Genomic DNA, 43,504 nt, shown 5'->3' on the forward strand with positions numbered 1-43,504 from the left:
GCCAGTCGCCTCAACGCAGAACCTTACTGACCAACCGCCACACTCGCCGGCGCCCGCGGCGGCGTGACAATGCTTCCAAGATCAATATGTTTCCACTCAGGCCTGGCGCCCAACCGCGCGAAGTGGCTGGAGCGGTCCTTGTTCGCCGCCAAATTGGCGGTGTCAGTAATGGCCCTTTCGCTGGCAAGCCAGCTCCCACAGGGATTGCGGTTGTCCACAAATTTTTGTGTCAGCAGCGGACAATGTGGGAGCTGGCTTGCCAGCGAAGAGGCCAGTCGCCTCAACGCAGAACCTTACTGACCAACCGCCACACTCGCCGGCGCCCGCGGCGGCGTGACAATGCTTCCCAGATCAATATGTTTCCACTCAGGCCTGGCGCCCAACCGCGCATTGAACCGGTAGTTGAAGGTGAATTCATCCGCCGTCGGCATGCTCAGCGGTTTGCCGTACACCGCCTCGATATTCGCCAGGTCGTAGCCCATCAACTGCAGCAGCGTCGGGAAAATGTTGTAGTGGCTGGAGCGGTTCTTGTTCGCCGCCAAATGCGCCGACCAGTCCGGCGCCTGTAACCCGCGGCCCTGAATCACCACCAGCGGCACCAGCCCTTCCTCCTCCACCGGATCACCTCCGCAATGGGTGTTGAGGCCAGGGTTGCCGCGCTCATGCAGGTCCTGGCCGTGGTCGGAGGTATAGATCAGCAGCGCATTGTCCAGCGTGCCCTCGGCAAACACCCGGGCGAAGAACTCGCCGACATTCCACAGCAACGTGTTCTTATAGGCGTTGCGATACAGCACCCAGTCGTCCGGCTGACCGTTGAAACCGGTGCGTTCGCCGGTGTCGGCGACTTCGCTGAACTGCCCGCGTGGCAGCGTCGGCCGATAGGCCATGAAGGCGTCCGGGTATTTGTCATGCACCGGAAAATGCGCACCGACCTTATTGATCACCACCAGCTCGGGACGGTCGTCCTTGAGCAACGCGATCAGCTTCGCCGCAGCCGCCATGTCGCGGTCGCGCACGCGGGTCTGGTCGAATTGCACGAACTCGTCGATGTCGTTTTTCTCGCTCTGGGTCATCAGGTTCTGCAGGTTGCCCCCGGTGCGCTGGGCGTCGATGTACACCGTGCGCAAACCGGCCTTTTTCGCGTACTGCCAGATCGACGGCAGCGTGCTGTTGATGCGCCTGTAGTCGGCACGGGTGCCGCCGTAGCGCAAGGTGACATTGGTGTCGGCGCTGCAATTGGCAATGGACGCCGCGTATCCATAGTTGAAGATTTCGACGCCGGCCGGCGCTTGCTTGAGGTTGCTGTGCACGCCGAACGGCGCGTTGATGTCCAGGTAATTGCCAGAGACGCTTTCGTCGATGATCAGCACGATGTCGTGGCCGACGGCTGGCGCGGTCCGCGCGAGCGTCACCGGTTCCCGGGGGCCGACCGTGTTATGCAGCGCCTCGTAGGCGAACAGGTTCAGATAGGCCAGCGGCGTGTACATGACCGGCAGCCCGCGCGCGCCTTCACCCGCGCGTAGAAACAGCAACCCGCTGAGCGCCAACACAGCGACAACGGGCGCCGCGACCCGCAACACGTTGGGGAGGGCCAGCGCTCGCCGCGGCTTGAGCCCGATGCCAAACAGCAACAGCAAGCCATTGAGCACGGCGTGCAGGATCGCGCCCCGGTACTGGTACGCCGCTTCCTCAATAAAACCACCGGAATAGACCAGCGAGACAAAATCGCTGTACCTCAGGTAATCCGCGGTGACCCGTGTATAAACATCAAAAAAAACCGCCGAAGCAAACAGGGTTAATGCGAATGCATGTCGAACGAACGCCTGTCGTATATAGGCAGTCAGGTATAGCGCGACGATAAGCGCCAAAAACATCGCGCCAAAAAAAAGTACATTAAAACCCCACCCGATAGCATTTAACCGATCCAGGTAATAGTCGGAATAAAGCAACAGATAGATAACTAAAAGCAGTTCCTTGGCATATCTGAACATGTCGATACCGGCGGTGCGAAAAGGCGGGAAGTCAAAGGTTTGTCAGTCAGAAGCTGACACTAGCACCCGGCCATTAAATCGCAAGAATTGACTGATAGCCGGATAAACCGTCAAAAAAACCATGACTCAAAAATGACACACCAGCCGCGCTGAAAGCCTTCAATTACGCGGGTTTCGACCGTTTGTCGCTTAGATGAAATCTGAACAAATCTGCAAAAAAACAACAAACTCAATCGCAGCAATGACTTGATAGCCAATCGCCAAAAAACGCTTAAGTGTTATACCGGTGCAACATGTCATTTTGCTGACATGCTTTTCAAACCCTGCGCTATACCCCTTTAACAATCTCATTCCGTAGTTAACTTTTCTGGCTTTATTGAGGTGCGCAGATGGACGTGAGCGTATTTGGCACAGGCTATGTCGGACTTATACAAGCCGCCGCACTTGCCGATGTCGGCCATCGGGTTTTATGCATTGATATTGATCCGAACAAAATCAAACAACTGCAACAAGCAGTGCCGCCTATCAGTGAGCCGGGGCTGTCGGCAACGCTTGAAGAAAACATCAAGGCCGGACGTCTGTTGTTCAGTACCCAGGCCAGCGATGCAGTGGCCCACGCCGAGCTGATTTTCATCGCCGTCGGCACCCCGGCGGACGAAGATGGCTCTGCCGACCTCAGCCATGTGCTCAACGTGGCCCGGCAGATTGCCGGCCTGATGGAGGCCGATCGCACGCTGATCATCAAATCCACCGTGCCGGTGGGTACTGCCGACCAAGTCCTGGCCGCCGCCAACAGCGAATTGCTGCAACGCGGCAAAACCGGGCTGCAGGTGCGCGTCGTCTCGAACCCGGAATTTCTCAAGGAAGGCAGCGCCCTTGCCGACTGCATGCGCCCGGACCGGATCATTATCGGTACCCGTGACGATGAAGCCCGCGAGCAGCTGAGCGAGCTGTACGCGCCGTTCTGCCGCAACCGCGAAAAACTGATGTTCATGGACAACCGCAGCGCCGAGCTGACCAAGTACGCCGCCAACGCGATGCTCGCCACCCGCATCAGCTTCATGAACGAGCTGGCCAACCTCACCGAACTGCTGGGCGCCGACATCGAAGCGGTGCGCAAAGGCATCGGCTCCGACCCGCGCATCGGCTATCACTTCATCTATCCGGGCTGTGGCTTCGGTGGCTCGTGCTTTCCCAAGGATCTGCGCGCGCTGCTGCACACCGCCGAACACAACGGCATGCCGCTGAAACTGCTGCGCAGCGTCACCGACGTCAATGACCGTCAGCGGCACATTCTCTTCAGCAAGCTGCAAGCGCAGTTCCCGCAAGGCCTGGCCGGCAAATCCATCGCGGTCTGGGGCCTGGCCTTCAAACCCAACACCGATGACATGCGCGAAGCCCCCAGCCGGTATCTGATGGATGCGTTGTGGGCCGAAGGTGCCAGCGTGCAAGCCTACGATCCGGAAGCGATGTCCGAATGCCGGCGCCTCTATGGCTATCGCAACGACTTGCATCTGTGCGCGACCCGCGATGACACCCTCGAAGATGCCGACGCGCTGGTGATCTGCACCGAATGGAAGAACTTTCGCGTGGTGGATTTCGCACTGCTCGCCGAGAAGCTCCGTTCCAAGGTGATCATCGACGGTCGCAACCTCTACAACCCGGAACAAGTGGCGGCCGCCGGTCTGCACTACAGCGGCATCGGCCTGCGTCACATCGCTCCAGAAGGAGTACGGCCATGAAGATTCTGGTGACCGGTGCAGCCGGTTTCATTGGCGCCCATTGCGTCCTGCGTTTGCTGCGCGATGGGCATTCGGTGGTCGGCCTGGATAATTTCAACCACTACTACGACCCGCAGCTCAAGCATGACCGCGTGCAATGGGTGCGCGAACAGGTGGGTGACTTTCAGCTCGCCACGGTTGATCTGGCCCACGCTACAGCCATCGACGCACTGTTTGCCCGCGAACAACCACAAGTGGTGATCCATCTGGCCGCGCAGGCCGGGGTGCGTTATTCGCTGGACAATCCACGGGCGTATCTGGACAGCAACCTCAACGGTTTTCTGAACATCCTTGAGAGCTGCCGGCATCACCCGGTCGAACACCTGATCTACGCCTCGTCGAGTTCGGTGTACGGCGCCAACCAACACACGCCCTATTCGGTAAAGGATGGCGTCAACCATCCGCTGTCGCTGTACGCCGCGACCAAGAAAGCCAATGAGCTGATGGCGCACAGCTACAGCTATCTTTTCGGCATTCCCTGCACCGGCCTGCGCTTCTTCACCGTGTACGGGCCATGGGGCCGGCCCGACATGTCGCCAATCCAGTTCGCCCGGGCGATCAGCGAAGGCGAGCCGCTGAAGCTGTTCAATTACGGCGAGCACCAGCGCGATTTCACCTACATCGACGACATCATCGAAAGCATCGCGCGCCTCATCGATCAGGCACCGCAAGCCAATCCGCAATGGGATCGCGAGCAGCCCGACCCGGCCAGCAGCATGGCGCCGTGGCGCCTGTTCAACATTGGCGGACAGCAGCCGGTCGCGCTGAAAACCTACCTCGCGCTGATGGAAAAACATCTCGCTCAGAAAGCCATTGTCGAGCTGCTGCCGCTGCAACCGGGCGACGTGCTCAACACCTGCGCCGAGGCCAGCGACCTGGCCCAGGCCACCGGATTCCAGCCCCGGATTGAACTGGATGAGGGGCTGGGTCGTTTCATAGCCTGGTTCCGCGACTACTACCCCACTGCCCGCGCGCCGCTTGCGGCTGAATGAATGCGGAGGACGCCATGACTGGACATGAGAAAGGTGTACCGATCCAAGAGATGCGCCGCGACAAGCGAGTCGACCCCGAACATCGCATGCGCCTCGACGCAGCGATTCATCGCCAGGGTCGCGGCTGGTTAAGCGGCCGCGATGGCGGCCGTCCATGGCAACTGTCGCGGACCAATCGGGTGGTGGCCTGCCTCGGCGCGCTGGTGATTCTGCTGCTGTCCTCGCCGCTGCTGCTGGGCCTGGCATTGATCATCAAGCACACCAGCCCGGGGCCGGTGCTGTTTGTGCAGAAACGCACCGGCTATCGCGGCCGCAAGTTCGGCATGTTCAAGTTCCGCACCATGGTCTGCAACGCCGAAGAACTCAAGGAATCGCTGCGCCACCTGAATAAACACGGGGCGGACGCCATCGATTTCAAGATCGACAAGGACCCGCGTATCACCGGCATCGGCCATTTCTTAAGGCGCACCAGCCTCGATGAGCTGCCCAACCTGATCAACGTGGTCACCGGTGACATGCGTCTGGTCGGCCCTCGCCCGACCTCGTTCAACGCCTACCGCTACAAGGACAATCACCTCGCGCGTCTGGCGATCTACCCCGGCATGACAGGCCTGTGGCAGATCTCCGGGCGCAGCAACATCGACTTCGACCAGCGCGTTGAGTTGGACCTCAGCTACATCGCCGAGCAGAGCCTTCTGCTTGATCTGAAGATTCTGTTGAAAACCCCCTTCAAAGTATTCAGCGGCCACGGAGCAAGCTAATGGACGGTTCAACCAATAACAGCCTGAGCATCGCCAGCCCCAGCGAATCGAACCTGACCTCGACCGTGCTGGACCTCGATCTGCGGATCCTGTTCCTGACCGCTGCCAATCCCGGCGCGGGCACCACCACCAGCGCCCTGGCCCTGGCCAGTCAACTGGCACAAATGAGCAGCGGCCAGGTGCTGCTGGTCGACGCCAGCCAGTCGGCCAACAACCTCACCCAGCAGATGAACCTTGGCAAGGAGCGCGGCCTGCGCGACCTGTTGTTCAACCCGGACAACCCGCCGCTGTTGCAGGACTGCGTGGTGCAGGTGTCGAGCCTGCCCTTCCACGTGCTGCCCAACGGCCGGCCGATCCGCACCCTGGAGCACCTGACTGCCGAACGCCTGAGCCCGTTGCTCGACCAATTGGGCAGCCGCTACCGCTTCGTGGTGATCGACGGCGACGCGGTGTACTCCGCCGCCGACACGCTGGTCATCAGCACTCAGGTCGACGGCGTGGTGTTTGTCGTGCGCGCCGAAGATACCCGCTGGGAAGTCGCCCAGGCCGCCGTGCAACGCCTGACTCAGGCCGGCGCAAAAGTGGTCGGCAGCGTGTTCAACCGGCGCAAGTACTACATGCCCAAATGGCTTTACAAAAACCTGTAAGCAAACGCAAAGGATGACGCCATGAACGCCAGAATGCTTGTCCTGCTGTTGCTGCCGCTTGCAGGCTGCTCCAGCACTTCCGAGACCCGCAACATGCCGGTGAATATCCTCACCGCCGCACCGGCCAACGCCCAGGCGACTGACATGCCGAAGGTCGAACAGACCCTGCGCCCGAAAGACGTGCTGGATGTGATTTTCCATATCAGCACCAGCGGCTCGGACGCTTACCGCGTGCAGTCGGGCGACCAGATCGGCCTGAATTTCACCGCCGCCAGCCAGCTCAATGGCACGCAACTGGTGCTGCCCGACGGCACCATCGAACTGCCGGGCGCCAACACCTCAGTGAAAATCGCCGGCCTGACCAGCGAAGAGGCCCGTCAGGAAATCCAGCGCGCCTATCAGCGCAAGCAGCTGTTCCAGCCCAATCGCAATCAGCTCTCGGTGCAGATCCTCAGCCCGCTGAGCAACGAGCAGAACCTCAAAAGCGCGTTGAACCACCCGGCCACCGGCATGAGCCGCGAAATCACTGTCGGCACCGACGGCTACGCGAGTTTTCCGGAAATCGGCGCCGTGCCGCTGCAAGGCATGACCGTCAATCAACTGGAAACCTTCCTCAATCAGCGATACGCGCAACTGCCGGGACGGATGACCGTGGACGTGCTGCTCAAGTCCACCGCCGGCAACGAGATCTATGTGCTCGGCGAAGTCGCTCAACCAGGTTCGTACCCGATCCGCCGACCAGTGTCGGTGCTTGAGGCGCTGACGCTGGCGCGCGGCACCAACGTCAAGGCGCGCCTCGATTCGGTGGTGATCATGCGGCGCAACGGCAATCAGGTGCAGGCAATGAACTACGACGTCGAAAAAGCCTTGTCCGGCGAGGCGCCACAGATCGCCTATCTGCAGCCGGACGACATGCTCTACGTACCAAAAACCAAACTTGCCAGCGCCGGCGAACTCGCCCGGCAACTAGCGGATGTGGTGCTGTTCCAGGGCGTCGGTTTCAGCTTCGGCTACCGCGTCGACAACAAAGGCAGTGACAACTGACTCTCAGGTGAACGACATGAACCCAAAAGAAAATTACCTGCATGAGTTCTTCAGGATTTTCTTCGCCAACAAGCAAACGGTGAAGCGCATCTTCCTGACCTTTGCAGTGATCGCCCTGCTCCTGCCGTTGCTGCTCAAACAGAGCTTCGATATCACTGCGCAGGTGATCGTGCAGTCGAAAAAACTCTCTCAGGGCGATGCGACGACCTCGCTGACCCAGGACAACGCCACGTTCATTCCGCCATCGCTGGCGGACATGGAAACCGAAAGCAATATCCTCCGTTCGCCGGCGCTGATTCGCCAGACCGTCAGCGAACTGCGTGACAACGGTCAGTACAACCCGCCACCGGGGTTGCTCAGCAAGCTGGCCGGCGAACCGTTCAAGCGTTACGTCAGCACGCCACTGCGCGAATATGTGATCAATCCGTTGCGTGATGCGCTGGGCATGGAAACCGATCCTGTGCGTGACACGGCACTGGACGGCTTGACCCAGGACGCGATCGACAATCTGAAGATCGAAACCCTGCCGGGTTCCAATGTCATCTCGATCGTCTACAGCTTCCCTGATCCTGTTCAAGGCACGGCGTTTGTCGCCGCATTGCTACAAAACTATCTGGTTGATCGTCAGGCGTTGCAATCGATCGAGCTGCCGCAGTCGTTCTACGAGACCAAGAAGCATCAATATCAGGTGCGACTCGATGGTCTGGAGGGCGCGCGGCTGAGCCTGTTGGAAAAGGTCGGTTCGTCCGATCCGAAAGAGGAAATCACCTTTCGCCTCAATGCGATCAACACCGAAGAGCAGGCACTCAATCTGTATCGCGATCGCTTGCTGCAAAGCCAGCGCTGGCTCGATTACCTGAAATCCAGCCTGGCCGCCGCCAACACCAACAAACTCAATGACTACACCTTTCCGTTTACCTTCACCACTACGGTGGACAACATCGCGTTCGAGGACCGCGAGATCCGCCAGATGGGCGAGCAACTGACCACGCAGGTCAGCCGCTACATGAACGACCTGGCGGTATTCCAGCCGGGCAGCGAACCGATGTTGCTGGCCCGCGAGCAAATCGCGCGCACACGCCAGCAGTTCCTCAAGGTGGTCAATAACCGCATCCAGGAACGCACGATCGACCTGTCGGTGGTCAGCCAGGTCATCGAGCAGAAAACCGCGCGCATTGCCGAGTTCAAGAATCGCATCCATCAATTGCAGCAAACCCAGAGCAAGCTGCGCCAGATGGACACCGAAATCGGCGCGTTGCACGCAGCGTTTTCGACCTATGCACAACGCTTCGCTGAAAGCAGCACGACGCGCGCGCTGGACAATGACTTGTCCAATGCTCGTGTACTGAGTCCACCGTTTGAACCGACCGCCGCGGCTTTTCCCAAACCGCTGCTGATCATTCCGTTCGGGCTGTTCACTGGACTGTTGCTGGCAATTGCCTTCGTTTATGTGCGTGAGTTCTTCGATCACCGCTTCAAGCATCCGGCGCAAATCAGCCATGAACTGGGCCTGCCGGTACTGTTGGTGCTCAACGAAGAAACGCCGCAGATTGGCAATCCGCATAAACACTGGACCATGCCACGCCTGGTTCACTGGGTGCGCAATTGAACGCCGCGTCCACCCCGTGCGCCGCGCTGCCGATCATTCATTTGCTCAGCAGCGGCGGCTTCTACGGGGCCGAGCGGATGTTGCTGGATCATTGCCTGGCGACGTCGGGGCAGCACCAAGTGCTGTTTCTCGACGCCCCGGCAGAATTGATCGAGCGCTTTCGCAACGCCGGGGTGGACGCTCGCGGCTGTGCCGGGCTTGGTCGACTGCTGCGGCATTTGCATCGGCGCCGTGGTGATCGGCCGTTGCTCAACACACACAACTTCAAAGGGCTGTTGTTTGGCTGGATCGGCGCAACGCTGTTGCGCCTGCCGCTGGTAATCACCCAGCACGGTTTCACTCCGCGCAGTCGCAAGCAGAAGTTTTACACCTGGTTGAGCCTGCAACTGTGCCGCACGGCGTCAGTCAAGCGAGTGGTCTGCGTGGCGCAGAGCATTGCCACGCTGCACCTTAAGGCCAGCGTGCGGGCGGAGAAGTTGCAGGTCATTCCCAACGGTTTGCCAACAGCGCCGGCCCTCCAGCCGGCGGCAGACCGGCAACGCTGGCTGGCCGGTTACGTCGGTCGGTTGAGCAGCGAAAAAGGCCCGGATCTGTTTCTCGATGCGCTGATTGCCCTGTGTCACCAGCACCCGCAACTGGACGCGGTGATGCTCGGTGACGGCCCGGAACGTGAGGCGTTGCAGGCGCGCATCGACGCTGCCGGCTTACAGGAGCGGATTCGCTTGCCCGGCTATCAGACCGCGATGCAAGGCTGGTGGCAGCAACTTGATGCGCTGGTGATCAGCTCGCGCACCGAGGGCACACCGATGATTTTGCTCGAAGCGATGCAGGCCGGTGTGCCGGTGGTGGCGTTCGCGGTCGGTGGCATTCCCGACGTCTTGCAGGACCGCCACAACGGCCTGCTCGCGGCGCCGAACGACACCACCGCCCTCGCCCGCCAGCTCGACACCTTGCTGGCCGAACCGAAGCTGGCTGCGCAGTTGCGCGACAACGCCAGACGCACACAACAGGAGCGCTACGACCTCAAGGCTTTGGCCGAACGCTGGTCGCAGCTGTACATCCACACGGCACGGGAGGCACGCGCATGATTTTCCCGCTCTCGATCGTCAGTCTGCTGGCACTGGTCTGTCTGGCTTTGCTGGTCAGTCCTTATCCGTTCCTGGCCCCGGGGGCGGTGCTGGGGCTGCTGGGTTTCACGGTGCTCTATCGCAAACCGTCGTGGGGCCTGTTGGGCATTGCCGCACTGGTGCCGTTTGAAGGGTTCTTCAAAGACACTGCGTTTTCCGGGAGCAAATTGATCGGTGTTTCGCTGGCCCTGATTCTGGCGCTGCAACTGGCACTGCACCAGATTCCATCGCAGCGTCTGCGCAGCAATCTGTGGCGCTACCTGATCGGCTTCATGGCCCTGTACCTGCTGAGCCTGCTCGCCAGCGACAACCTGGGCATGTCGCAAACGCATCTGCGTGAGCTGAGCGTGGGCCTGATCCTGTTCGTGATCACCCTGCTGGTCGGTCGTGAATTGAATCTGGATCTGTTCGCCCGACTGGTCACTCTCAGCGTCAGCGCGACCTGCGCAATGGCGATGTTTTCCAGCCGATTCCAGGACAAGGGCCGCGCCGCCGGCCTGCTCGAAGACCCCAACGCGTTTGCCCTGCTGATCGCCTTCGCCGTGCCGCTAGGCCTGCTGCTGGTGATTCGCAGCCCGAACCTGCTGCACCGTTTGTTTTGGGCGGGCTGCTGCCTGTTGTTGCTCGGCGGCATGACCAAAACCGAGTCGCGCTCAGGGCTGGTGGTACTGGCCTTGAGTCTGGCCATCGGTGTCTGGCATTACCGTCAGCAGCTCACCCACATCCGCCCCCGGCATTTCGGCTTCGCCATGCTCGGTGCGGCGATCATCCTTCCCCTGGCGATCTACGCAATGCCGGCCGGTTATCTGGCCCGCATTCAGTCGCTGAGTATCTTGAGCGCCGGCGCCAAGGCCCAGGACGAATCCCTCGGCCGTCGCGCCTCGTACATTGTCGTCGGCAGCCAGATCATCAGCGAGCATCCGCTGCTCGGCTCCGGCCCCGGCACCTTCCCTTTGCACTACGCAACCACCGGTTATGCCAAGGCGTTTTCGGCCAACCGCAAGATCGGCGATCTGTATCGCCGGGCCCATAACACCTACCTGGAGATTTTCAGCGAACTGGGTATTCCCGCCGGGCTGCTGTTTGTTGGCCTGCTTGGACAGGGCTTCTTCAACCTGATCCGCGCACGAAGCGCGTGGTTGCAGCGGCGCGAATGGCAGCAGGCGGATTTGATTACCCATCTAGGAATGAGTTTTCTCTCATTGACGCTGTTCCTGATGTTCCTCAGCGCGCCGAACCTGAAGTACCTGTGGATCATGCTTGCGCTGACCTGGGTGCTGCGCCTGAAAGCCGAGCAGGCAGCGCTGACGGAGGCCAGGGCATGAGCCAGATCAGCATTGTCATTCCGATGTACAACGAGGCGCGGCACATCGGCCGCACCCTGCTGGCCGCTCGCAAAGCCGCGAACGCCGCCGACATGGACTGTGAATTGATCGTCGTCGACAACGGGTCCACGGACGACGGACCACAGATTGCCCGCGCATTCGGCGCTCGGGTGCTGGTGCTGCCCGGCCTGCTGATCGGCGCTTTGCGCAATCGCGGCGCAGCGATTGCCAGCCACGAATGGCTGGCCTTCATCGATGCCGATATCGAAATGCCCGAGGACTGGCTGCTCGCTTTGTTCGCGCTTGAGAGGGAGGCTCAGGGCGATGTGTTCGGCCTCGACCTGCACACCCCCGCCGCCGCCCCGTGGTACGCCAGCGCCTGGCAGCGACGCAACCTGCGGCCATCGCGCAACGTCAGCCGTAGCGTGCAATGGCTGCCCAGCGCCAACCTGTTGATGCGCAGGCGCTGGTTCGACGAGGTCGGTGGTTTCAACGAAACCCTGCGCACCGGTGAGGACAAGGAATACACCCTGCGTCTGCACAAACACGGCGCCCGCCTGCTGTCGGTCAACCGAAGCATCGCCCTGCACTGGGGTTATGAAATGACTTGGCGCGAATGGGTCGGCAAGGAACTGTGGCGTCAGGGCAGTCACCTGCAATTGCTGCGCACCCACGGTATGAGCCTGCGTCTGCTGCGTTTTCCGCTGCTGTCAGTGCTGGTGTGGTTGCTCGATGCGCTGGCCATCCTTGCGTTGCTCACGGGCTACGCCCATCAGGCATTGATGCTGCTGATGCTGGGCCTGCTGCCGAGTCTGTTGCTCAGCGTGCGGCAAAGCATTCGCCAGCATAACGTCAGCCTGACGCTGCAACTTTGGGGCCTGCACTGGGTGCGTCTGCACCTGGCCAGCGCGGCATTGATGCTCGGTCTGTGTCATTGGAACGCCAGGAGGCCTGCCCGTGGCTGAACTCATTTTTTGCCTGTGCCTGTTGCTGCCGATGTATGCCTACATCGGCTATCCGCTGCTGCTGACTTTGCTGGCGCCGCTGTTCCCGGCCTGGCGACATGACCCGGCGCCGCCGCTGAATGTCAGCATCGTCATCGCCGCGCACAACGAGGCACGACACATCGAGCACAAGTTGCGCACGCTGCTTGCCCAGGATTATCAAGCGGCCGCACTGCAAATCATTCTTGCCAGTGACGGTTCGACCGATGAGACCGTGGCCTGCGCGCACAAGATCGTCGACCCGCGCATTACTGTGCTCGACCTGCCGCGCCAGGGCAAAGCCGCCACGCTGAATGCCGGCGTCGCTGTGAGCACCGGGGACATTCTGGTCTTCACCGATGCCGACAACCAATGGTCGCGCGACACCCTCGGCCACTTGCTCGCGCCGTTGAGCGATCCGCAGGTCGGGGCCTGCGCCGGGCACATGGTGATCCCGGTCACCGGTGGCGGCCTGAGCATCGGCGACAGCCTCTATCGGCATTACGAAGGCTGGTTGCGCCGGGTCGAGAATCGCACCGGCTGCATGGTCTCCGCCGATGGCGCCCTGCTCGCCTTGCGCCGCGAGTTGTTCCAGAACGTGCCGGCCGAGGTCAACGACGATTTCTTTATCAGTACCTGCGCGCCGGTGGCGCACAAACGCATCGTCTACGTGCCCCAGGCCCAGGTGATCGACCAGGGCGTCGACGAAGCGGACAAGCAGTGGCGTCGCCGCCAGCGGGTCACGGTCGGTGGCCTGCAGAGCCTGGCGCAACGCAGTGAATTGCTCAATCCATTCAAGCACGGCCTGTATTCGATCGCGTTGATCAGCCACAAACTGATCCGTCGACTGGCGCCGATACTCCTGCTGCCGCTGCTGTTGAGCAATTTCTGGCTGTGGAACGAGCACGGTTTTTATCGCTTGAGCCTTATCGGGCAATTGACCGGTTACTCGATTGCCATCGCCGGCCTGCTGGATTCGCAACACCGTTTGCCCAAACCGTTTCGCCTCGCGGCATTCCTGCTGGTGACACTGGCCGGCATGAGCGCGGGCCTGTGGCAGTTCCTGCGCGGGCAGCGGTACGCACAATGGAATCCCGACCAGAATCGTTGAGAGGACGCATGCCATGGCGATCAAACAGCTGATAAAACGCACCAGCGGTTGGCTCTATCTCAACTCATCCGTGGGGCGCAACCAGTTGCACGGCGCAGGCGTGATCCTGATGCTGCACCGCGTGCTGGCCAATGACCGCGCCGCCAACCTGCCGCACCGCAATGAGCTGTGCGTCGGCCCGCAGGCGTTCGAACACCTGCTGATGTGGCTGCGCAAGCATTTCGATTGCGTGCCACTGATGGAACTGCTCCAGCCCAACGCCCTGCGCACCGAACGCCCGCAAGTGGCGCTGACCTTTGATGACGGCTGGCGGGACAACGCGGTGCACGCCTATCCGCTGCTGCAAAAACACCAAGTGCCGGCGAGCGTTTTTCTTTCTACTGATTTTATTGGCAGCCGGCAGCGCTTCTGGTGGGAAAGCGTTGGCGAAACGCTGTGGGGCAGTCATGGCGACAAGGCCCGGATGCACCTGATCGAATACCTGCGCATCACCGGTCACCCGCTGCCGGTGCTGCTCGACGATATCGACGTCGACCGGCGCAGCCTGGCGTTGCTGCATTATCTGCAAAGGTTCAAAAGCCTCGATCCGCAGGAACTTGAACGTCTGACCGATGAGTGCCCGCCGGAGTCGTTGCCGCAAGCGCTGGACTGGCATCAGGTGCGCGCCATGGAAGCATCCGGTCTGGTGCGTTTCGGCCCACACGGCGCCAGTCATTCGATCCTCACCGGACTGGATGACGTGCGTCTGCACGAAGAAATCAGCCGTAGCCGCGATGCCTTGCACAACAGCTGCAATCGTCCCTTGCCGGTGTATTGCTACCCCAACGGCGATAACGATGAGCGAGTGCGCGAGCAAGTCGCCAACCACGATTATCCGTTTGCCCTTGGCACGGCCACCGGACTTTATCGCGGCGCCGGCGACCCTCTGAACCTGCCGCGCTTCGGCGTCAGCCAACGCACCGCGCGCAATCCGGAGCTGCTGTCGTTACGGATCTTTCGCGGGGGACGGCCATGAGTCGCGGCAGCTACCTCAGGCATCTGGCGCTGAGCCTGGGCACCAAACTGGCGATGATCGCCTTGCGCCTGTTGCGCAATGTGTTGCTGGCGCGGATTCTCGGCCCGAGCGAACGCGGGTTGTTCGCCCTGCTCAGCACCCTGCCGGATCTGATCAGTGCGGCCACCAGCGGCGGTTTGAATTCGGCGGTCGGTTATCAAGCGGCCAATCAGCGGCCGATGGGTTTGTTGCTCGCTCAGGTGTTGGTGTTTGGCTGTCTGCTGGCCGGGCTGCTGACATTGCTGGTGGTCGCGCTGGCGCGAGAATTTGGCAGTAAACTCGATGTCACGATGCAGCTCGGTCTGCTGGCGTGGCTGTTGCTGCTGGCGGTACCGCTGACGGTTCTCAAAAGCGGCCTGCTGACCTTGCACAACGCGTCGGGCGGCGTGGTCGCGTTCAATGTCTTGCGTCTGATCGAATCGCTGGCGCCGTTGCTGCTGTTTGTTGCGCTGTTCTGGATGTGGAAAGAGGCGGCACTCGAAGCCGCGCTGATCAGTTGGCTGGCCGGTATCAGCCTGGTGGTGCTGGTGGGCTGGATGTGGCTCAAACGCGCACAACCGCTGCAACTGCAATGGGACCGTGCGAGCCAGAACGAGCTGCTGCGATTCAGTGCGCGCAGCCATCCGGACCTGCTGTTTCAACAGGTCATTCTGCGCTCCGACTACTTGTTTATCGGCGCCCTGCTGGGCAGCACCGCGCTCGGCCATTACGCCATGGCCAGCGCCGCCGCCGAACTGTTGCTGATCGTTCCGGAAGCGGTCACCACACCGCTGATGAAGCGCCTGCTGCAACAGGACAAAGGCATGGACAAGGTCACTCCGCTGGCGCTGCGCCTGACCGCCACGGTGATGCTCGGCGCCTGCGTCACCATGGCACTGATCGGCGAATGGCTGATCGTGACCCTGTTCGGCGTCGCCTACCAACCGGCTTATCCGGCGCTGCTAGCATTGCTGCCGGGGCTGCTGGGCCTGTGCTACGCAAGCATTCTGCGCCTGGACCTGATCGGCAAGAATCGCCCGGCGACCGTCTCGCTGATGATGGCCGTGGGCGCGTTGCTCAATCTGGGGCTGAACCTGCTGCTCATCCCGAGCTACGGCATCGTCGGTGCCGCGGCGGCGTCTTCGATTGCCTATCTGGCAGTGACCCTGGCGATGCTGGTGCTTTATTGCAGACTGAGCGGCGTGCCGTTCTGGCACACGCTGTTCATCCTGCCCGGTGACATCGCTCCGATGTGGCTGATGCTGCACCGCAGGAAAGCCGCATGAAGCGCCTGGCCTTGCTGCTCGGACTGGGCATGACGCTGCACGCCTTCGCGGCGCCCATGCAGTGGGGCGAGATCCGTGACGGCAGCCTGTATCTGCGAGCCGATCGCCCGGATACAGTCACCGTGCGCTGGGTTCCGGCGTGGCAGGCTGACGCCAATGAAGAGCATATCTATCTGCTCGACGGTCAGGGCCGTTTGCAGGGCGAACGGTCGATCAAAGCCAGTGAAACCCGCGGTTCGCAGCGCTGGCCCTTGGTGCCGGGGGCTGCCAGCTATCGCCTGGAGATTCCCGGCTACAGTTTCCGCAGTTACCGCGTCGAGCATGACGATAAGACCGTGGCGCTGTTCAGTCCCGCCAAAGTGCATTTCAGTGTCGAAACCCGCAATGGCGATGAGCTGTTTTTCAAGGTGGCACCGGGCGAACACGCGGTGCTGAACGGCAAATACCATGGCGGCGTCAACGCACTGCAAGCACAGCGCGTGGACGATGGACAACAGCTGTCGCTGGCCCTCACGCCCCACCGTGCCTATTGGCAATTCGATCAAGCAGCCTTGCCGGTCAGCGACCGCGAACAGACGTGGCGGTTGCGCCTGCTGGGCAGCGGCAAAGCGGCATTCTGGCTCGACGGCACGGCCAATCTGTTTGCGCAGAATCCGCAGCATTTGCAGCCGTTGCGCGAAGACCCGGGCCAGACCCGACTGGCCCTGCACGATAAAGTCCTCGGTCGCACGCCGGATCTGGGCATTGCCTTGCCCAATCTCATGCCGCCCGCGACCAGTCATGCTGCACTGGATGCCTTGAAACCGAGTGCGGCGAGTTATTACAGCTACGTTGACGTCACTTCGAAAAATGCCCGTTTCGAAGACCCGGTTCGCAAGCTCTATCAGACTCGCTTCGGCATCCGCCAGGACATCACCCTGCTCGCTGGCACCGGGCGTCGGGCCGATCTGCGCGCCGATGTGCAAAGCAGCAACGGCCTTGAAGCCTGGCTCGCCAGCACTCGGGCATTGGGTGGCCAAGGCACGCATTACATCGGCTTTGCCGACGAGCCGAACCTCAACTATTCCAGCTTCGAAGACTATCGAACGATTTTTCTCAGCATGGCCCGCCAAGTACGCAGCGATCCGGCCAATGCCAGGGCCGGCGTGCGCATCGCCATGCCCGCCAGCTCACGCTTGGTCAACGGGCCGTTCACCCGCAACGCGGCGGGCAAACGCGGGATCGACTGGGCCCGGCAGCTGCTCAACGAATCCGCCGATCAGGTCGACGCATTGGCCTGGCACGAATGGATGGTGCGCGACTTGCTCGCGACCCGGGTCTACCGCGACAGCGTGCGCCGTGCCGCCGAGGTGGTCGGTCTCGACAGTCACGGTCAACCGCGCAAGGACTTGCTGCTGGACCAGACCAACCTGTCCAGCGGCTCCAGCCTTAGCCCCTACGATCAGGAAACCCATTACGCCGCGCTGTGGTGGGCCTCGGTCGTCATCAATGCTTCTCAGGACGGCTTGTTGACCATGCTCAATTGGTTTCAGGCAGCCGATGAGCCGCCGTATTCCAAGGGCATGGTGCGGATTCTGGACAACGGCCGCGTCGAGCTGAAACCGGTGGGCCTTGCCCAGCAATTCATCGCTCGGCACTGGCTGCCGCACGTGCTGCAACTGGATAACGACGCTTTCGAAGTGGATGTGCTGGCGATGGCCAGCGGCGAGCAGCGCACGTTGCTCGGGGTGAACAAAGGCACACGCCTGCAACGCGTTGATCTGAGCGGCGCCACGTGCCCGCTCAACCACGGCGCCCTGCGTTTCTTCGGCGCCGACAATCGCAGCCGCGACGTACCGTTTGCCTGCGAAAACGGCCGCCTGCGTTTCCAATTGCCAGGGCAAACCCTGTTTGCCCTGGACTGGAGCGCTTCATGAACCGGCCTGCGCTGTTCTGCCCCGCGAACCGGTTGCTGTGCGTGGCACCCTCATCAGGAGAAAGAACCATGGAAGTTTTGCAAAAGCTCCGCGGACATATCCGTCGAAAAGGTCTGCGAGCGACCTTGGCGAAGATCCGCAGAATGTACCTTTTTGCCCATCAGGAACTGCTGTGGATGCAGCGCGACCTGGTCAGCCCGGTGCCGCCGCACAGCCTCAAACCTTACCCGCCACTGCGTGTGATGAAGATCACTGCAGACAACGCCAGCGCCTTTACTCGTTACTTCGGCGACCGCGTCGGCGTCATGGCCGAGCTGGCCGATGACGGGCACACCGGGCATATGCATGTCGACGAGCACGGTGATGCCGTGGCGTTTATCTGGGGCACGCCGCACGACTATTTTGATCGGCATTACTACGGCTGCCGGTTCCCGGTAAAACCCGGCGAGTTTTTCGAATTCGGTGGCGAACTGGCCCGCGCCTACTGGGGCACAGAGCTGTCGGTGGACCTGCAATTGCAATTGTGGAAAGCCATGGCCGCTCAGGGTTGCAGCACAGTGGTCGACGTCTGTGACTCGAGCAACATCCCGGCGCTCAAGCTGCACCTGCGCATGGGCTATACCGAACAACAGCGGATCATGAATATCTACACGCTGTTCGGCCGCTGGCGCTTCTATCGCGAAACCCGCTACAGCGGTTCACGCCTCGAAGCGCTGCGCAAACCCTCCCGTCCACCTGTCACAGCCACGGCGACCTGAACCTATGGCGATGCGATTCGAATGGCGCACGTCCCTGTGCACCGCCGACTTTCCGGCAACCGCGTACGAAGCGTTGCGCCTGCGCGTGACCGACCACACGCCGTTCAACAACCTTGGCTGGATGTGCGCGGCCGAGCAGGCCTTGGACGAGGATCAGCGCCTGCACATCCTGCTCGGTTGGGATGCAGAGGCATTGCGCCTGTGCCTGCCACTGGTGTCCAGCCGCGAACGCTTCGCTGGCCTGCCATTTCGCGTCTTGCATCACTTGGGTTATCCGCTGGCCGATCGCTTGGCCCTGCTGTCGCTGCTCGGCGGCGAGGACATGCGCGCTGCGCTGGTGCTGATCCGCCAGCGCCTGCCCCATGCGCTGCTGCAACTCAATGAACTGTCGGAGCCTGCCGGTGAAGAGAGTGCCCTCACCGAATGGATGGCGCGTAGCTCCACTGCTGAGCGGCGCCTGAGTTGCCGGGTGCCGGTGCATCTGATCAGCGAAGCCGACCATCAGGAAGTCTCTGGCGACCCGCGCTACAAACTGCGTCGGGCGCGTAAACGGATTGCCGCATGCGGCGCCCAGGTACGGCGAATCACCCCCGATGCGCTTACGATGCCTACGGTTTTAAAAGCACTGCAGGAAGTCGAGTCGGTCAGTTGGAAAGGTGACGAGGGCGTCGGGATTTTCGCCACCGAACGCAGCCGTCAGTGGATGGCGAGCGCTTTCACCGCCCTCGCCGCTCAAGGGCTGGTGCGGGTCGTGACGCTGGAGCTGGACGGTCGCTGCATCAGCTATCGGCTGGGCCTGCTCGAGCAGGGTCGACTCTACGACTACAACCTTGCGTTCCTGCCGCAGCATGCTGATCTGGGCAGCGGTCGGGTGCTGCTGGAGGAGTGGATTCGCTGGGGCCTGGACGAGCAATGGCGCTGGATCGATGCGTCGCGGGTCAGCCTGGATAATTCCAGCCATCAGCTGCACGAGCGCATGACCGGCCAGATCGAACAATGGCGCTGGAGCTTCTACTCATGGCGCCCCAGTGGCTTGCTGCTGGGCCTTGGGCTGCGTCTTTGGCACTGCGTCAAACCGGTCCTGCAAAAAAGGCGCGCACAGCGTGCCGGCAACCCGGCGGCGGCACATACATCCGAAACTCAACCGGCAACGTCATCCACCACACCTGGGCTAGGGCCTCGGAGAGCATCATGAACGTCATCGAAGAACTGCTTCTGCGCATCAAACAAAAAGGTCTGCGCCGCACCGTTGGCGCGCTGTGGAAACGCTACGTATTCGCTCACCGTGAATTGCTCTGGATGGAGCGCGATCTGGTCACGCCAATTGCCCCCAACAAACTGCGCCCCTGTGAAGGATTGCGCAGAGTCGACATCACCGAGGAAAACGCCAAGGCATTCAGCAAGTACTTTGGTGACCGCGTGCAGACCATGGCCGAGCTCGCCGCTGAAGGGCATACCGGGCACATGTACCTTGACCAGGACGATCACACCGTCGGGTTCGTCTGGGCCAGCACTCGCGACTATTTCGACCGCCACTTCTACCGCTGCACGTTCCCGGTCAAGTCCGGTGAATACTTCCAGTTCGGTGCCGAAATTGCCCGGCCCTATTTCGGCAGCACCTTGACCGTCGACGCACAGACCGCACTTTGGCAAGTCATGGACGCCCGGGGGTTCAAAAAAGTGGTGGATATCTGCGACAACGCCAATGTGCAGGCCTTGAAGATGCACATGCGCCTGGGCTATCAAGAGCAAGGGCGGATTACCCACGTTTACGACCTGTTCGGGCACTGGCGCTTCTTCCGCGAAACACGCTACAGCGATTCAAGGCTGGAGGCGCTGCGCAAGCCGGAAAGACCGGTAGCGACGGCGGCGGCGCAGGCTTGATTCGTCCTCTGGAAGTCTGGCGGTCGTGAGGCCGTCATCGCGAGCAGGCTCGCTCCCACACTGGATAGTCGCCTTACACCTATCCATTGTAGGAGTGAGCCTGCTCGCGATGAGGCCAGTAGCTGCACCGCAACTCTCACAATCGATTGGCTTCTTGCCTACAGCCACTGACGACACTTCCAACATCCAGTAAAGACTTGGCCGACTGTTTATCCGTATCCACTTGGATACAGTCAAGCACAGCATCGGAGGCGACAAATCCTCACAAAGCGCAGACATCCGACGCGCACAAAAAATGGCAAAGGAGGTTTAACCATGAGCCAGACTTTGACGAATTTCGACATGGTCGCGCTGCTGGACAGTGACGAAGCCATCAGCGAATACCTGTCTCAGGTGCTAGCAGACGGAGACAGCGAAGAGTTCCTTCGCGCGATCGGCTACGTGCTCAGATCGGAAAGTCCTTCTCGCCCACTTCGCCTCCATTTCAAAGTGGTGTCTTGCGAGGCGTATCGCAACTCAAGCTGTCGACCCATATCTGCACTGATTGATGATCAATGACGCGCCCGGCGTCCACGTCAGCCAAGGCTTCATGCGTCAAACGGCTGCGCTCTTCCTCTTGATCAATCCAGGCGCTCGATGCCTGCTTCACAATACAGCTGTGCGAGCGTTCCAGACGTTCGGCTATCAGATCGACCTTCTCGGCCAGTTGCACCGGTACATGGGCGGTCACGGATCGGGGTTTCGTTGCCGTGGCCATGTCAGTTGACTCCTCGATATTGCGGACAGCGGGTGATTGAGCAGCATGAGTCTAGAACAGACGCGGGGTGGCGGTTGTTGCAATGTTGTAAGTCCGCCACACGGCGCGAATCAGCGAGTCCTACAGAAAAAGGAAGGCACACGGGAAACCCCAACCGTTTTCCTACATCTCCCGTCGGTTGGCCGTCGGAAGCGCTCAGACTAGGATTTGTCGAACTACAGATATTCATGGAGCTCGACCAAGATGCAATTCATCCAGACAACGACGACAGCAATCCCTGTACCGAATAGACTGCCAGGCATTGATCCCGGAGGCACTATGGACAGCAAAATCTTCCCCGCTGATTCAGAGTTTGAAAGCGAAGAACAGGCAGCCAGCCATGATCGCTGGCTGCGAGCCAAAGTGCAGGCGTCAAGAGATGACCCACGTCCGAGCTTCGCGCATGACGAAGTGATGGCGCAAATGCATGCGTTGATCGAGTCCATGCGAAAAAAGGCCGATGCAGATTAAATGGCGGCCCGAAGCCAAGGCCGATCTATCGAACATCCTCAGATACATTGGCGAGAGAAACTTTGCAGCCGCAGTGAGTCTCTCGAAATCCATTGAAGAATCCACAACCTCACTCTCTGTTCATCCCCGTCTCTACCGTAAAGGTCGATCTCCCGGCACTCGGGAAATCGTTGTACATCCTAATTACGTGGTGATTTATGAGGTGACGGACCGAATCGAGATTCTGAGCGTTTTGCATACTCGACAGGAATATCCATAACGGCGTCGCTGGAAAAAACGGTGTGATGTTCGCTCGTTCGATAACACACCGCTTGCCTGAGAAGCCGCACGATCAAAGATTCACGTGACTCTGATTAAGCCGTTCACGCAGAAACTCCACCAGCGCCTGCACCGGCCTTGAGGCCTGACGATGCTGCGGATAAACCGCCGACAAAGTCAGCGGTTCCGGACGCAAATCATCCAGCACTGGCACCAGCCGTCCGTCTTTCAGCGCCGCGCCGACGATGAATGTCGGCAGATAGGTAATCCCCATCCCTTGCACCGCCGCGTCCCGCAGCAATTCGCCGTTATTCACGCGCATGCGTCCGGTGACGTTGACCAGCACCGGTTTGCCCGGCCCTTCGTTAAAGCGCCATTGCACCGAGCGCCCATGGCCGTAAGGCAGGCAGTCGTGGCTGTGCAAGTCTTCAGGCTTGAGCGGTGTACCGCGTTCGGCGAGGTACGCCGGGCTGGCGCAATAGACCCGCTCGATGCTGGCGAGGCGCCGAGCGATCAGCGTCGAGTCTTCCAGCACTCCGATGCGCAGGGCCAGGTCGTAGCCCTCGCCAAGCAGGTCGACCGGTCGATCGCTCAGGTCCACCTCGACGGTGACCTCGCGATAACGCTGCAGAAACAGCGGCAACAGGCACCCCAGATGCGCGACGGCAAACGACAGCGGCGCGCTCAGGCGAATTGTCCCGCGTGGCTCGGCGGTCTCGCCGGCGATGCCCTGCTCGACCTGTTCCACCTCGCCAAGCAAACGCAGCGCCGATTCGTAATAGCTCTGCCCCAGCGGCGTGACGTCGAGGCGACGTGTCGAGCGATTCAATAAACGCACACCGAGGCGTTCTTCCAGTTGCATCAAGCGACGGCTGACGAATTGCTTGGACAGACCCAACTGGTCGGCAGCGGCGGTGAAACTGCCGGAGTCCATGACTTGGCAAAAAATACGCATGTCTTCGAACGGGTTCATTGTCGCTCTCTGGTGGACAGTTAAACGCTTTATAGCCGCTTTTTCGCTTTTCAGCAGCCCATTAATCTGTGCTCACGGTTTGAAAACAGCCCTGCACAGGTAGGAGCTGCCGGAGGCTGCCATCTGATCGTTCCCACGCTCTGCGTCGACTCATCTGAACTGAGGCGACGCCCTGTGGCGAGGGAGCTTGCTCCCGCTTGAGGGCGCAGCACTCACAAAATCTTCGCGGCATGGATGATTTTGGGGCTGCTGCGCAACCCGGCGGGAGCAAGCTCCCTCGCCACAAATGCCCTTCGCCAATACTTATGTAACGCCGGAGATTGTCATGACCTTTTTCCTCACCCACCTGCTGTCCTGGAGCGCCGTCCTGCTCCTGCTTGACGCCGCACTCTGGCATTTCTCGCCCTTCACCCATCGCGCACCGCGAGTCGGCGTGCGTCTGGTGTTGTTTCTGGCATTCAGCGCGCTGGTGATCAACGCCGGTGTCAGCCCATTGCAGGCCCCGCTGTTCGCCGATGATCGCGTGGCACAACTGGGGGCGACGGCGCTGGGGATTCTCTGGTGGCTGTACGCCGCAAGGGTGCTGACCGAAGTGATCGGCCTGGCACTGATGCGCCGCATCGGTCACAGCGGTCGTCTGTTGCAGGACGTGATTGGCGCGTTGGTGTTTCTGGTCGCCATCGTCGCGGCGGCCGGTTATGTGCTGGAACTGCCGGTCAAAGGGCTGCTGGCAACGTCCGGGGTGGTCGCGATCGTTGTCGGTCTGGCGCTGCAAAGCACCTTGGCCGATGTGTTTTCCGGCATCGTCCTCAACACCACCAAGCCCTATCAGGTAGACGATCTGGTGATGATCGACGGCGTCGAAGGCAAGGTCTTCGATATCGATTGGCGCGCCACCCACCTGCTGACCAGCGCCGGGACCATGGCCGTGGTACCGAACTCGGTGGCAGCCAAGGCGAAGATCGTCAACCTCAGCCGGCCGAGCAACATGCACGGTGTGTCGATCAGCATCCAGGTGCCGAACCACATTCGCCCGCGTCGGGTGCTCGATGCGCTTGATCGGACCTTGCAGGGCAGCAGTTCGTTGTTGCTCAGCCCCGCGCCGAAAGCGGTGCTCAAAGACGCCGGCGAAACCATGTCCGAGTACGTTGCCAGCGGTTTTATCGCCGAGCTGGGCAAGAAAAGCGAAGTGCGCAATCAGCTGTTCGACCTCGCCCACCGTCATCTCGAAGCAGCGGGGATTTCGCGGCATCCCGACGGCGTCACCGAACCGTCGAGCCGCGCCCGCGCGTTGCTGGATGAAGTGAAGATTTTCCGTTCGTTGAGCAGTGAAGAACGCGATCGCCTCGCCGAATCGATGGTTGCGCAGCAGTACACGGCGGGCCAGGTGGTGCTGGGTCTGGACGAGGTGCCGGATAGCCTGTTCGTGATTGCCACGGGTGTGGTCAGCGCGACGGTGCCGGACGGTAATGACCAGACCGAGGCCGGGCGCATGGGCCCGAGCGAAGTCATGGGTGAGCAAAGCATTCTTGCCGATACACCGTCGCAGGCGACGTTCACGGCGCTGACGTCGAGCATCATCTATCGCCTCGACAAACAGTTGACCCGTGAGTGCATGGACAAGCGCAGCGAAGTCGGCCGGGCCTTGAACAAATTGCAGGCGGTGCGTCAGCAGAACAGTCGCCTCGCGTTGATGGCCAAACCGGTGGCGGTGAAAAAAGGTGGGTTTTTGGGGTGGTTGCAGAAGCGCTGACCCACCGTTGCAAACGCCAAAAACCCGTGGCGAGGGAGCTTGCTCCCGCTTGAGTGCGCAGCACTCACAAAATCTTCGCGGCATGGAGGATTTTGGGGCTGCTGCGCAACCCGGCGGGAGCAAGCTCCCTCGCCACAGGGGATCGTTGGTTGCCCCTCGTTCAGTTGCACTGAGAATGCCCGCAAACGAGCGGGCACTTTCAGTTCAACTTATTACTTGGCGGTGAACTTGGTATAGCTGTTGATCAGGTTGCGATAGTTAGGCAGACGCTCGGACAGCAGATGCGCCAGACCTTCCATGTCGTTGCGCCAGTCGCCCTGCAGCTCGCACGCCACGGCGAACCAGTTCATCAAATGTGCACCGGCAGCCGACATGCGCGCCCACGCCGCTTGCTGCACGGTAGTGTTGAACGTGCCCGACGAGTCAGTCACCACAAACACTTCGAAGCCTTCAGCAATCGCCGACAGGGTCGGGAATGCCACGCAGACATCAGTCACTACGCCAGCGATGATCAGTTGCTTGCGGCCGGTGGCCTTGATCGCTTTGACGAAGTCTTCGTTGTCCCAGGCATTGATCTGGCCTGGACGCTGAATGAACGGTGCGTCCGGGAATTGCTCGAGCAGCTCAGGCACGATCGGGCCGTTTGGACCGGCATCGAAGCTGGTGGTCAGAATGGTTGGCAGCTTGAAGAACCTGGCGATGTCGCCCAGTGCCAGCACGTTGTTCTTGAACTCGTTCGGCGAGAAATCCTGCACCAGCGAGATCAGACCGGTCTGGTGATCGACCAGCAGTACGACGGCATCATCTTTGTTCAAACGCTTGTAAGGAACGCTCATGGCAAAACTCCTGGAGGGATGGTTGTTGCGGGAAGCGCCGGCCCCGCTGGCCGACGCTTTTTTCAAACTCAAAACGCGAAGCAGGAACAGCCGAACGCGCCCCAGAAACCAGCGAAGTCGCTGACCGGCGCGTTCGACATCCGCGCCTTTTCATGGCTGTGGGTATGCACGGCACACGGCCCGCTGCACTGGTGAACCTGCGCCTGTAGCGGCGAGTTCGGGCGCCAGTGGCCCGGGACCTTGACCACCGGCGACCAATCCGGCAGCACCGGAATCGAGCGCGGACCGAGGTCTTCGAAGTCACCCGCGGCGTAAACGATCTTGCCGCCCACCACAGTCATGACCGATTCGATCCACTTGATCGTTTCTTCCTCAACGCTGAAGAAGTCCGCGCTCAGCGCCGCCATATCTGCCAGTTGGCCGACACGAATCTGGCCTTTCTTGCCCTGCTCCGAGGAGAACCAGGCGCTGCCGTGGGTGAACAACTCCAGCGCGGTGGCGCGTGGCAAACCTTCTTCATACAGGGCCAGACCGCCGACGGTGCGGCCGCTGACCATCCAGTACAGCGACGTCCACGGGTTGTAGCTGGAGACGCGGGTGGCGTCGGTGCCGGCGCCGACCGGCACGCCTTCGGCAAGCATGCGCTTGATCGGCGGCGTGGCTTCGGCGGCTTGCTTGCCGTAACGATCGACGAAGTATTCGCCCTGGAACGCCATGCGGTCCTGAATCGCGATGCCGCCGCCCAGCGCTTTCACCCGCTCGATGTTTTGCGGGGTGATGGTTTCGGCATGGTCGAAGAACCATGGCAAGCCGTTGAACGGAATGTCACGGTTGACCTTCTCGAACACGTCGAGCATGCGGCTGATCGATTCGTTGTACGTGGCGTGCAGACGGAACGGCCAGCGTTGCTCGACCAAGTGACGTACCACCGGCTCCAGCTCTTGTTCCATGGTCTGCGGCAGATCCGGGCGCGGTTCGAGGAAGTCTTCGAAGTCGGCGGCGGAGAACACCAGCATCTCGCCCGCACCGTTGTGGCGCAAGAAGTCGTCGCCCTGGTGCAACTTGACGCTGCCGGTCCAGTTCTGGAAATCGGTCAGCTCTTCTTTTGGCTTCTGGGTGAACAGGTTGTAGGCGATGCGTACGGTCAACTGGTCGTCTTTGGCCAGTTGCTCGATCACTTGGTAATCGTCCGGGTAGTTCTGGAAACCACCGCCGGCATCGATCGCACTGGTCAGGCCGAGGCGATTGAGTTCGCGCATGAACTGGCGGGTCGAGTTGACCTGGTATTCCAGCGGCAGCTTCGGCCCCTTGGCCAGGGTCGAGTAGAGAATCATCGCGTTCGGCCGCGCAACCAGCATGCCGGTCGGGTTGCCGTTACTGTCGCGAACGATCTCACCGCCCGGCGGGTTCGGCGTGTCGCGGGTGTAGCCGGCCACGCGCAAAGCAGCGCGGTTGAGCAAGGCGCGGTCATACAGGTGCAGGATGAACACCGGGGTGTCCGGCGCGGCCTGGTTGATTTCCTCAAGGGTCGGCATGCGTTTTTCGGCGAACTGGAATTCGTTCCAGCCACCGACCACGCGCACCCACTGCGGCGTCGGTGTGCGATCGGCCTGATCCTTGAGCATGCGCAGTGCATCGGCCAGCGACGGCACGCCTTCCCAGCGCAGTTCGAGGTTGTAGTTCAAGCCGCCACGAATCAGGTGCAAGTGCGAGTCGTTGAGGCCGGGAATGACGCAGCGTCCCTTCATGTCGACCACTTGCGTGGCGCTGCCTTTGAGGGCCATGGCCTCGGCATCGTTACCGACGGCGACGAAGCGCCCGTCCTTGATCGCCACGGCGCTGGCCAGTGGTTTTTCGCGATCTACGGTATGAAATTGGCCATTGAATAAAATCAGATCGGCGCTCATCGCAGTTCCTCAAGCAAAAGTTAAAGTCAGCAAACCTCACGCTCAACGCGGCGAGGTTTCTTGGGAATCGAGGTGTTCATGGGCCTGGCTGGCTTCCAGCCATGGGGTGAACAAACGCGTGACTGGCGGCATCACTACGTAGACCACCGAAAGCACGATGGTCAGGGTGATCAGGAACGTCGCGACCACGTAGTTGGACAGCAGCGGATGCAGCGCGAGCAGCGGGCCCCAGATCAGCGGCACCAGCAAGGTATGCGGCAAAATCACCAGCAGGGTGACGACAGCCTGCTTCCAGCGCGGCGGTGGCGAGCCGGCTTCGGCCAGCGGGGTGAACCAGAATTCATTGACCGGCGCGACTTCGGTCTGATCACCATCCGCCAGCATCGGCGCGGCTTCGGCGACCAGTGCCTGACGCTCAGACGATTGCAGCCAGCCTTGCATCGCTTCGGTGGAGCTGAAGCGCAGCACGCAGGTGTAAAAATCCAGACGCCCGCGCTTGCCGCGCACCACGTCCACGCCCAGATGCCCTTCGCGCTGGCCGGCCACGCGCACGATATTGCGCAACCACGCTTCATAGGCCAACTCGAAACCGGCCTTGACCGAGTGTTTGATGATCAACGTGACAGTCTCATCGGCCCCCGGTGCTTGTTGATTCAGGACTTCAGGCATAACGCAGCACTCCGGGCAAACGAACAGGAATCGCCAGCCGTCCGGGCCCGGCGATCAATACAGTGGTGAAGAGGATCAACAGCAGCCAGCCGAACTGCCCTTCGGCCACACTCCATTGCGGATGCACAACCAGCAACGCAACCAGCAGCACAAAGAGAATAGGCAAGCAGGCCAGACGCGCCAGAACCCCGGCAACGATCATCAGCGGACAGAGGACTTCGGCGAAAATTGCCAGGATCAGGGTGAGGTGCGCACCGAGGTGAAACGGGTCTTCGATCAGTTGCAGTTGCGCCGTGAAGTCCAGCAGCTTGGGCAAGCCGTGCACCCACAACAGAAACAACCCGCCGCTGACCCGCAGGAACAGCAACCCGACGTCGCGCGCCTGTTCATCCCTCGAAGCAATCATGACCCGACCCTTTGAATGTCATTGACGGGAATCATGCCAAGGCCGCGGCGCGAGAAATTGGATGGGTGTGCTTAGTTGATTGCAGGCCACCGACAGTCTGCAGATGGCCGCAAAAACAGGTAGAAGCGGCAGGCCTCAATCGGCAGACAGCCACAAAACAGTGGGAGCGGGCTTGCCCGCGAAGGCGTCAGGTCAGTGCCAAATGCCTTGAATGACACACCGCTTTCGCGAGCAGGCTCACTCCTACACGGGATCGATGTAGGGACTTAGATCGTCGGGATATCCAGCGGCGCGGCCATGAACTGGCTGATCCGCGAGCGCAGCCATTTTTCTGCCGGGTCGTTGTCGTGCACCCCGCTCCAGGCCATCGACAATTGCGCGGCATCGATCGGGAACGGTGGATCTTCGGCGCGCAAGGCGCAGCCTTCAACCAGGGCGCAAGCGGCGTAATCCGGAACGGTGGCAATCATCTCGGTGCCAGCGAGCAAGGCGCGCAAGCCGCTGAACTGCGGCACGCCCAGCACGACGCGGCGGCAGCGGCCGATCTTCGCCAGGTCCATGTCGATATTGCCGCTCAGGTCGCCTGAGAACGACACCATCGCATGCGGACGCTCGCAGTATTCGTCCAGCGTCAGCGGCCCCGGACGGTCGTCGCCGCGCAAAACCTTGCAGGGAATGTCGCGCAGCTTTTTGCGCTTGGCATTGGCCGGCAGATCCGTGGTGTAGCTGACGCCCACGGAAATTTCCCCCGAGGCCAACAGCGCCGGCATCAACAGATAGTTGGCGCGGCGCACCACCACGACGATTCCCGGCGCCTCCTGCTGAAGCTGACGCAACAACGGCGGAAACAGACCGAACTCGGCGTCATCCGACAAACCGATGCGGAACACGTCGCAACTGCTCGCCGGTTCGAATTCCTTGGCCCGGCTGACCGCACCGGAAATCACGTCCATCGCCGGTTGCAGCTCCTTGAGAATCGCCAGCGCCCGCGCGGTCGGTTCCATGCCGCGACCGTTGCGCAGCAGCAACGGATCATCGAACAGATCGCGTAACCGCCCCAGCGCCGCACTCACCGCAGGCTGGCCCATGAACAGTTTTTCAGCGACGCGGGTCAGGTTCTTTTCGAACATCAGCGCTTCGAAAATCACCAGCAGGTTCATGTCGACGCGGCGCAGATCGTTACGGTTCATGGGCGAGGTTTCCTTATCGGTGTCAGCGGTTTCAGGCAGGCGGGACGCTGTGCACTTTACTCGATCAACGGCACCTTGGCCGCGCGTTTGTAAGGGCCATATTCCACCGGCACCCATTGGAAGTGCTTGCCTTCGGCGGCGATATGACCAATCCCCGGAAACGGCAAGTGCGCCGCCGTCACCCACGTCTTGCTCGTCGCGGCCGCGCTGAACACGGCCTGACGACTGTTGATCGCCTGCTGACTGTTGACGTCAAAACCGATCGACACCTCCGGATGGAGGAACTGCACGGCGAGGTTGTGCACCAGATCGCCCATGAACATGATGCTCTGCTGCTGCGAGGTAAAACGATAGGTCGTGCTGCCCGGCGTGTGTCCGGCCTCAAGCGTCGCCTCGACCAGCCCCGGCAGCGGCGACTGCCCCGCAGCGAACGTCTTGAAGCGCCCGGCGGCAACGTAGGGTGCCGTGGAGTCCTGGGCAATCTGGAAGAACGCTTTGGCACCCGCCGGCGCCTTGGCCAACGCCGCCGCATCGAGCCAGTAATCGGCCTCGGCCTGGGCGGCGTACACCGTAGCGTTGGCAAACAGCGGCTGCTTTTGCGCATCGACCAGGCCGCAAACGTGATCGAGGTGCAGGTGCGTCAGCAGAATCGTGTCGACCTGCTCAGGCTTGTAACCGGCGGCCTGCATGTTGGCCGAAAGCTGCCCCGCCGTGGCGCCAATGCACTGCCCCGCACCGGTGTCGACCAGAATCAGTTGCTTGCCGGTATTGACCAGGAAGGCGTTGAACGCCGTTTGCACGCCCGGCGTTTCAATCGAACGGCGTGCGAGCAGCGCACGAATCTGGCTCTGGCTCATGCCCTGCAAGAGCTTTGGCGACAAGTCGTTATAGCCATCGAACAACGCGGTGACTTCGTAATCGCCCACGGCCAGGCGGAAATAACCCGGTGCCTGAGTGCCGACCTGCGGCGCCTGTGCCATGGCGCTGGATGTAGCCAGAACGACCGCCAAGGCCGCCGCTGCGTTAAACATGCCTTTCATTGGATCTCCCCTTGATCTGGCCGACAGCGGCCACCCTCGCTGTGATCGTGCCGCAACTCGGCGGGCGCAGACTTGCAGGGATGTGCTGAGTTCAGGCCTCGGCGATGGAATTAACAACGATTAACTCGTCAGCCTTACGCCCTCGCCCAACAATGAAGCCCTCTGCGCAGCGTTGCTTTTTTGACCTGAGGGAATGCGCTGACCGTGCCTTCCCCACCGACACGGACCTTGGCCATGGCTTATTTGCAGCAAACCGTCGCCCTCGCCCCTGCCTGCGAACCGCATAAAAGTGCGAGTGGCGGACTCAGTCCGCAGCGCGAACGCCACGTCAAACAACTGATCCTCGATCGCCTGGGCGAGAGCCTGGAAGTGGCGGAGCTGGCCCGCGCCTGCTCACTGTCACGCAGCCATTTCTCCCGCGCGTTCAAGTGCAGCACCGGCCTCTCGCCACAGGACTGGATTCGCACCCAGCGCCTGGCGCGGGCCAAGCTGTTGATCCAGCACACCGACCTGAGCCTGACCCAGATCAGCCTGGAGTGCGGCTTCTGCGATCAGGCGCATTTCTGCCACATGTTCACCCGCAGCGAAGGCATCAATCCGTTTGCCTGGCGCTGTCGGGTCATGGGCAAGCTGAAAAGCAACGCTGCGCAGCCTGCGGTGTTTTGACTGCTGCCGTTACGCCACCCGTTGCACTGATGCTCAAACCTGAGGATTATGCCCGGACACCCCGGATCAGACGGCCTGCGCTTGCGCCAGGCACTGGTTCGACCTGTCCGTCGCATCACCGCAGGAGCGCGCTGTTGAGTTTTCCCCCGAATCAGGCCATCGCTTTTGGCCCCTATCGGATACATCCCGGGCAACGATTGCTGCTTGAAGGCCAACAGCCTTTGCGCCTGGGACGGCGGGCGATGGACATCCTCCTGATTTTGCTGGCGCATGCCGGCGAAGTGGTCAGCAAACAGCAATTGATGGCCGGGGTCTGGCCCGACAGTGTGGTCGAAGACATCAACCTGCGCGTGCACATGGCGGCGCTGCGCAAGGCCCTCGGCGACGGGCAGAACGGGCAGCGCTACATCGTCACCGTGGCGCAGCGCGGCTACAGCTTTGTCGCCCCGATTGTGCTCGACAACATCGAGCAAAAGCCTGCGGTTGCCGTCGCCAGACACAACCTGCCGCTGCGGCGTACGCGGATGATCGGCCGCCAAGCCGTGGTCGATCACTTGATTGCGCAGTTGCCGCGCCAACGCTGCATCACCCTGGTCGGCCCCGGCGGGATCGGCAAAACCACGGTGGCCCTGCGTGTGGCGGAACAATTGCTCGGGCATTATCGCGACGGCATCCGCCTGGTGGATTTGGCGCCCATCGCCGATCCCGGGCTGATCGGCTCGCATCTGGCGACGCTGCTCGATCTGTCCGCGCCTGACGGCGATGCGCAAGCTTGTCTGGTCAATGGCCTGCGGGAACGGCAAATGTTGCTGGTAATCGACAACTGCGAGCACCTGATCGATGCGGTCGCGTCGCTCAGCGAGGAGATTCTGCGCGGCGCGCCCAAGGTGCATCTCCTCGCGACCAGCCGTGAGAGTCTGCGCGCTGAGGGCGAGTTCGTGCAGCGCCTGGAATCGCTCGATTGCCCATCCTTGCTGACCCCGATGGATCCGGCCCAGGCGCTGGGCTTTGCAGCGCTGCAATTGTTTGTCGAACGAGCGACGGCAGCCCGGGAAAGCTTTCAACTGAGCCACGCCGAACTGCCGCAAGCGATCGAGATCTGCCAGCGCCTGGACGGTATTCCGCTGGCCCTGGAACTTGCCGCCGCGCAGGTCAGCGAACTGGGCATGGACGGCCTGCTCAAGCAGTTGCGCGAAGGTTTGCCGCCGCTGTCGGCCGGACAACACAGTAGCGCCGAACGCCACTTGACCTTGCGCGCCACGATGGACTGGAGTTTCAACCTGCTCAACCCCTGCGAGCAAACCTGTTTGCGCCGACTGGGAATTTTCCGCGGCAGCTTCACCCTCGCCTCTGCAGCCGCGGTGGTGATTGGCCAACAGATCGATCCCGGCGCCGTGTTCACGGCTGTCACGCAGTTGGTGGCCAAATCTCTGCTTGGCGTAGAAGTGGGCGACGAAGATGTTTTCTATCGCTTGCTCGACACCACGCGCCATTACGCCCTGGAAAAACTCGAACAGGCCGACGAGCTCAGCGCAACCCGCCAGCGTCACGCCGAACGCTGCCTGACCTTGATGCAGCAGGCGCAAGCGGATTGGGACAACACCCCGACCGTGTTGTGGATGGAGCGCTATGCCCGGGGCCTGGAGGATTTACGCGCGGCGCTGGACTGGAGCCTCAACGGACCGGGGCCGGATGAGCTGGGCATTCAACTGGCAGCCGCTTCGGCACCGTTGTGGCAGGAGTTGTCATTGCTGCGCGATTACAGCCGTTATGTCCGCCGGGCGCTGAGTCTGCTCGAGGAAACAGCAGAGCCCTGCCCTCGCCTGCAAATCGGGTTGAAACTGGCGCTCGGCAGCGCCAGCTACCACACTTGGGGCGGCACACCACAAACCATCGAGGCCTTCGTCGACGCCTGCCAGTTGGCCGAGACACACGGCGATCTCGCTGGGCAGCTGCGTGCAGTGTCAGGGCACATGGCGGTCAATCTGAGTTGCGGGCACTACCGCGCGGCATTGGCGCAAAGCGAGCAATTCGACCGCATTGGCGTGCACGGCGAACCGCTGCTATCACTGAGCACACATCGCTTGCGCGTGCTGGCCCTGCATTATGCCGGCGACCAGCCCCAGGCTCGTGTGCATGCCGAGCAAGTGCTGCAGCGCATGGCGCACAGCGGCCACCTCAATCGCTTCACCCACGGCTTTGGCGTGCAGTACGACCAGAGCGTCGCCTCGTTGACGGTGCTCGCGCGGGTGTTGTGGCTGCAAGGTTTGCCCGAGCAAGCGTGGCGCACCGCACGGCAGGCGCTGGACATTGCCGTGCAAATCAACCATGGCACCTCGATTTGCTACACCCTGGCGTTGGCCAGCTGTTTGATTGCGCATTACAACGGTGACCGGCAGAACGCCCGGGCCCTGTTGCAGTTGTTGCTGGAACAGTCGCAGAAGCATTCGGTGCTGTTGTTCAACAATTGGGGCCGGCATTACGCGCAGGTGATCGACCCTGATAACGCCACGCCTGTGTCAGCGCAAAGCAGCGGTTTGATCCGGGAAGTCATGGTTACGCTGGATGAGCGTTTTGTCGATGACGCACTGGTGGAACGGGCGCGCAACGGCGATGCGGGATGGAGTTCGGCGGAGATACTGCGGGCTCGGGCGGTTGCACTAATAAAGGCCTCCGAAAGACCCCTTCGCGAGCAGGCTCGCTCCCACAAGGGTTTTATGTCGGGCGCAGATTCCGTCTGTGGGAGCGAGCCTGCTCGCGAAGAATCCCTGACAGACACCGCCCAAACCCGGGAAGCCGAACAAACCCTGCAACACGCTCTGAGCGTGGCCAAAATCCAGGGCGCACTGGCGTGGGAGTTACGCAGTGCCACAGACCTCGCTCACTTATGGCAACGCCAGTCCCGCCATCGCGAGGCACTCGATTTATTAACCCCGATTTATCAGCGCTTCACCGAAGGCTATGCCACTGCGGACTTACGCAAGGTGCGCCTGCTACTCGACAGCCTCCACGACGAGCGCCCGGCCTGAAGCGCTGCGCCTACGGCTGAGATAGCGCGCATGGCGCTGCTGCAGATCGAGCTTCTCGTCGCTGCACTCAAGCTGATCACGAGCGTAGCGGCGCACGGTATTGAGCATCCAATAGCGCACCGTCGCACGGATGGGTTGCTGAATAAGCAACGATTTGCGCGCCAGGCCTTCGATTATCGCGGTCAGCCTGGAGCCGGCCAGGTCCGCGCAACTGATCACACTCAGTGCGGCTTCCAGCGTAAAGCCCGTGTTGAACACTGAGAGACGCAGGAGCACACGCTGTTCCATTGCGGTCAGATACTGATAGCTCCAATCGATGGCAGCAGCCATCGATTGATGGCGCGGCACCGCGGTGCGCCGGCCTTGGCCAAGCAACTGCAGACCGTTTTCAACCTGTGCCTGTAAGCCAATCAAGCCCAGCGCGTCGATCTGCGACGCCGCAAGTTCGATCGCCAGTGGCAGGCCGTCAAGTTGACGGCAGATCTCGCGTACGCCGGGCAAATCCTGTTTACGCAAACTGAAGCCATGTTGCCGCGCCCGCGCACGGCTGACGAACAACTGCACCGCCGGATAGCCCATGGCTTCTTCAACGGTTTCCAGTGTCGAGCACTTGGGAATCGCCAGCAGCGGCACGCAATGAACAGTCTCTGATTCAACGCCCAAGGCTTCCCGGCTGGTGGTCAGGATGGCCAGACGAGGCGCAGCTTGCAGGAGGGTTTCGACCAGCGCCGCACAGCCACCGCGAACGTGGTCGCAGTTATCCAGCACCAGCAAGGCGTGGCGACCGTTCAGAGTGCAAAGGTCAGTCGCGAGCCTGTGCAGCAGGTGGTCGAGCAGCGGCGCGCGCTCCTCGAGATCGGCAAGGTCGACCCACCACACGCCATCGCGAAAGTACTGCAGCAGCAATTCCGCTACGCGCAATGCCACGGCAGTTTTTCCGACACCCGGCGCACCGGTAATCGTCATCAACCGGCACACAGGCATCTGACGAACCAGACTACCGATCAGTGCGTCGCGCCCGCTGACTGGCGTCAGTCGTGCCGGCAGATTGTGTTGATGCGTTAGCGCGGCGACAGGTGCCAGCGGCGCTTCACCTTCGTCCGACGTCACCGGGGCGATAAAGCTGTAACCGCGTTGCGGGACGTTGGCGATGTAACGCTGACCATTACCGCCGTCGCCCAGTGCACGCCGCAGCGCTGCGATGTGCACCCGCAGGTTGATCTCTTCGACCACCGAGGTTGGCCACACCCGCGCGATCAGTTGCTCTTTGCTGACCACCTGCCCCGCACGCTCGACCAGCACCTGCAAAATATCCAGCGCACGCCCGCCCATGCGCAATGGCCGGTCGCCCTGAAGAATCAGGCGCTGGCGCACATGAAAGGTATACGGGCCAAAACGCAGCACCGGCGCCGGGTTCAAATCGTTGTGAGTATTCATGGCAGTCATCTTGGCATGCTCCGATGACGCTACAACCACCACGCCGGGCGCAGCACGGACATCCCACTGCGCCAGACGGACACAACCGCTCTAGCTGAACTGTTCCCGATACTGTGCCGGGGTCAGACCCAGCTTTTCGGCAAATAGTGAGCGCATGTGTCGAACACTGCCGAAACCACTTTTATAGGCCACGGTTTTCAGCGGCAGGTCACTGGTTTCCAGCAGGTTGCGCGCGCAGTCGACCCGCGCGTTCTGCAGAAACGCCATCGGTGTCATGTTGATGTCGCGGATAAACAGGCGGGCAAAGTGCCGTGCGCTCATGTTCGCCAGCCCTGCCATGCGCTCGACCGTGAAGGCTTCGTCCAGATGCTCCAGGACGTAGTTCTGCACTCGCGTGATCGCGGTTTCCTGCGGTGAAACGGCGGCCATCAAGGGGCTGAACTGTGCCTGCCCGCCTTGGCGTTTCATCACCACCAACAAGACTTTGGCCACGTCCTGGGCGATTTTCTTGCCATGATCGCGGGCGACCACGGCCAGCGCCAGATCAATCCCGGCAGTGACGCCGCCCGAGGTAATCAGGTTGCGGTCCTCGACGTAGATCTGATCGGTGGCCACCGTGGCTTGCGGAAAAGCCTTGATCAATCGCTCAGTGTAATTCCAGTGGGTAGTCACCCGATAACCGTCAATCAATCCGGCATGACCGAGGATAAAGGCGCCGGTACAGATTGAACCAAACCGTTCGGCGCGCGGCACGGCGCCTTTCAGCCAGGCGAACAAAGGCGGAAATCTTTGGTTGTAGGCACCGGGCCCGCCCGGAACGAGCAGCAGGTCATAACGTGCCGCGGCGTCGTCGATGTGCAGGTCGGCTTGCACCTGCACCCCGTTGGACGCTCGTAACGGCCCGCGCTCGGTGCCAAGGGTGGTCAGTTGATAATGCCATTCTGGCTTGAGGTAACGATTGGCAACCGAAAACACTTCCAGCGGCCCGGCCATGTCGAGCATGAGGAAATCAGGGAACAGCACCATTGCCACAGTTTTCATGGGAGGCATCACATTCGAAGGTCAATACGCAGGCTGCAAACGCGCCATTATGGCCAACAGTGGCGTGATCAGTGCAAAAGAATGCGTGAACCATAGCGCAAAACTGTCAACCTGATCATGACAGTCTTTCAATTTTCACCTACTTATTGCGCATTTCGATAAACAGTAACCTTCTCCTCACTCGGACGAATTCACGTCCCGCCAGGAGATTTCATCATGCTGACTCTTCGCAAAGCCTCCGACCGTGGTCTCGCCAATCATGGCTGGTTGAAGTCGTTCCACACCTTTTCCTTCGCCAGTTATCGCAACCCGCGTGAGCAGGGTTTCTCCGACCTGCTGGTGATCAATGATGACCGCGTCGCCGCTGGCAAAGGTTTTGGGCAACACCCGCACCGTGACATGGAAATTTTTTCCTACGTGCTGGAAGGTGCACTGGAACACAAGGACACCCTCGGCACCGGCTCGGTGATCCGCCCCGGCGATGTGCAGTTGATGAGCGCCGGCAGCGGCGTGGCGCACAGCGAGTTCAACCACTCGGCCACCAAGCCGGTGCACTTTCTGCAAATCTGGATCGTACCGGACGTCAGCGGCGCCAAACCGCGTTACCAGCAGGAGCATTTCAGCGCGCAGAAAAAACGCGGTCGCCTGCAGTTGATCATCTCCCCGGATGGCGGCGATGGCTCCTTGAAAGTTCGCCAGGATGCACGGGTCTATGCCGGGTTATTCGATGGCAAGGAAAGTGCCACGCTGGAACTGCCAGCCAACCGTTACGCCTACGTTCATGTGGCGCGCGGGAGCGTAGAGTTGAATGGCCAGTTATTGCAGGAAGGCGACGGTGTGCGGGTTCGTAAGGAACAACGGCTCGCCCTGAGCAACGGTGTCGACGCCGAAGTGCTGGTGTTTGACCTGCGTCCTCAGGAATTGCCGGAAATGCCATGAGGCAACGTTTTGTTGCCAGCAAAAACGGCCTTCCTTTGAAGGCCGTATTTTATTGCGGTTGCACCGTCGACGGCCGCTCGACTGGTTTGGGTGTCGCGACCTCTTTGCCAATCTGAATCGCTGCCAGCGTTGTCTGTATGGTCGTCAAAACGGCCGCCTGGTTAGCGAAATGCGCACCAACCAGCAAGGAGGCTACGCCGAGAAAGTGAACAGTGGTGGCAGCCCAGTAATTAGCCTTTACGGTCGACGCTTGTCTAATCGCTTCCCGTGAGTCATCGGCAATTTTCTGCACCCCCGCCCACATCAAGTCGTAGCGCTTGTCTCGTTCCTGTTGAGTCTTTTCTCGTTCGAGGTAGGCCTTGTCCCGCTCCGCCTGAGCAGCCAGGAATCCGCGAATATCGGCGCGCATTTCTGCCACACGACCATCCATCCTCGTCTCGATGGTTTCTATCTTCGCATCGAATTCTTCACGACTTATAGCGCCCATGGTTTGCTTATCCCGACCTGTGCCCGACATGCCCCTGACTGCATATTGATTGACTTCCCTGATTTCCAATTCGACACCTTTCGCGGCTACCGAGACCTTCCCTGGCTCATCATTTCAGTGCGGGTTCGAGGCCCTCACCGAACTGCAGTCACAATAGAATCCAACGTCACGGCCGACAAGCCGGCACATTCTGCCTCGTACGTAGGCCGTTTCGTCAGATGTTGTAGCCCCGAAAAAACGCTGAATCGACTATTGGTTTTCCAGCGCAAACGCCTCGACGATCTGTTCGATCACCGCGCGAACCCGTGCCGTATGGCGCAAATCCGCATGGGTGACCAGCCACACTTCATACGGCAACGGTCGGGTAAGCTCCGGCCAGAGCCTGACCAGACCGTCGCGCTCGCCCATGTACAGCGGAATTTCACCGATCCCCAAACCGGCTGCAATCGAGCGGCGAACCAGCAGACTGGAACTGAGGCTGGCGACGATACGCCCACGGTTAAAGGGTTCGGACACCAGCGTGAAATCTTTTTTGCTCTGCAGATACGGTTGATAGACCACCAGATCATGGCCCTCGAACGCCGTGCCCGGTTGCGGTTCGCCGTGGCGGTCGACATAGGCCTGCGCAGCGAAAAGTCCTACAGGCCAACGCGCAATCCGTCGGGCGATAAGATCCGGGTTATCCGGTCGCGTGTTGCGCACGGCAATGTCCGCTTCGCGCTTGGCCAGGCTGAGAATCTGCGTGGAGGCATCCAACTGCACCTGCACATCCGGGTGCAGCTCGTGCAGACGGGCGATCGCCGGAATCAGGAAGTCAATCGCCAGCGAGTCGGTGCTACTCACCCGCACGTTACCGGTCAGGCGGTCGTCCAGGCCGTGGATCTGGCGTTCCAGCTCAAGCGCCGAATGCTCCATTTTCTGCACGCTTTTGAGCGCCGCTTCACCGAGGGCGGTCAATGCGTAGCCGTCCGATGTGCGCAGAAACAACGTCGCGCTCAGGGACTTCTCCAGCGCGGTGATACGCCGGCCCACCGTCGCCTGATCCACGCCCAGAACCCGCGCCGCTCCGCGCAATGTCGATTCTCGGCAAACCGCGAGAAACACCCGCGCGTCATCCCAATTCATAGCGCCTCCAGATGATGCACTTTTGCATCGACGCGCCGCTTAATCGCTGCGCGAACGCAGCAACGATAGTCGATATGCTGGTCGCCATAAACCTTCCACGAGATCGCTAGCATGCGTACATCATCAACCTCCGGCATCTGGCTGCCGATCTTTGCCGGACTTTGCGCCAGCCTCGTCAGTATCGGTCTGGCGCGCTTCGCCTATACGCCCTTGATTCCTGCGCTGATTCAAGCCCAGTGGTTTTCTGCCGGCGACGTCGTGTATCTCGGTGCGGCGAATCTGGTCGGCTATCTGATTGGCGCCCTGCTCGGCCGGCCGCTGGCCCAGCGCTGGGGTAACCGCAATGCCCTGCGCCTGATGATGCTGGCCGTTACGGCGGCGTTTTTCGCCTGTGCCTGGCCGTTGTCGGTAAGCTGGTTTTTTGGCTGGCGCTTGCTTTCGGGCGTCGCTGGCGGCGCAATCATGGTGCTGGTTGCCGCGACCGTGCTGCCCCATGTGCCGGCGTCACGCAAAGGTCTGGCCAGTGGTGCGATATTTCTCGGCATCGGCCTGGGTATTGCCGGTTCGGGAACCATCGTGCCGCCGTTGCTGAGCCTGGGTTTGCAGGCGACCTGGCTGGGCCTGGGTGCTTTGGCGCTGCTACTGACCGCATTGAGCTGGTTCGGATGGCCTGCCGATAGCGCACACCCGATGGCGGCGAGCGCCGATTCGACCACTGAGCCGACACCGCCAGGGGTTTATCTGCTGTTTGGCCAATACGCGTTCATGGCCGCCGGTCTGGTGCCCGCCATGGTGTTCCTCGTCGATTACGTCGCCCGCGGGTTGGGTGCGGGTGCTCATGTCGGCGCCATGGTCTGGGTGATGTACGGTCTGGGCGCCATCGTCGGGCCGGTGAGTTACGGATTTCTCGCCGATCAGCTTGGCGCACGCATCGGTATCCGCGTGGTGCTGGTGGTGCAGGCGATTACCCTCGGTCTGTTGTCGATCGCCGATTCCTTTCTGGCGCTGGCGTTGCTCGCCGTAATCCTCGGTTCGTTCCCGCCGGGAATCGTGCCCCTGGCCCTGGCCCGGGTGCACGAACTGGTGCCGACCCACCACCGCCAGCAGATTGCGTGGAGTCGCGCCACGGTATCGTTCGCGACATTCCAGGCGCTCGCCGGGTTCGCCTATTCGGCGCTGTTCAATGCCACCGGCGGCCATCACGCGTTGCTGTTCGTGATCGCCGGCGGCGCCATCGTCGTCGCCCTGCTGCTGGAGCAAGCACTGCGCTGGCTGCCCTCTTCCATCGAAACACGCTGCGGTGCGAACTGAACGGAATCATTACGTGGTGCTTGCGCTCCCATCTACACGACCTTAATCAGAGGAATCGACATGTCCCTGCCCAATGAAATGAGCCGTATCGAAATCACCCAACCCGGCGGTCCCGAAGTTCTGCAAGCCAAGCGTGTGGCGCTGCCTGTCGCGGCTCAAGGGCAGGTACTGATTCGCGTACACGCCGCCGGCATCAACCGTCCGGATGCCTTGCAGCGCGCCGGCCTCTACCCGATGAAGCCTGACATGGACCCGATTCCAGGCCTGGAGGTGGCTGGCGAGGTGGTTGCGCTGGGTGCCGATGTCACTGGTTTTGCCGTCGGTGACCGGGTTTGCGCACTGACCAATGGCGGCGGCTATGCCGAATATTGCGCAGTGCCGGCGGGCCAGACCTTAGCGATCCCCGATGGGATGGACTGGGTACAGGCGGCGGCCATTCCGGAAACCTTCTTTACCGTCTGGGCCAATCTGTTCGGCCTCGGCGGTGCCAGCCGTGGCCAGCGCGCGCTGATTCATGGCGGCACCAGCGGCATCGGCACGACCGCACTGATGCTCTGCCGCGAATTCGGCATTGAGGCCTTCGCCACTGCCGGCAGCCCTGACAAATGTGCAGCGATCAGCCAGCTCGGAGGGCAGCCGATCAATTATCGCGAAGAAGATTTTGCCGCCGTGATCGCTGCAAAAACGGCGGATCAAGGTGTGAATGTGATTCTCGACATCATGGGTGGCTCCTACCTCAACGGCAACGTCAGCGCGCTGGCGATGGACGGACGCCTGGTGATGCTCGGGTTCCTCGGCGGCGCTCGGGCCAAGGACATTGATTTGCTGGCGATCCTTGGCAAACGCGCCGTGGTCACCGGTTCGCTGCTGCGCGCCCGCACCGCAGCTGAAAAAGCCGCGATCGCCGACCAACTGCGCGAGCAGGTCTGGCCGGTGCTGGCCGCCGGGCGCTGCCTGCCGATCATCGATAAGGTTTACCCTCTCGTTGAAGCGGCTCAAGCCCATGCACGCATGGAGGCCGGCGACCATATCGGCAAGATCGTGCTGCAAGTGGCGTGATTGATTGCAGCATCTTGTAATCGTTGCGCGTGTACGGTGGTCGAAAATAATCACGCGCAGACCAAGGCATCTGGTAAAAAGCGTTCTTTGTCTGCGCCGTGGTGAAACGTTTAATGTTCCTGTCCTTCATGACTCATTTGAGACGTCGCCGCCTGACGTTCGCCTTCATGGCCGCGCTGGTGATTGGCGTGCCGACGAGTTGTGCCGTGCTGGAACATACCGAACGCAAGCTGCTGTTTCGCATTGAGCCAGGCACCGCCGGCTGGTACCGCGGCTTGCCCGGCAGCGTTCAGGAACTCGATCTGCAACCCAAGAGCTTCAAGGCCGGCCAGAACATTCATGCCTGGTGGTGGCCGGCAGAACGCGCGAACGCCCCGGCGATCCTCTATCTGCACGGCGTACGCTGGAACCTCACCGGGCAATTGTTCCGTATCGAACAACTGCGTGCGGCGGGCTATTCGGTATTGGCCATCGACTATCGCGGCTTCGGCCAGAGCAAAGGCGATCTGCCGTCGGAAAGCAGCGTCTACGAAGATGCTCGCGTGGCCTGGGAACGCTTCAAACTGCTGCAGCCGGACCCGAACAAACGCCTGATTTACGGCCATTCCCTGGGCGGCGCGGTGGCGATCGATCTGGCGGCAGAGTTGGGGCAGAACGCCGTCCGCAGCCATACGCCTTTGCCGGTGCGCGGACTGGTCATCGAGTCGACCTTCACTTCCCTGGCCGATGTCGCCGCCGCCGTCGCCAACACCTCACTTCCCGTGCGCTGGCTGCTGTCGCAGAAATTCGATTCCATCGACAAGATCGCCGACATTCATATGCCATTGCTGGTGGTGCATGGCATGGCCGATGCGTTTGTGCCTTCGCGCTTCAGCGAACAATTGTTCAACGCCGCACAACACCCCAAACGCCTGTTGTTGGTGTCGGGCGCCACGCACAACAACAGCATGGCGCTCGGCGGGCAGAATTACCGCAAGGCGCTTGACGCCCTGATGCAGAGCCAGCCGGTACCTCGCATCGCAGGGCCTGCGAGGCTGAAAAGCTCAAACGAGTCGTGACCGGGCATCGGCGTACTCGCACCCCGCTTCTGGTTCACGAAAAAGACTGAATGTGCCAACCCGCGTTAACGCTGGGCCAACTCATGGCGTACGCATTGCTCGTAATAGGTCTGCTTCACCGCTGCCGGTTTGAGTTTCGAGCTGCTGTTGTACGTCTGTTCAGTGATGCCCATCGCCGTCATGCGCATCCAGGGTTGCTGAAACTTGCGCACCTGCAACTGCTTGCGCGCACCGTACAGCGAGACTCCGGACAGCTTCGATCGCTGCGCACCGGCGGCGATATCCGAACCCCATGTGCAGGCAAATCGATGACTCTTGCTCAATTCTCTTGCCTGCACTCCCGAGGCAAGAATAGCCAGGGAAAGCGTCGCAACGGTGATGACAATCGTCCGCATATAGCCAACCTAACCTTCTGAAAAAAGGCGATTTTGCCGAGGAAGCGAAACGGCGGGGGCCAGCAGTTTGCCTCCTGTGGAAACCGGCCTAAGCGGTGCTAATCAACATGGGAGCGGGCTTGCTCGCGAAAGCGCTGGGTCGGGCGACAGGGTTGTTGAATATGTCGCCGCCTTCGCGAGCAGGCTCGCTCCCACAGGTTCCGGGCATGGGGGCAGGATTTTCGGCGTGGCGCATAGCCAATGTGGGAGCGGGCTTGCTCGAGAAAGCGCTGGGTCAGGCGACAGGGTTGTTGAATGTGTCGCCGCCTTCGCGAACAGGCTCGCTCCCACAGGTTCCGGGCATGGGGGCAGGATTTTCGGCGTGGCGCATAGCCAATGTGGGAGCGGGCTTGCTCGAGAAAGCGCTGGGT

General features: G+C 61.0%; 39 protein-coding genes and 1 pseudogene. 26 read left to right on the plus strand and 14 right to left on the minus strand.

The genetic code is table 11. The features are described 5' to 3' along the window. Window positions 1-293: 293 nt before the first annotated feature. On the minus strand, window positions 294-1,991 hold the full coding sequence (locus HU765_RS22985) for a sulfatase-like hydrolase/transferase (protein ID WP_186623169.1): 1,698 nt from the start codon (window positions 1,989-1,991) through the stop codon (window positions 294-296). A gap of 389 nt (window positions 1,992-2,380) precedes the next feature. Here HU765_RS22985 and HU765_RS22990 point away from each other — a divergent pair, with 389 nt between their 5' ends. The 17 genes and pseudogenes from HU765_RS22990 to HU765_RS26945 form a co-directional block, all read left to right on the plus strand. After that, window positions 2,381-3,733, plus strand: a complete 1,353-nt coding sequence (locus tag HU765_RS22990) for a UDP-glucose/GDP-mannose dehydrogenase family protein (RefSeq protein ID WP_186551978.1) — start codon at window positions 2,381-2,383, stop codon at window positions 3,731-3,733. Beyond that, the gene (locus HU765_RS22995; RefSeq protein ID WP_186623171.1) at window positions 3,730-4,764 is read left to right on the plus strand and encodes an NAD-dependent epimerase; all 1,035 of its coding nucleotides are present in this window, start codon (window positions 3,730-3,732) and stop codon (window positions 4,762-4,764) included. Before HU765_RS22990 ends, HU765_RS22995 begins: the two co-directional genes overlap by 4 nt. 14 nt (window positions 4,765-4,778) lie before the next feature. Continuing rightward, complete coding sequence (locus tag HU765_RS23000; RefSeq protein WP_186551980.1) at window positions 4,779-5,525, plus strand: sugar transferase; 747 nt, start codon at window positions 4,779-4,781, stop codon at window positions 5,523-5,525. Beyond that, window positions 5,525-6,172, plus strand: a complete 648-nt coding sequence (locus HU765_RS23005; protein WP_186551981.1) for a CpsD/CapB family tyrosine-protein kinase — start codon at window positions 5,525-5,527, stop codon at window positions 6,170-6,172. Before HU765_RS23000 ends, HU765_RS23005 begins: the two co-directional genes overlap by 1 nt. Window positions 6,173-6,193: 21 nt before the next feature. Further along, on the plus strand, window positions 6,194-7,216 hold the full coding sequence (locus HU765_RS23010; protein WP_186551982.1) for a polysaccharide biosynthesis/export family protein: 1,023 nt from the start codon (window positions 6,194-6,196) through the stop codon (window positions 7,214-7,216). Window positions 7,217-7,232: 16 nt separating this feature from the next. Then, window positions 7,233-8,825 carry a lipopolysaccharide biosynthesis protein gene (locus HU765_RS23015; protein WP_186623173.1) on the plus strand — a complete coding sequence of 531 codons (1,593 nt, stop codon included), beginning with the start codon at window positions 7,233-7,235 and terminating at the stop codon, window positions 8,823-8,825. Continuing rightward, window positions 8,822-9,913, plus strand: coding sequence for a glycosyltransferase family 4 protein (locus tag HU765_RS23020; RefSeq protein ID WP_186623175.1), 1,092 nt, complete (start codon window positions 8,822-8,824; stop codon window positions 9,911-9,913). The genes HU765_RS23015 and HU765_RS23020 overlap by 4 nt, the downstream gene beginning before the upstream one ends. After that, the gene (locus HU765_RS23025; protein WP_186623184.1) at window positions 9,910-11,277 is read left to right on the plus strand and encodes an O-antigen ligase family protein; all 1,368 of its coding nucleotides are present in this window, start codon (window positions 9,910-9,912) and stop codon (window positions 11,275-11,277) included. The genes HU765_RS23020 and HU765_RS23025 overlap by 4 nt, the downstream gene beginning before the upstream one ends. After that, window positions 11,274-12,242 (plus strand): glycosyltransferase, encoded by a 969-nt coding sequence (locus HU765_RS23030; protein ID WP_186623185.1) that lies wholly within the window; start codon window positions 11,274-11,276, stop codon window positions 12,240-12,242. The genes HU765_RS23025 and HU765_RS23030 overlap by 4 nt, the downstream gene beginning before the upstream one ends. After that, entirely contained in the window at window positions 12,235-13,371 is a 1,137-nt protein-coding gene (locus HU765_RS23035) for a glycosyltransferase (RefSeq protein WP_186623186.1), read from the plus strand. Before HU765_RS23030 ends, HU765_RS23035 begins: the two co-directional genes overlap by 8 nt. Before the next feature lie 13 nt (window positions 13,372-13,384). Further along, on the plus strand, window positions 13,385-14,386 hold the full coding sequence (locus HU765_RS23040) for a polysaccharide deacetylase family protein (protein WP_186623191.1): 1,002 nt from the start codon (window positions 13,385-13,387) through the stop codon (window positions 14,384-14,386). Further along, a complete protein-coding gene (locus HU765_RS23045) occupies window positions 14,383-15,690 on the plus strand; it encodes an oligosaccharide flippase family protein (RefSeq protein WP_186623193.1) in 1,308 nt (435 codons plus the stop codon). Before HU765_RS23040 ends, HU765_RS23045 begins: the two co-directional genes overlap by 4 nt. Beyond that, entirely contained in the window at window positions 15,687-17,606 is a 1,920-nt protein-coding gene (locus tag HU765_RS23050; protein WP_186623195.1) for a hypothetical protein, read from the plus strand. Before HU765_RS23045 ends, HU765_RS23050 begins: the two co-directional genes overlap by 4 nt. A gap of 68 nt (window positions 17,607-17,674) precedes the next feature. Continuing rightward, window positions 17,675-18,364, plus strand: a complete 690-nt coding sequence (locus HU765_RS23055) for a GNAT family protein (RefSeq protein WP_186623197.1) — start codon at window positions 17,675-17,677, stop codon at window positions 18,362-18,364. Window positions 18,365-18,368: 4 nt separating this feature from the next. Continuing rightward, on the plus strand, window positions 18,369-19,559 hold the full coding sequence (locus tag HU765_RS23060; protein ID WP_186623199.1) for a GNAT family N-acetyltransferase: 1,191 nt from the start codon (window positions 18,369-18,371) through the stop codon (window positions 19,557-19,559). Further along, the gene (locus HU765_RS23065) at window positions 19,556-20,248 is read left to right on the plus strand and encodes an N-acetyltransferase (RefSeq protein WP_186623201.1); all 693 of its coding nucleotides are present in this window, start codon (window positions 19,556-19,558) and stop codon (window positions 20,246-20,248) included. Before HU765_RS23060 ends, HU765_RS23065 begins: the two co-directional genes overlap by 4 nt. A gap of 315 nt (window positions 20,249-20,563) precedes the next feature. After that, window positions 20,564-20,701 (plus strand): annotated as a pseudogene (locus tag HU765_RS26945) (transcriptional regulator); the annotation flags it as partial. A 31-nt stretch (window positions 20,702-20,732) separates the two neighbouring features. Here the strand turns inward: HU765_RS26945 and HU765_RS23070 are convergent. Then, on the minus strand, window positions 20,733-21,005 hold the full coding sequence (locus HU765_RS23070; RefSeq protein WP_186623204.1) for a ribbon-helix-helix protein, CopG family: 273 nt from the start codon (window positions 21,003-21,005) through the stop codon (window positions 20,733-20,735). Between the two features lie 318 nt (window positions 21,006-21,323). On the opposite strand from HU765_RS23070, the gene HU765_RS23075 reads away from it, so the two are divergent. Together HU765_RS23075 and HU765_RS23080 are read left to right on the plus strand one after the other, a co-directional pair. After that, on the plus strand, window positions 21,324-21,515 hold the full coding sequence (locus HU765_RS23075; RefSeq protein ID WP_186552583.1) for an antitoxin: 192 nt from the start codon (window positions 21,324-21,326) through the stop codon (window positions 21,513-21,515). Then, the gene (locus tag HU765_RS23080; RefSeq protein WP_186623205.1) at window positions 21,505-21,774 is read left to right on the plus strand and encodes a type II toxin-antitoxin system RelE/ParE family toxin; all 270 of its coding nucleotides are present in this window, start codon (window positions 21,505-21,507) and stop codon (window positions 21,772-21,774) included. The genes HU765_RS23075 and HU765_RS23080 overlap by 11 nt, the downstream gene beginning before the upstream one ends. A 72-nt stretch (window positions 21,775-21,846) precedes the next feature. Here the strand turns inward: HU765_RS23080 and HU765_RS23085 are convergent, their stop codons facing one another. Continuing rightward, on the minus strand, window positions 21,847-22,746 hold the full coding sequence (locus tag HU765_RS23085) for a LysR family transcriptional regulator (RefSeq protein WP_186552585.1): 900 nt from the start codon (window positions 22,744-22,746) through the stop codon (window positions 21,847-21,849). A 325-nt stretch (window positions 22,747-23,071) separates the two neighbouring features. Here HU765_RS23085 and HU765_RS23090 point away from each other — a divergent pair, with 325 nt between their 5' ends. Further along, a complete protein-coding gene (locus HU765_RS23090; protein WP_186623208.1) occupies window positions 23,072-24,499 on the plus strand; it encodes a mechanosensitive ion channel family protein in 1,428 nt (475 codons plus the stop codon). A 212-nt stretch (window positions 24,500-24,711) separates the two neighbouring features. Here HU765_RS23090 and ycaC read toward each other — a convergent pair whose 3' ends face one another. The 6 genes from ycaC to HU765_RS23120 form a co-directional block, all read right to left on the minus strand. Continuing rightward, window positions 24,712-25,335 (minus strand): isochorismate family cysteine hydrolase YcaC, encoded by a 624-nt coding sequence (gene ycaC, locus HU765_RS23095; protein ID WP_186623210.1) that lies wholly within the window; start codon window positions 25,333-25,335, stop codon window positions 24,712-24,714. A 68-nt stretch (window positions 25,336-25,403) separates the two neighbouring features. Beyond that, window positions 25,404-27,242: an amidohydrolase gene (locus HU765_RS23100; RefSeq protein ID WP_186623211.1), complete on the minus strand. Its 1,839-nt coding sequence runs from the start codon at window positions 27,240-27,242 to the stop codon at window positions 25,404-25,406. A 42-nt stretch (window positions 27,243-27,284) separates the two neighbouring features. Next, entirely contained in the window at window positions 27,285-27,911 is a 627-nt protein-coding gene (locus HU765_RS23105; protein WP_186623220.1) for an antibiotic biosynthesis monooxygenase, read from the minus strand. Continuing rightward, the gene (locus HU765_RS23110; protein WP_186623222.1) at window positions 27,904-28,317 is read right to left on the minus strand and encodes a DoxX family protein; all 414 of its coding nucleotides are present in this window, start codon (window positions 28,315-28,317) and stop codon (window positions 27,904-27,906) included. Before HU765_RS23110 ends, HU765_RS23105 begins: the two co-directional genes overlap by 8 nt. A gap of 266 nt (window positions 28,318-28,583) precedes the next feature. Beyond that, window positions 28,584-29,507 carry a LysR family transcriptional regulator gene (locus tag HU765_RS23115; RefSeq protein WP_186623224.1) on the minus strand — a complete coding sequence of 308 codons (924 nt, stop codon included), beginning with the start codon at window positions 29,505-29,507 and terminating at the stop codon, window positions 28,584-28,586. Between the two features lie 56 nt (window positions 29,508-29,563). Continuing rightward, the gene (locus HU765_RS23120; protein ID WP_238344757.1) at window positions 29,564-30,538 is read right to left on the minus strand and encodes an MBL fold metallo-hydrolase; all 975 of its coding nucleotides are present in this window, start codon (window positions 30,536-30,538) and stop codon (window positions 29,564-29,566) included. A gap of 243 nt (window positions 30,539-30,781) precedes the next feature. Between HU765_RS23120 and HU765_RS23125 the strand changes: the two genes are divergently transcribed. Both HU765_RS23125 and HU765_RS23130 read left to right on the plus strand, forming a co-directional pair. Then, a complete protein-coding gene (locus tag HU765_RS23125) occupies window positions 30,782-31,213 on the plus strand; it encodes an AraC family transcriptional regulator (protein ID WP_186552277.1) in 432 nt (143 codons plus the stop codon). A gap of 134 nt (window positions 31,214-31,347) precedes the next feature. After that, window positions 31,348-34,242 carry a winged helix-turn-helix domain-containing protein gene (locus HU765_RS23130; protein ID WP_186623228.1) on the plus strand — a complete coding sequence of 965 codons (2,895 nt, stop codon included), beginning with the start codon at window positions 31,348-31,350 and terminating at the stop codon, window positions 34,240-34,242. Here HU765_RS23130 and HU765_RS23135 read toward each other — a convergent pair. Both HU765_RS23135 and HU765_RS23140 read right to left on the minus strand, forming a co-directional pair. Further along, window positions 34,207-35,679, minus strand: coding sequence for a winged helix-turn-helix domain-containing protein (locus tag HU765_RS23135; protein ID WP_186623230.1), 1,473 nt, complete (start codon window positions 35,677-35,679; stop codon window positions 34,207-34,209). The genes HU765_RS23130 and HU765_RS23135 overlap by 36 nt on opposite strands. Before the next feature lie 90 nt (window positions 35,680-35,769). Beyond that, the gene (locus HU765_RS23140) at window positions 35,770-36,720 is read right to left on the minus strand and encodes a GlxA family transcriptional regulator (protein ID WP_186552274.1); all 951 of its coding nucleotides are present in this window, start codon (window positions 36,718-36,720) and stop codon (window positions 35,770-35,772) included. A gap of 216 nt (window positions 36,721-36,936) precedes the next feature. Between HU765_RS23140 and HU765_RS23145 the strand changes: the two genes are divergently transcribed. Then, window positions 36,937-37,659 carry a pirin family protein gene (locus HU765_RS23145; protein WP_186623231.1) on the plus strand — a complete coding sequence of 241 codons (723 nt, stop codon included), beginning with the start codon at window positions 36,937-36,939 and terminating at the stop codon, window positions 37,657-37,659. Window positions 37,660-37,708: 49 nt separating this feature from the next. Here HU765_RS23145 and HU765_RS23150 read toward each other — a convergent pair whose 3' ends face one another. After that, window positions 37,709-38,215: a hypothetical protein gene (locus HU765_RS23150; RefSeq protein ID WP_238344756.1), complete on the minus strand. Its 507-nt coding sequence runs from the start codon at window positions 38,213-38,215 to the stop codon at window positions 37,709-37,711. Window positions 38,216-38,395: 180 nt separating this feature from the next. Further along, window positions 38,396-39,271 carry a LysR family transcriptional regulator gene (locus HU765_RS23155; RefSeq protein WP_186623233.1) on the minus strand — a complete coding sequence of 292 codons (876 nt, stop codon included), beginning with the start codon at window positions 39,269-39,271 and terminating at the stop codon, window positions 38,396-38,398. Between the two features lie 111 nt (window positions 39,272-39,382). On the opposite strand from HU765_RS23155, the gene HU765_RS23160 reads away from it, so the two are divergent. From HU765_RS23160 to HU765_RS23170, 3 genes are all read left to right on the plus strand, one after another. Continuing rightward, complete coding sequence (locus tag HU765_RS23160) at window positions 39,383-40,582, plus strand: YbfB/YjiJ family MFS transporter (RefSeq protein WP_186623234.1); 1,200 nt, start codon at window positions 39,383-39,385, stop codon at window positions 40,580-40,582. Window positions 40,583-40,642: 60 nt separating this feature from the next. Next, the gene (locus HU765_RS23165) at window positions 40,643-41,641 is read left to right on the plus strand and encodes an NAD(P)H-quinone oxidoreductase (protein WP_186623236.1); all 999 of its coding nucleotides are present in this window, start codon (window positions 40,643-40,645) and stop codon (window positions 41,639-41,641) included. Window positions 41,642-41,754: 113 nt separating this feature from the next. Continuing rightward, window positions 41,755-42,699, plus strand: coding sequence for an alpha/beta fold hydrolase (locus HU765_RS23170; RefSeq protein ID WP_186623238.1), 945 nt, complete (start codon window positions 41,755-41,757; stop codon window positions 42,697-42,699). A gap of 65 nt (window positions 42,700-42,764) precedes the next feature. Here the strand turns inward: HU765_RS23170 and HU765_RS23175 are convergent, their stop codons facing one another. Continuing rightward, complete coding sequence (locus HU765_RS23175) at window positions 42,765-43,094, minus strand: hypothetical protein (protein WP_186552268.1); 330 nt, start codon at window positions 43,092-43,094, stop codon at window positions 42,765-42,767. Window positions 43,095-43,504 lie beyond the last annotated feature (410 nt).

It is taken from the genome of Pseudomonas sp. SWRI81, assembly GCF_014268545.1.
Classification (GTDB): Bacteria; Pseudomonadota; Gammaproteobacteria; order Pseudomonadales; family Pseudomonadaceae; genus Aquipseudomonas; species Aquipseudomonas hamedanensis.

Coding starts and splice junctions, on each gene's coding strand:
- HU765_RS22985 (WP_186623169.1), bottom strand. CDS start 1,991: ATGTTCAGATATGCCAAGGAACTGCTTTTAGTTATCTATCTGTTGCTT.
- HU765_RS22990 (WP_186551978.1), top strand. CDS start 2,381: ATGGACGTGAGCGTATTTGGCACAGGCTATGTCGGACTTATACAAGCC.
- HU765_RS22995 (WP_186623171.1), top strand. CDS start 3,730: ATGAAGATTCTGGTGACCGGTGCAGCCGGTTTCATTGGCGCCCATTGC.
- HU765_RS23000 (WP_186551980.1), top strand. CDS start 4,779: ATGACTGGACATGAGAAAGGTGTACCGATCCAAGAGATGCGCCGCGAC.
- HU765_RS23005 (WP_186551981.1), top strand. CDS start 5,525: ATGGACGGTTCAACCAATAACAGCCTGAGCATCGCCAGCCCCAGCGAA.
- HU765_RS23010 (WP_186551982.1), top strand. CDS start 6,194: ATGAACGCCAGAATGCTTGTCCTGCTGTTGCTGCCGCTTGCAGGCTGC.
- HU765_RS23015 (WP_186623173.1), top strand. CDS start 7,233: ATGAACCCAAAAGAAAATTACCTGCATGAGTTCTTCAGGATTTTCTTC.
- HU765_RS23025 (WP_186623184.1), top strand. CDS start 9,910: ATGATTTTCCCGCTCTCGATCGTCAGTCTGCTGGCACTGGTCTGTCTG.
- HU765_RS23030 (WP_186623185.1), top strand. CDS start 11,274: ATGAGCCAGATCAGCATTGTCATTCCGATGTACAACGAGGCGCGGCAC.
- HU765_RS23040 (WP_186623191.1), top strand. CDS start 13,385: ATGGCGATCAAACAGCTGATAAAACGCACCAGCGGTTGGCTCTATCTC.
- HU765_RS23045 (WP_186623193.1), top strand. CDS start 14,383: ATGAGTCGCGGCAGCTACCTCAGGCATCTGGCGCTGAGCCTGGGCACC.
- HU765_RS23050 (WP_186623195.1), top strand. CDS start 15,687: ATGAAGCGCCTGGCCTTGCTGCTCGGACTGGGCATGACGCTGCACGCC.
- HU765_RS23055 (WP_186623197.1), top strand. CDS start 17,675: ATGGAAGTTTTGCAAAAGCTCCGCGGACATATCCGTCGAAAAGGTCTG.
- HU765_RS23060 (WP_186623199.1), top strand. CDS start 18,369: ATGGCGATGCGATTCGAATGGCGCACGTCCCTGTGCACCGCCGACTTT.
- HU765_RS23065 (WP_186623201.1), top strand. CDS start 19,556: ATGAACGTCATCGAAGAACTGCTTCTGCGCATCAAACAAAAAGGTCTG.
- HU765_RS23070 (WP_186623204.1), bottom strand. CDS start 21,005: ATGGCCACGGCAACGAAACCCCGATCCGTGACCGCCCATGTACCGGTG.
- HU765_RS23075 (WP_186552583.1), top strand. CDS start 21,324: ATGGACAGCAAAATCTTCCCCGCTGATTCAGAGTTTGAAAGCGAAGAA.
- HU765_RS23080 (WP_186623205.1), top strand. CDS start 21,505: ATGCAGATTAAATGGCGGCCCGAAGCCAAGGCCGATCTATCGAACATC.
- HU765_RS23085 (WP_186552585.1), bottom strand. CDS start 22,746: ATGAACCCGTTCGAAGACATGCGTATTTTTTGCCAAGTCATGGACTCC.
- HU765_RS23090 (WP_186623208.1), top strand. CDS start 23,072: ATGACCTTTTTCCTCACCCACCTGCTGTCCTGGAGCGCCGTCCTGCTC.
- ycaC (WP_186623210.1), bottom strand. CDS start 25,335: ATGAGCGTTCCTTACAAGCGTTTGAACAAAGATGATGCCGTCGTACTG.
- HU765_RS23100 (WP_186623211.1), bottom strand. CDS start 27,242: ATGAGCGCCGATCTGATTTTATTCAATGGCCAATTTCATACCGTAGAT.
- HU765_RS23105 (WP_186623220.1), bottom strand. CDS start 27,911: ATGCCTGAAGTCCTGAATCAACAAGCACCGGGGGCCGATGAGACTGTC.
- HU765_RS23110 (WP_186623222.1), bottom strand. CDS start 28,317: ATGATTGCTTCGAGGGATGAACAGGCGCGCGACGTCGGGTTGCTGTTC.
- HU765_RS23115 (WP_186623224.1), bottom strand. CDS start 29,507: ATGAACCGTAACGATCTGCGCCGCGTCGACATGAACCTGCTGGTGATT.
- HU765_RS23120 (WP_238344757.1), bottom strand. CDS start 30,538: ATGTTTAACGCAGCGGCGGCCTTGGCGGTCGTTCTGGCTACATCCAGC.
- HU765_RS23125 (WP_186552277.1), top strand. CDS start 30,782: ATGGCTTATTTGCAGCAAACCGTCGCCCTCGCCCCTGCCTGCGAACCG.
- HU765_RS23135 (WP_186623230.1), bottom strand. CDS start 35,679: ATGAATACTCACAACGATTTGAACCCGGCGCCGGTGCTGCGTTTTGGC.
- HU765_RS23140 (WP_186552274.1), bottom strand. CDS start 36,720: ATGAAAACTGTGGCAATGGTGCTGTTCCCTGATTTCCTCATGCTCGAC.
- HU765_RS23145 (WP_186623231.1), top strand. CDS start 36,937: ATGCTGACTCTTCGCAAAGCCTCCGACCGTGGTCTCGCCAATCATGGC.
- HU765_RS23155 (WP_186623233.1), bottom strand. CDS start 39,271: ATGAATTGGGATGACGCGCGGGTGTTTCTCGCGGTTTGCCGAGAATCG.
- HU765_RS23160 (WP_186623234.1), top strand. CDS start 39,383: ATGCGTACATCATCAACCTCCGGCATCTGGCTGCCGATCTTTGCCGGA.
- HU765_RS23165 (WP_186623236.1), top strand. CDS start 40,643: ATGTCCCTGCCCAATGAAATGAGCCGTATCGAAATCACCCAACCCGGC.
- HU765_RS23170 (WP_186623238.1), top strand. CDS start 41,755: ATGTTCCTGTCCTTCATGACTCATTTGAGACGTCGCCGCCTGACGTTC.
- HU765_RS23175 (WP_186552268.1), bottom strand. CDS start 43,094: ATGCGGACGATTGTCATCACCGTTGCGACGCTTTCCCTGGCTATTCTT.